Origin of the sequence: Bradyrhizobium sp. NBAIM03 (genome assembly GCF_020194055.1) — a bacterium.
GTDB classification, from domain to species: domain Bacteria; phylum Pseudomonadota; class Alphaproteobacteria; order Rhizobiales; family Xanthobacteraceae; genus Bradyrhizobium; species Bradyrhizobium yuanmingense.
On the sequence record NZ_JADYVS010000039.1, the window covers coordinates 1 to 53,679 of the forward strand.

The window sequence follows — 53,679 nt, forward strand, 5'->3', positions numbered from 1 at the left end:
GTGGTGGCGCAGGCGGCGGTGGCGCAGGTGCGGGTGCCGCGGCAGGCACGGGGACCGGCGGAACCAGCGGCGGATCTGCGGCCTCATCGGGCGCGGGAATTGGAACGTCACCCAGCAGTGCCAATTCCGGGCCGTCGGCTCCCTCCGGCATGGGAACGCAGGGCACCACCACAGGCGCCAACATCAACACCAATAACAGCCCGACCAATCCCAATGTTCAAGCGCCGACTGCCGCCGGCAAGTCGCCAACGGCAGCTCAGGCCGAGCGAAACATGGGTGCCGGGCGTGCTCCGAATGGGGTGCCGATCGGCAGTCCGGGGTCCGGGACCAGCAGCGAGGATCAGAAATAGTCGAACGCGACCGTCACGGAAGGCCCGCACGAAGCGGGCCTTTCATTTGGCGCCGGTCTGCTGCTCCCAACCGGCATTGATCCAACTGCACCCTGCATAATTAGGACTCTCTTTGACCTGAATCGCGCTAGTATCGGCGGACATCTCTTCATCGATACTCACCTCGCGGTTCGCGTCTGCAGTGACACCCAACCCACAATCTGACAGGACCATGAAAGTCCGCTGCTGCGTCGTCGGCGGCGGACCTGCCGGCATGATGCTCGGCTACCTCCTGGGACGCGCCGGCATCGACGTCGTGGTGCTGGAGAAGCATGCGGATTTCTTCCGCGATTTCCGCGGCGATACCGTGCATCCGTCGACGCTTGAAGTGATGGATGAGCTCGGCCTGATCGACGGCTTCCTGAAGCTGCCGCACCAGCGCCTGCAGAAGATGGACGGCCTGTTCGGCGGCACGCCGGTGCGCATTGCCGATCTCAGCCGGCTCCACACCAAATACCCCTTCATCGCCTTCATGCCGCAATGGGACTTCTTGAATTTTCTGCGCGAGGCGGGCAGGCGCTTTGGCTCGCTCGAGGTGATGATGAGCACGGAGGCGATCGATCTGATCCGCCGCGGCGAGACGATCGCCGGCGTGCGGGCGAAGACGCCTGAGGGCATCATCGACATCGAGGCCGATCTCACCATCGCCTGCGACGGCCGGCATTCGACGGTTCGCGAGCGCGCGGGCCTTAGCGTCGAGGAGATCGGCGCGCCGATGGACGTGCTGTGGTTTCGCGCCGGCCGCAAACCCGACGAAACCGAGAACGTGTTCGCGCGGGTCGAACCCGGCAAGATGATGATCACCTTCGACCGCGGCGAATATTGGCAGTGCGCCTATGTCATCGCCAAGGGACAGTACGATGCGGTGAAGGCGAGGGGACTTTCGGCGCTGCTCGACGACGTCGTGCGCATGGCGCCGATCCTCCGCTCCGGCATCGCCGAGGTGAAGAGCTTCGACGACGTCAAGCTGCTCACCGTCGCGATCAACCGTCTGACGCGCTGGACGCAGCCAGGCCTGTTGTGCATCGGCGATGCCGCACATGCGATGTCGCCAATCGGCGGCGTCGGCGTCAATCTCGCCGTGCAGGATGCGGTTGCGACCGCGAACCTCCTGGCGGACAAGCTGCAGCATGGCTGCCCGTCCGAGCACGAGCTCGATGCCATCAGGCGCCGTCGCGCGTTCCCGGTGAAGATGACGCAAGCTATGCAGGTGGTCGTGCAGAACAACATCATCAGTGGCGCCTTGCAGGGCGGCGACCGGCCGCTGAAGGTGCCGCTGGTCGTGCGCCTCATCACCGCGCTGCCATGGCTGCAGGGCATTCCGGCGCGCCTGCTTGCGCTCGGCGTGCGGCCCGAGCACGTGCATTCGCGCGCCGCGCCGCAATCCTAGCGGAGGACTTCGGTAGGGATAACGCGGCGTGAATTCGCGCGCGATGCGTTGCACGCTTGCAACATCGCCATCGGATTCACGGCGCGATGCGGGCCCAACCGCCACGTTAACCGTGTTGATTTCAATTTTAGTAAGAGCCTGTCTGTGACCGTGCGTCCATCAAGGACACGGGGTGTACCATGCGTAATAAGTTGATTGCCGCCTTTGCCTGCACGACGGCTCTGGTTTCGACCGGTGCGGCCTCCGCCGCCGATCTCGGTGCGCGCTACACGAAGGCGCCCGCCTATGTCGAGCCGCTGTTCAACTGGACCGGCTTCTATGTCGGCGGCCACATCGGTGGCGCATGGACCAACCAGCAGTTCATCAACAACGGCACCGGCGCGGCGTTCGGCGATCTGCTGCCGGGAGAGGGCTATCGCCAGCGCAACGCGGGCGTCATGGGCGGCGCGCAGATCGGCTACAATTGGCAGGCCAACAATTACGTGTTCGGCGTGGAAGGCACGATTTCGGGTCTCGACAACAAGGGCTCGTTCACGAACACCGTGTTTGGCGCCGCGGATGACGTGTTCTCCTGGCGTACCAACGTGCTCGCGACCGTGGTCGGGCGCGCCGGCTTCGCCGTGCAGAACAACCTCTTCTACATCAAGGGCGGCTATGCCGGCGCGAACAACCGCCTCTCGGTCACCGACACCGTCGGTGTGGCGACGGGCTCGGGCGGACAAACCCATTGGGCTAACGGCTGGACCGTCGGCGCCGGCTGGGAATACGGCGTCACCCGCAACTGGATCGTCGGCCTCGAATACAATTACGCGGCCTTCACCAGCCAGACCTATCAGCTCGGCGGCACCTCCGGAAACTACACCTTCGATGCCAAGCCGCGCGACATCCAATGGGCCGTGGTGCGCGCGAGCTACAAGTTCGACGCACCCACCATCGCCCGCTACTGAGCACGTCGACGCAACGCGACCAACGATCAAGAAAAGCACTGTCTCAATTCAAAAGCCCCGGCGTCGTCCGGGGCTTCTTTTTTGCGTCGTTGGATGGCGCGCAGACCGACCTCAGGCCATCACCGAGAATCCGCCGTCGACCGGGATCGCCGTACCCGTGACGAAATTCGACGCGGGCGATGCCAGGAACACGGCGATGCCGGCGAAGTCGTCGATGTCGCCCCAGCGCCCCGCAGGCGTGCGCGCCAGCACGCGCTCGTGCAGCCCCGAGACCTGCTGTCGCGCGCCGCGGGTGAGATCGGTGTCGATCCAGCCCGGCAGGATGGCGTTGACCTGGATGTTGTCGGGCGCCCAGGCATTGGCGCAGGCGCGGGTGTACTGCACGATGCCGCCCTTGCTGGCCGCATAGGCGGTCGCGAAGCTTGCGCCGAAGATCGACATCATCGAGCCGATGTTGATCACCTTGCCGTTGCCGGACGCCTTCAGCGCCGGATAGGCCAGCTTCGAGCACACGAAGGCGCTGGTGAGGTTGGTGTCGATCACCTTGTTCCACTCGTCGAGCTCGAGCTCGTGCGGGGGCTTGCGGATGCTCATGCCGGCATTGTTGACGAGGATGTCGATGCGGCCGAGCTCCTTGACGACACGGTCGATCATGGCTGCGACCGCCGCCTTGTCGGTCACGTCGGTGGCGACGGCGATCGCCTTCACGCCGCGCTGCCTGAGATCGGCCACGGCGGCGGCGGACTTGCTCTCGTTGCGTCCGACCACGGCGATGTCGGCGCCGGCATCGGCGAGGCCGCGCGCCATGCCGAGCCCGATGCCGCCATTGCCTCCCGTGACGATCGCGACCTTGCCGCGGAGATCGAACCGGCTGGATGTCATGCTTGAATTCCCTGGTTTCTTCTATTGGTTGCTCTGCCAGATCAGCACCAGCCCGAACCCGGCCATGGCTGCGCCATAGCCGGCCCAGTGCAGCTGGTTGACCATGAAGCTCGATCGCGGCCACGGAACCGTGCCCGTGCCCTGTCCAATCCAGAGCAGCCCGAGAGCGGTTGCAAACAGGCCTGCCACCAGCAGAAATCTGCGCATGCCTTCCTCCCATCGGTCCGCTTCTGTCGCGCTCCACGGCATCAACGACTGCCGCAGCCACGAAAACTTGCCGACAGACTAGCCGTAGCTCTGGTACGGACACAATGGGCCGTGGCCGCAAGGACGCTAGCTAGGCCCAAAACGAAAAAGCCCCGGCGATGCCGGGGCTTTGACGCTTGATCGTGAGATCAGATCAGTACTTCGCGACGACCGGACCGGTCCAGTTGAAGCGGTAGACCAGCGAGGTCGAGATCGTCTGGTTCCAGCTGTTGGCACGGACGCTGTTGATGGTCGGGAGGTCGCCGATGTCGGTGCGGATAGCCTCAGTCTTGGCATTGTAGAAGGCCGAACGGTACTCGGTCTTCATGAACCAGCCGGGCGAGGTGATGCCGAAGATGTTCAGGCTGTTCTCGACGCCGCCGCCGATGAACCAGCCGTGACGATCGTAGCCATTGAGGTGAACACCGGCCGGGGTACCGCCGAGCGTCGTGAAGTTGGTGCGGCCGAAGTGAGCGCCGGAGTAACCGCCGTTGACGTAGGAGAGAACGTTCGGAGCGACCAGCCAGCCGAGGCGCACGCCCGCGGCCCAAGAGGTCTCCAGCTTCTGGTTACCAGTGATGTCGAAGATCGGATCCTGGATGGTGGAGCGGATGCTGCCGAACTGAGCGTCGCCAAACACACCGGCGACCCAGGTGCCGCTGAACTGCCAGTCGTAACCAGCGCCGACCGTACCAAACCAACCGGAACCGCCCTGACGCTGCGTGATGGTCAGCGGGGTACCCGTGGCGGTGTCGACAATCTGCTGGTCAGCATTGGAGAGGCCGCCGCCGCCGCCGCCGAAGACGTAGAAGCCGGTCCAGTTGGCGACGGGCGCCGGCATCGGGGCCTTCGCGTAGGGACGGGCGCCCAAGTCGGCAGCCGAGGCCGTGCCGGTCATCGCCGCAACCGCGGTCAGAGCGAGCAATGTCTTCTTCATTTTAAATCCCCAAACCTTGTCGGCGCGAGCGCACTGAAGTCCGTGTCATCTGATGAGCGGACTATAGACGGTTCTTGCCGAAATGCTGTTGCCGGACAGGCACAGTCGCCGGAAAACGCCGGTGTGGGGGTATTTTGCGGCGGCCTCGCCCAGATCTAGAAAAAGTGTTATGTTTCAAGGCCTTGACCGAATTCTGGCGACTCGATTTTGAGTAAGGTTTCGTTAGCAAATTCGGTTTTGTCCGAGACGGAGGCAATCCTGCTCCCGGCCGCAGCATCCGCTGAGTCGCTGGCCGAGTCGCCGCGAGACGAATCCGGAAAGCAACGAAGATCCCGGCAGCACACAAGGCAAACTGGTCCGAAACGGCGGCCGCTGCCCCAAAGACACAGCCCCGGCTTTGGGCCGGGGCTGTGTTGGCGTGCAGCCGGTTTGGTTGCCGCCTCAAACGTCCAGCAACTCGTCGCTGGCAAACTCGGCCTTGTCCGAGATGAAGGCAAAGCGCGCCTCGGCCTTGGTGCCCATCAGCCGCTCGACCGAATCCGCCGTGGTGTCGCGGTCGTCGGCCAGCAGCACCACCTTGAGCAGCGTCCGCCTGGCCGGGTCCATGGTGGTCTCCTTGAGCTGCGCCGGCATCATCTCGCCGAGCCCTTTGAAGCGGTTCACCTCGACCTTGGCGTTGGCGTTGAACGCGCTCTTGAGCAGCGCCTCCTTGTGCGCGTCGTCGCGGGCGTAGACCGACTTGGAGCCGTGGGTCAGCTTGTAGAGCGGCGGCACCGCGAGGAAGAGATGGCCTTCGTCGATCAGCCGCGGCATCTGGCGATAGAAGAAGGTGATCAGGAGCGAGGCGATGTGGGCGCCGTCGACGTCGGCGTCGGTCATGATGATGATGCGCTGATAGCGCAGATCCTCCTCGCGATATTGCGCGAGCGTGCCGCAGCCGATCGCCTGCACGAGGTCGGAGAGCTGCGCATTCGCCGTCAGCTTGTCCTTGCCGGCGGAGGCGACGTTGAGGATCTTGCCGCGCAGCGGCAGCACGGCCTGGGTCTTGCGGTCGCGCGCCTGCTTGGCGCTGCCGCCAGCCGAGTCGCCCTCGACGATGAACAGCTCCGAGCCCTCGGTGCCGGCATCGGTGCAGTCGGCGAGCTTGCCGGGCAGGCGCAGCTTCTTGCCGGCCGTCTTGCGTGCGGTCTCCTTCTCCTGCCGCCGCCGCAGCCGCTCCTCGGCGCGGTCGATGACGAAGTCGAGCAGCCGGTTGGCCATGTTCGGATTGCCCGACAGCCAATGGTCGAACGGGTCCTTCATCGCCTGCTCGACGATGCGTTGCGCTTCGGGGGTGGCGAGGCGATCCTTGGTCTGGCCCTGGAATTCGGGCTCGCGCACGAACACCGAAAGCATCACGGCGGCGCCCACCATCACGTCTTCCGAGGTGACGGAGGCGGCGCGCTTGCCCTGGCCGACGCGCTCGGCGTGATCCTTCAGCCCGCGCAGCAGCGCGCTGCGCAGGCCGGATTCGTGGGTGCCGCCGTCGGGCGTCGGCACGGTGTTGGTGTAGGAGGAAAGGAAGCCGTCGGCATCCGCGGTCCAGGCCACCGCCCATTCGCAGGCGCCGTGCGCGCCGTTGCGTCCCGACTTGCCGGAGAAGATGTCCGGATGCACCAGCGTGTCGGCGTGGATCGCGGCAGCGAGATAGTCCTTGAGGCCGCCCGGGAAGTGGAACGTCGCTTCCGCCGGCACGTCCTCTACGCCTTTGAGCAGCTCGGGCGCGCAGTTCCAGCGGATCTCGACGCCGCCGAACAGGTAGGCCTTCGAGCGCGTCATCTTGAACAGGCGCTGCGGCTTGAACGCGGCCTTCTGCCCGAAGATGTCGGTGTCGGGCTTGAAGCGCACGCGCGTGCCGCGGCGGTTGTTGACCTTGCCGAGGTCCTCGAGCTTGCCCTTGGGATGGCCGCGCTCGAAGGTCATGCGGTAGAGCTTCTGGCTGCGCGCAACCTCGACCTCGAGACGCGAGGAGAGGGCGTTCACCACGGAGATGCCGACGCCGTGCAGACCGCCCGAGGTCTCGTAGACCTTGCTGTCGAACTTGCCGCCCGAATGCAGCGTGCACATGATGACTTCGAGCGCCGACTTCTTCGGGAATTTCGGATGCGGATCGATCGGGATGCCGCGGCCGTTGTCGGTGACGGTCAGGAAACCGTCCGCACTCAGCTCGACTCCGATGAAGGTCGCATGCCCGGCCAACGCCTCGTCCATCGAGTTGTCGATGACTTCGGCGAACAGATGATGCAGCGCCTTCTCGTCGGTGCCGCCGATATACATGCCGGGCCGGCGCCGCACCGGTTCCAGCCCCTCGAGCACCTCGATGTCGGCTGCCGTGTAATCGGCTTCCCCGCCACTGCGCGGCGCCGCCTTGACGGCTGTGCGGGGCTTCGGCTCGTCACCGCCGAAGAAATCGTCTTTTGCTTTTGGCTTCAACTGCTTGGACATATATCTTGATGGGTTTTGAGGGCCGCAGAAGCGGCGAATCGGTTAAGCCGACTATGCCACTTCTGACTTGGAAAGGTTACCGTAGGGCGGACTGGGCGCTGTGGGTTGGGAGCGAATCCGGGCGATTTTACGCCGCAGCCTCGCCATTTCCCGGCAATTTGACGTGCCGGCTTGGTGATGTCTGGGTTTTGTGACTTGATGTCACACAAGTCCTTGGCTTACCAGTCCTTTTCATCGAGCAGCACCTTGAGACGGGGCGGGAAGGCTATTTTGGATGGAGCAGTTTGCGCACGCCCTCACTGACTTCGTGCGCGTTCACCAGGCTTGGGCAGCGCCAATCGTGTTCGTGCTGGCCTTCGGAGAGTCGCTCGCCTTCATCTCGCTGCTGGTCCCGGCCTGGGGCGCGCTGGTGGCAATCGGTGCGCTGATCGGGGTCAGCGGCATCAACTTTTTTCCGGTCTGGATTGCCGGCGCCCTCGGCGCGGCGCTGGGTGACTGGGTCTCCTACTGGTTCGGCTATCGCTACAAGGAGAAGGTCGCCGAGATGTGGCCGCTCTCGCGCTATCCGGGACTGCTCCCCAGAGGCGAGGCTTTCGTGCGCAGCTGGGGCGTCCCCAGCATCTTCATCGGGCGCTTCTTCGGACCCCTGCGCGCCTCGGTGCCGCTCGCGGCCGGCATCTTCGAGATGCCCTATTGGACCTTCCAGGCTGCAAACTTCGTCTCGGCCCTGATCTGGTCGGCCGTGCTCCTGCTGTTCGGCGACGTGCTCGCCAAGATCATGGAGTGGATCTGGCGGGTGATCTGACCGGGCAACGGGGCCGCCCGGTCAGGGCGTCAGGCCAAGCCTTCTAAGCAAGCCTACAGCGATGCGTTCCAGATCGCGGGGATCCAGCGATAACCGGAGCCGTCCTTTTCCTTCTCGACCCGGACGAGACCGGGGAAGGCGGCGTGGAAGGCCTGGATCGGCATCTTCTCGGCAATCGCCATGTCGTAGAGCTTGCGGCGCGTCTGCTGGGCCAGCGGTTTGTCGACGTCGGATGCGATGTTCCATTCGGGATGCTTCACGAACAGGAACGCTGCGCCCGCGGTGATATCCACCTGCACCAGCACCTTCTCGGCGCCCGAGGCGACGATGAAGGAATTGTGGCCTGGCGTGTGGCCGGGGCTCGCTACCGAGGTGATACCGGGCGCGACCTCCTTGCCGGCCTCATATTGTGTGACCTTGCGGCCCAAGGCATCGAACACACGGCGAATGTTCTTGAAATTGTTCTCGAGGATCGGATTGCCCATCCCCTTGCTCATCTCGCCGTCATCCATCCAGAACTTCCATTCCACCGCCGGAACCATGATCTCGGCATTGGGGAAGGCGGGCTTGTTCTCGGCCGCCAGCAGGCCGTTGATGTGGTCGCCATGGAAATGGGAGATGATGACGGTATCGACCGCCGCGCGGTCGATGCCGGCGGCGGCGAGATTGTTTTGGAATTGGCCGACCTTGCCCTTCGACTGCGTGAACTGGTCGGGACCGAGCCCGGTATCGATGACGACGAGCTTCGGTCCGGTGTTGACCACCACCGGGTTGAAGGTGTGGGTGACCTTGTCGGCCGGCAGGTGGTGCTCGGCGAACACTTTGTTGATGTCATCCTTGCTGGCGCCGGCGGCGTAATTGTCGGTCAGATTGACGGTCGCAACGCCATCGCAGACCACCGTGACCTGGTGGGTGCCGACATTGTAGCGATAGAAGCTCGCATTCTGCTTCTCGGCCAGCGGCGCGGCGGCGCCCGCGGGCGAAATCTTCACGAAAGGCAGGAGCGCCGATGCGGCGGCGCCGGCTAGCGTTGCGCGACGAGTAATCTCGGTCATGGTGATGTCCTGAGGCTGGGTGCGAACGGCTCGGGGCCGGCGAAGAGGTTGTGTCCCGCCGGTCGTTCTCGAAAACCCCTACTTCTAGTGGAAATTCCACGGCGGGCCGATGACATCTGTGCGCGTCCTGCCGTCGCGCGTGCGGCATCCTGCCGTCCCACTGAACCGATTTGCTCTTGACCATGGAACCAGCGGGCATTATAGCCGCGCGCCATGATCAACGCCGCGACCATTCTGTTCGCCCGTCGCCGCCGCCGCAGCTTAGCGGTTTGGGCGGTCGATCGCGTTTGAGATCATCGTCTTTGCCGCTGGACCCGATCCGCGGCATCCTCTCTCCTGTCAGCGCGATCTGATCCGGCGGTCCCCCGAGGAGGCCCAGCAGGAGACCACGATGTACACGCCACCCTTTTTCAAGCAGGACCGCGCCGCGAGCCTGAAATTCGCCGAGGATCGCGGCTTCGGCACGATGTGCGCCTTCGATGGCAAGCGGCCGATCGCCTCGCCGTTGCCGTTCTATTTGACCTATGCCGCAGATGGCACGCCGCAGGCTGCCTTTCATCTCGCCCGTCACAATCCGCTGCTAAAGCTGGCGGGCGGCGAGGCGTCGTGGCTGCTCGCGGTCAACGGCCCGGATGCCTATGTATCGCCGGACTGGTACGTCTCGCCGGATCAGGTTCCGACCTGGCTCTACCAGTCGGTGCATTTGAGCGGGCCGGTTCGGCTGTTGTCGGATGACGAGCTGGCGGTGCAGCTCGAGGTGCTCAGCGCCAAGTTCGAGAGCTGGCTGCTGCCGAAAAAGCCGTGGACGTCGGCCAAGATGACGGCGGGTCGGCTGGCGACGATGAAGAAAGGGATCGTTGGGCTGGTCATGACCGTTGAGGAGGTCGAAGGCAGCTTCAAGCTGAACCAGCACAAGTCGGATGCCGATTATGCGGCGATCGCGAATGCGCTTGACGGCGGCGATGCCGATGCCAAGCGGATCTCACAATTGATGCGGCAGGCAAGGCCGCAGGTTTTCGCAGACGACACGAACATGCTCGAAGGGAGCGCATCATGAGCCTCGCTGACACCACCAAAGCTCCGGCCACCAGCGCGGCAAAGAAGCCGGCCACCGTCTTCGTCGATGGCGGTTCCGGTACCACCGGCCTCGGCATCAATGAGCGGCTGAAGCTCCAAAGCGACGTCGCGGTGAAGACCATTGCCGACGACAAGCGCAAGGATCCCGCGGCCAAGAAGGCGCTGATGGAGGAGGTGGATCTCGTCATCCTCTGCCTTCCCGACGATGCCGCCAAGGAAACCGTTGCCCTGGTCGACGGCATGGGGGCTCACGCGCCCAAGGTGCTGGATGCCTCGACCGCCTACCGGGTCGCGCCGGACTGGGCTTACGGCTTTGCGGAGCTCACGCCTGACCAGGCCGGCAAGATCAAGGCGGCGAAGAAGGTCTCCAATCCCGGCTGCTATCCGACCGGCGCGATCGCGCTGCTGCGGCCGATCGTCGATGCTGGCCTGCTGCCGCCTGATTATCCCGTCACCGTCAACGCGGTGAGCGGCTATTCCGGCGGTGGCAAGTCGATGATCGCAAGCTTCGAGGATGGCAGCGCCCCGTCCTTCGAGCTCTACGGCCTCGGCTTCGAGCACAAGCATCTGCCGGAGATGCAGCTCTATTCGAACCTGACGCGGCGGCCGATCTTCATTCCCTCGGTCGGCAACTACCGGCAGGGCATGCTGGTCTCGGTGCCGCTCCAGCTCGACACGCTGCCGGGCAAGCCCGGCGGCGCCGACCTGCAGGCGGCGATGGCAAAACGTTACGCCGGCTCGAAATACGTCAAGGTGATGCCGCTGCAAAACGAGGCGAGCAAGGGCGGCCGGCTCGAGCCGGAGGCGCTCAACGAGACCAACATGCTCGAGCTCTACGTCTTCGCCAGCGACAAATATCACCAGGCGCTATTGGTCGCCCGGCTCGACAATCTCGGCAAGGGGGCATCCGGCGCAGCCGTGCAGAACATGCGGCTGATGCTCGGCCTGCCGGAGGAGTGAGGCAGGCCTCTATCCTCCGTCATTGCGAGCGAAGCGAAGCAATCCAGAGCTTCCACCGCGGAAATAGTCTGGATTGCTTCGTCGCGAGGGCTCCTCGCAATGACGTGGAAAGTGCTTCAAACCACCCTGAAGATCGCCAGCACCAGCACGGCCTGGGCGAAGAAGCCGACGGTGAAGGCGAGGGTGCGGAACACCGGAATTCCGAGCGCATAGACGATGATGTGCGCGATGCGCGACCAGAAATAGACGGCGCAGGCGAGCACCGTCCATTTCGTGGAATAGTCGATCGCGTTCAGGATCAGCACCAGCGGGGCGAAGATGACGAGGTTCTCGACCGCGTTGTCATGGGCGAACATCAGCCGGTTGGCCCACTCCGCCTGCGGCTTGTCGCCGCGCGAGGGGTTGGCCATGGCACCGCTCAAACCGCGAACCTGGCAGCGGTTGATGATGTAGGGAACCCACAGAACGCCCGTCAGGATCACCGTCAGTGTCAGCCAGAACAATTCGCGTGTCATAGTGCCGGTCCCCTGTGTCGTCGCTGGATTGAGGCTAGAGCATGATCCGGAAAAGTGAGTAGCGGTTTTCCGAAAAGATCATGCTCAAACAATTAGTCTATACGAAAGCGCGCCGGATTCCGCTACGCGCGAACTCTGACATAGCTGCCGGGCGCGTCCTCGATCGGCGGAAATGCGTCGCTGCCGACCACGCGCGCCGGGACTTCCTCGGGGTCGAGCTCGCCCAGCCACTCCCGCCAGTCCGGCCACCATGAGCCCTTGTGCTCGGTGGCGCCCTTCATCCACTGCGCGACGCTGACGTTCTTGATGTTGTCGTTGGTCCAATACTGGTACTTGTTCGCGGCAGGCGGATTGACCACGCCCGCGATGTGGCCCGAGCCGGACAGCACGTATTTCACCGGGCCGCCGAAGAATTGCGAGCCGTAGAGCACCGATTCCGCGGGCGCGATGTGATCCTCGCGGGTGGCGAGATTGTAGACCGGCACCTTCACCTTGGAGAGATCGAGCAGGGTGTTGTCGAGCGCCATCGTGCCGGTGGAGAGCCGGTTCTCCAGGTAGCAATTGCGCAGGTAATAGGAATGGTTGGCCTGGGTCATCCGTGTCGCATCGGAGTTCCAATGCAACAGGTCGAACGCGCTCGGCTGCTGGCCTTTCAGATAGTTGCTGACCACGTAGGACCAGATCAGGTCGTTGGAGCGCAGCATGTTGAAGGCCATGGCCATCTTCGAGCCTTCGAGCACGCCGGCAGTCTTCATGTCCTGCTCGATCGCGGCGATCTGCTCCTCGTCGACGAACACGAGCAGATCGCCGGCATGGGTGAAGTCGACCTGGGCCGCGAAGAACGTCGCGGACGACACGCGCTGGCGGCGCTTCTCGGCGAGCCAGGCCAGCGTGGTCGCGAGCATCGTGCCGCCGACGCAATAGCCGGCGGTGTGCACCTTCATCTCGCCGGTGATCTTCTCGATCACGTCCATCGCCGTGAGCGGGCCTTCCTTCATGTAGTCTTCCCAGCCCTTGTTGCCGAGCCGCTTGTCGGGATTGACCCATGAGATCACGAAGACGGTGATGCCCTGGTCGACGCACCACTTGATGTAGGATTTCTCCGGCTTCAGATCGAGGATGTAGAACTTGTTGATCCAGGGCGGCACGATCAGGAGCGGGGTGCGCAGCACCTTCTCCGTCGTCGGCGAATACTGGATCAGCTGCATCATCTCGTTCTGGTAGACCACCTTGCCCGGCGTCGTCGCCATGTTGACGCCGACGACGAGATTGTCCGGATTGGACTGGCGGATCTTCAGCATGCCCTTGCCGGCGGCGATGTCCTCGGCCAGCATCTTCAGGCCGCGCGCGAGGTTCTCGCCGCTGGACGCCACCGTCTCGCGCAGCACTTCGGGGTTGGTCAGCACGAAGTTCGACGGCGAGAGCGCGTTGGTGACCTGCTGGACGTAGAACTCGGCCTTGCGGCGCGTGTGCGGATCGAGCCCTTCGGCGTCGCGCACCAGCTCCTGCGCCCATTTGGTCGTGAGCAGATAGAGCTGCATGACGAAGTCGAAGAACTGGTTCGACTTCCATTCCGGATCGGCAAAGCGCTTGTCGCGGGGCGAGGGGGCGATCGCGGGCTCGGCGTCCTGACCGGCCATGCGACGCACCGCCGAGCCCCACAGGTCGAGATAGTCCTTGGCAAGCTTGGTCTGGAGATCGGACGAGCGGGACGTGTCCGACAGCCAATATTCGGCGACCGACGTGAACGTCTTGACGACCTCGGCAAGCTCGGCCGGCGGGCGGTCCTGCACCTCGCCGCTCTCGCGCGGCTTGAGATAGGCGGCGAGCGCCTTGCCGCCGCTCTCCATCGCCCGCGCGACGTTCATCGCAAAGGCTTCGGCGTCGAACTTCGTCTCGGGTTTCGGCGTATCGGTCGTGGCCATACTCATGCGCAGAACAGTAACGATTCATTCCGTATTCGTCACCGCGAAGCTCGCAGGTTTGACGTTAAACGCTCTCGAAGATGTGTTGCACTGCGACAAATCTTCTTGGTTCCGTCACAATCGGGCCGCACGGCTCGGTTTGTTGGGCATCGGCTGTTTTCTTGCTCTAACCATTTTGGGCAGCAATGGTTTGAGCTTGGGCACGGTCTTGGGTAAGCTTGCCCGGGCCGTGCTTTGGGACGAGTAGGGGATTTCCCAAGTGTTGGCGTTATGGGACCTGCAAAAGACGCTGCCGATCTGCGGCGCGGTGCTGATGGCGGCGCTCGCCCTGGGCGGGTGTTCGAGTCAACTCGCGGATCTGGCGCCCGCGGATGCGCCGCCGCGCGCCAGGGAGCCCGGGTCCTATCTGCCGGTGCATGATCTGCCGCCGGATCGCGATCAGGCGATCATCCCGCTGGAGCAGCGCGCCAAGATCGAGGCCGAGCTCGCCGCCGCGCGCGATCGCCAGGCCGCTGCCGCCAAGGACGCCAAATAGGCCCGTGGCCGCGAGACTGCCAACGTAATCGCTGGCGCCTCCGCTTTGCCGTGCTAAAAGACCTCGGTTCAGCCTGGAGTCAGGGCGAACGACTTCAATCTTCGTTGCCGACGATTGCTCTAAGTATTTGATTCTGAGTAATTTTCGCGATGGAGCCTGAGTGCTTTCGTGCCGGCCCTCGCGGCCTGTCGATTCTGTCCTGACCGGTTGCCCGGAGCCCAGAGAGCCATGGAAGAATTTTACCGCATTCGCCGCCTTCCGCCTTACGTGTTCGAGCAGGTCAACCGGGCCAAGGCGGCTGCGCGCAATGCCGGCGCCGACATCATTGACCTCGGCATGGGCAATCCGGACCTGCCGGCGCCGGCGCATGTGCTGGACAAGCTGAAGGAGACGCTCGGCAAGCCGCGCACCGACCGCTACTCGGCCTCGCGCGGCATCCCCGGGCTGCGCCGGGCCCAGGCCGCCTATTACGCCCGCCGCTTCGACGTGAAGCTGAACCCCGACACCCAGGTCGTGGCGACGCTGGGCTCGAAGGAAGGTTTCGCCAATGTGGCGCAGGCGATCACCGCGCCGGGCGACGTCATCCTCTGTCCGAACCCGAGCTACCCGATTCACGCCTTCGGTTTCTTGATGGCGGGCGGCGTCATCCGCTCGGTGCCGTCGGAGCCGACGCCGCAGTTCTTCGAGGCGGCGGAGCGGGCGATCGTGCATTCGATCCCCAAGCCGCTCGCGCTCGTCGTCTGCTATCCCTCGAACCCGACCGCCTATGTCGCGAGCCTCGACTTCTACAAGGACCTCGTCGCCTTCGCGAAGAAGCACGAGATCCTGATCCTGTCCGATCTCGCTTATGCCGAGGTCTATTTCGACGAGAGCAACCCGCCGCCCTCGGTGCTGGAGGTGCCGGGCGCGATGGACTGCACCGTCGAGTTCACCTCGATGTCGAAGACCTATTCGATGGCCGGCTGGCGCATGGGCTTTGCAGTCGGCAATGAGCGCGTGATCGCCGCGCTCGCCCGTGTCAAATCCTATCTCGATTACGGCGCCTTCACGCCGGTGCAGGTCGCGGCGACCGCGGCGCTGAACGGTCCGGACGATTGCATCAAGGAGATGCGCGACACCTACCGCAAGCGCCGCGACGCGCTGGTGGAATCGTTCGGCCGGGCGGGGTGGGAAATCCCGGCGCCGGAGGCCTCGATGTTCGCCTGGGTGCCGCTGCCGGAAGCCTTCCGCAGCGTCGGCAGCATGCAGTTCGCGACCCTGTTGGTGGAGAAATCCGGCGTCGCGGTCTCGCCCGGCGTCGGCTTCGGCGAGCATGGTGAAGGATATGTCCGCATCGCCATGGTGGAAAACGAGCAACGGATCAGGCAGGCCGCGCGCGGCGTCCGCCGCTTCCTTGAAAGCGGCATCGAAACGTTGCACAACGTGGTTCCTCTCGCCAATCGGCGGTAATTCTCTTCTGCAGGTTTTCTGAAGTATCATGGTCGCACCGCTGAAAGTGGGCATAGCGGGGCTCGGCACCGTGGGTGCCGAGGTTATCCGTTTGATCGAAACACAGGCGCGCGTGCTCGCAGGGCGCAGCGGCCGGGGCATCCGCGTGGTTGCGGTCACCGCGCGTTCGAAGGCGAAGAAGCGCGGCATCGACCTGCGCGGCTTCGATTGGGCGAAGGACCCGATCGCGCTCGCCACGCATCCGGAGGTCGATTGCTTCGTCGAGCTGATGGGCGGCGCCGGCGATCCCGCGCTGTCGGCGGTGGACGCTGCGCTCGGTGCCGGCAAGTCGGTCGTCACAGCAAACAAGGCGCTGCTCGCCAAGCACGGCCTCAAGCTGGCCAAGGCGGCTGAAAAGCACGGCGGTGCGCTGAATTTCGAGGCAGCGGTCGGCGCCGCGATCCCCGTCATCAAGACGTTGCGCGAAGGGCTTGCCGGAACCGGCGTCAACCGCGTCTACGGCATCCTCAACGGCACCTGCAATTACATCCTGACCCGGATGGAGCAGGAGGGCCTGTCCTTCGCCGAATGCCTCAAGGATGCCCAGCGGCTCGGCTATGCCGAGGCCAATCCGTCCTTCGACGTCGACGGCCACGACACCGCGCAGAAGCTCGCCATTCTCGCCAGCCTCGCTTTCGGCACGAAAGTTGCTCAAAGTGCGGTGTATGTCGAAGGCATCTCATCCATCGCGCCGGAAGATCTTCGCGCCGCCGACGATCTCGGTTATCGGCTCAAACTGCTCGGCGTTGCCGTTCGCACCGCCAAGGGCATCGAGCAGCGCGTGCATCCGACCATGGTGCCGAAATCCTCCTCGATCGCGCAGGTGATGGGTGTCACCAATGCGGTCACGATCGATGGCGAAGGCATTCCGCCGATCACGCTGGTCGGCCCCGGCGCGGGCGGTGCCGCGACCGCATCCGCCGTCGTCGCCGACATCGCCGACGTCGCGCGCGGCATCCGCGCCAATCCGTTCGGCCGGCCGATCGGGCAGCTGCGCGACACCAAGAAGGCGCCGATGGAGCGCCACGAGGGCGGCTATTACATTCGCCTGCTCGCCCGCGATTTCCCCGGCACTGCGGCCGCGATCGCGACGCGGCTTGCCGAGCAGAAGATTTCGATCGAGTCGATCGTGCAGCGTCATCCCAATGGCGGCGCTGCGCCCACTGACGGCAAGGCTGTCCCGGTGCCCGTCATCCTGATCACCTATGCCACGCACGAGGATGCCGTGCGCCGTGCGCTCGCCGCCGTGCAGAAGGACAAGGTGATCAGCGGACGGCCGCAGGTGATCCGGATCGAGAAGAACTAGAGCATGACCTCGGAAAAGTCTGAGCGGTTTTCCGGAAAGGTCATGCTCAAGCCATAAGGCGGTCGTTCGTTCGAACGAACACCGGGCGTTGTGAGTTGATGTGGACGGAGATTTCCGTCCCAAACGTTTCGAAGGAGTAAGCCGATGTCGACCCATATTGAAGTCCCCCCGCACGCCTTGCTCGAGCGCATTCTCACGCTGGAGATCGTGCGGGTGACGGAGCGGGCGGCGGTGTCGTCGGCGCGGTTGCGCGGCCACGGCAACGAGAAGGCGGCCGACCAGGCCGCCGTCGACGCCATGAGGCGCGAGCTCAACAAGCTGCCGATCCAGGGCACCATCGTGATCGGCGAGGGCGAACGCGACGAGGCGCCGATGCTCTATATCGGCGAGCAGGTCGGCCTCAAGGCAGGTCCCGAGGTCGATATCGCGGTCGACCCGCTCGAAGGCACCACGCTGTGCGCCAAGAACATGCCGGGCTCGATCGCCACCATGGCGATGGCTGACGGCGGCACGCTGCTGCACGCCCCCGACGTCTACATGCAGAAGCTCGCGATCGGCCCCGGCTACGACAAGGGCGTCGTCGATCTCGATGCCTCGCCGGCCGACAATGTCCGCCGCCTCGCCAAGGCCAAGGGCGTGAAGCCCGAGGGCATCACCGTTCTCGTGCTCGACCGTCCGCGCCATGCCGACATCATTTCGAGCGTGCGCTCGACCGGTGCGGCCGTACGCCTGATCACCGACGGCGACGTTGCCGGCGTCATCCATTGCGCCGACCCCGACAACACCGGCGTCGACATGTATCTCGGCACCGGCGGTGCACCGGAAGGCGTGCTCGCCGCCGTGGCGCTGCGCTGCATCGGCGGCCAGATGCAGTGCCGCCTCATCCTCGATTCCGAGGAGAAGCGCGAGCGCGCCGCCAAGATGGGCGTCAACGATCCCAAGATGATCTACGGCATCGAGGACATGGCACGCGGCGACTGCCTGTTCGCCGCCACCGGCGTCACCACGGGCTCGCTGCTCTCAGGCGTCAAGTTCCGCAAGGACGGTGTGATCGAGACCGAGACGGTGGTGATGCGCTCCGTCACCGGCACCGTGCGCTACATCAAGGCCGAGCATCGCGAGCTGGCAAAGTTCCATCTGGATTGAGGCCGCGGTCATCCGCGCGCGATTGCTCGGCGCTTTGGTCGCAGACGGATCCGTCGTCTGTCTGCTATGGGCTGCGATGCGGTGCCGGGGCGAACATGTGCAGGTCGCGCAACATCAGAGCCAGCATGACGGCCCCCTGGAGCTGCCCAACCTCATCGGCCCAGGGCTGAAGAATGGACTTCGCGGTCGCCATGTCTCCGCGCGCGAGCGCGCTGCGCGCGTTTATGTCGGCCTCGGCATAGGTGTCAGTTGCAATCATACGGGACAGCGCCTGCGCGAGGCCTTCATCGAAGCTCTCCAGGCGTACTTCGGAGACGTAGTGATCAGGCTTGAGACCGATTTTGTTTCTTGGATGCGCCGGATCGAAATGCCCAACCTTTGCCAGCATGATCAGCAGAGGATGATTTCCGGCGATGGAAGGAGGAATGATCGGATAGGTCCTGATTCTCCCCGATCGATCATCAAGAGATGAGAAGGAGATGACCGGCCCAAGGTTGAAGCGCGACTTGCGATGGAGCACAGCAACGCGATGGTCGATCTCGGAGTCCGGTTTGAACACCTCACCGTTCTTGAAGCTCGCGTCGGGGTCGGCAGCGATGAGAAATGCCGAGAGCTGGGCAACCCGGCCGGTGACGGTGCGTTCGTCAAGCCCGTCCACCTCAAACTCGATCTCTCGTCCAGCGAACGCGGACAATCCGAGCGTATAAGCTCCCAGGGTCTTGCCGGAACGGAAGGGGACGATGTCCATCCACAATCCGAACGGCTGATCTGGATACGCCTCGAACGCGCGGCTTGACTGCTCCAGCCACATCTCGGGGGAACGGCCGATTTTTCCGTCCCAGATGACGGCGACAACATTAGGCAGTGCCGCAACCACGGCACCCACAAAGGCGGTCGTGAGGTACGTATTCTCGGCAAAATCCAGCGCTTTCGTTTCCGTATTGCCTTCGGCAGAGCCCATCGGCGCGACCACGAGGTGCGCACGATGGCGTCGAGCGGCGTGGAAAGCTTCCGGCCACAGCCAGGAAGCCCGCTCCCACAATTGCTGATCGAAAGGTATCGGCGCAGGCATCAGGAGGATCGTCATGAGATGATCTCCTGCGCGGATGAACAGGGGACCGTCAGCACCGTCGCTCGGTGCGAAGGTGCTACGGTTCCAGCGTATGTCGGCATGACGAACGCGTAAGAACTGGATCAAAGCCTCCTCGTCCGGGAGGCGGGCATCCTCGAGCAATATGTATGCGACAGAGACGGTTGTCATGGCCGGTGCGCTTCACCCCGACGAGTTGAGGTAGGCGACCAAACTCGTCCCTCACGTGCTTGATGCGCCGAACTAGCGCTATTGTTGCATGGAACGGATCATGCTTTAAAGCCCTCGATCTCGGCCGGCTAGCCGGGCCAAAACAAATATCAGCGGAGCGAAGCATGACCACACCATCCAATCTCTCCGTCGTCAAAGCCCTCGTCTTCGACGTATTCGGCACGGTCGTGGACTGGCGCACCAGCCTGATCACCGACTTCATGTGGTGGGGAAAGCAGCGCGGCATCAGCGCGGATTGGACCGCGCTGGTCGACGGCTGGCGCGGCATGTACATGGCCTCGATGGACGACGTGCGCCAACATCCCGAGCGCGGCTACGTCATGCTCGATGACCTGCACCGCCGCTCGCTGGAGCAGCTGGTCGATCAATTCGCGATCAGGGGCCTCACCGAGGCCGATCTCGATTACCTCACCAAAGGCTGGCACCGCCTGCATCCCTGGCCCGACAGCGTCACCGGCTTGACGCGGCTGAAATCAAAGTTCGTGATCTCGCCGCTCTCGAACGGCAACGTCGCGCTGCTCACCAACATGGCGAAGTTCGCCGGCCTGCCGTGGGACCTCATTATGTCGGCCGAGCTGTTCGAGCACTACAAGCCCGATCCGGAAACCTATCTCGGCGCAGCAAAGCTGCTCTGCCTCAAGCCGGAAGAGGTGATGATGGTCGCGGCCCACAATGGCGATCTCGCTGCCGCCCAGAAGAACGGATTGAAGACCGCCTTCGTGGCGCGGCCGACCGAATACGGCCCGCTTCAGAAGGTCGATTTCGAAGCAACCGGCAAGTGGGACATCGTCGCGAAGGATTTTGGCGGCATCGCGGATAGGCTCGGCTGTTAGGTGGGCAAGGGGATTCCCGAGCCGTATCAGCATCTGCGAACCTTCGCGTTCGGCGACAGTCCCGCGCTGGCCGACGAACTAGTCGAGCTCGTCGTCAAGGGCATCAAGACCGCGACGTGCAGCACCGAGGACGAGCCGAACACCTCTACGCCCGGTGAGCGCTGGGTCGTGCTCGACGGGCGAGGAGAGCCGCGCTGCGTCATCGAAACCATCGAGGTGACATACCGGCGCTTCAACGAGGTCGATGCAGCCTTTGCACATGACGAGGGAGAAGGCGACCGGAGCCTGGCTCATTGGCGCCGTGCCCATCAATCCTATTTCGGCAGGCTCGGGCGCTATAGCGACGACATGATGCTGATGTGCGAGCGTTTTCGCCTGGTCGAGGTCTTCGGCGATGCCGAGACCGATCGATAGCTACGAAGCCGCAATCGGCAGTTCGGGATTGCTCGACGAGCTGCGGGAGTTCGATCCACGCGTGGTCGGGACGCTGCCCTTGGGGCTCGCGACGACGACGAGCGACATCGATGTCGTCTGCCATGTTCTCGACGCGGCAGCTTTCGCCGAAGTGGTCTGGCGACGATACCGCTCCTGTGACGGGTTTGCGCTCTACCAATGGTGCTCCCGCCGACGGCCGGTGGTCGCCCGCTTCGAGTGGGACGGCTGGCCGTTCGAGCTATTCGGCGATCCCAGGCCGGTCGATCAGCAGGAAGGCTGGCTGCACTTCGAAATCGAGCGGAGATTGCTCGCGCTCGACGACGGGCGTCTGCGCAAAGCCGTGGCCGACCATAGGGCGCGCGGGATGAAGACCGAGCCCGCGTTTGCCGCCGCGCTCGGCATTGCCGGGGACCCGTATTCCGCATTGCTTGCAGTGGGCCGTGAGAGCGACGCCCAGCTGCGGGCCCGCCTGGAGTGCCTGTAAGGTTCGCCGCGTGGGACCGCACAGATCCGGGCGGCTCGCGCCGCCCGGATCTGAACTGACGGCTACAACGTCATCTGCATCGGTTGCGGATAGTAGCGGAAACCATCTCCGGCTTTGGCGACATGGCCATAGCCTGGCCAGGCGAAGTGATAGGACATCACCGGGATCTTGTTGGCGGCCAGCATCGTCAGCAGCTTGACGCGCGACTCCGCCGCCTGCTTCGGGTCGGAATCGTAGGAGAACTCCATCCGTGGCTTCTCCAGCAGCAGCACCGAATGGTGCGAGAGATCGCCGAGGAAGGCGAACGACTTGCCGGCCGACGTCACCATGAAGATGGTGTGGCCGACGGTGTGGCCGGGGGCCGCGATCGCCTGCACGCCGGGCAGGAATTCCTCTCCATCCTTGAAGAATTTGATCCGATCCCGGACCGGCAGCAGGTTCTTGCGGGCGTGGATGACGAAATCCTTGGCCGCGCTGCCGAGCTTGCCTTCGTCGGTCCAGAAGTCGAAATCGCTCTGGGCAATGTAGACTTGCGCGTTGGGGAACAGCGGCTTGCCGCCGTCGTCGACGATGCCGCCGATATGATCGATATGGGCATGCGAGCATACGACGGCATCGATGTCGCCCGGCTTGATGCCGGCCTCCGTCATGCTCTTCTGCTGCCGTCCGGTGCTGGCGCCGAACATCTTCGATGAGCCCATGCCCGTGTCGAACAGGATGAGCTTGTCACCGGTGTTCACGATCGGAGAGTTCTGTTCGAGCACGACATTGTCCGGCGACAGGAAATTGTCGGTCAGCATCTTCTTGACCTCTTCCTTGGGAACGCCGGTGAAGGTCCCGGAGGGATCGCCGAGCGGAAGCGGTCCGTCGGATACGACGGTCACCTCGGCATCGCCGAGAATGAAGCGGTGCCAGTAGGGCGTCTGAGTGCCGAGCTTGGGCGCCCGCGCCATCGCGCTGCTGCCGAGCATGGCGCTGGCGCCGAGACCGGCCCCAAGTGCGAGTAGGGACCGACGCGAGACATCGAGTGTCATTCTTTTCCTCCGCTTTCGTCTTTTGTTTTGCGCAATCGTTGGCGCGGTAAGCGGCCGCCCGATCGGCCACGTGGCCGGAGGGCGGCGGAAAGCATGCTGCGCCGGTTGCGACAAGCTAGCAAGTGGAATTACCCGGTACGGCACGCTGAACGAGAACGATAGCCGGAGCGCGAAAGCGACGTGCAAAGACAGGCTGCGCCAAGACGCGGAATTGCGCTTTACGCAATTCTCAACGTGACGTCATTGCCTTCCGTCTCGGCAAAGCCCGCCTGCAGCACCTCTTCGCGCTTGTGACGCAGATGCGCACGCAGGATGTGGGCGAGCCCGACACCGTCGCGGCGCTGAAGCGCGTTCAGGATTGCCTCGTGCTCCTTCACGGCGAGCGCCCAGCGCTGCGCCGTCATCGGCGTGACATAGCGCGCGCGCCGGATGCGCGCGGTCACCGAGGCGTAAAGCCCGGCGAGCACAGGATTTCCCGCTGCGGTCACGATGGCTTCGTGAATCGCACGGTTGCCGCGGTAGTACTGGATCAGGTCGCGCTCGCGATAGTGCTGCACCATGTCCGCGTGCGCGGCGGCGATCGCATCGATCTCGGCGTCGCTGATGCGCTCGCAGGCGAGTTCGCCCGCGAGAGCCTCCAAGCCTTGGCAGACCTCGAACAGGTCGCGCATGTCCTTGTCGGTCAGCTTTGCTGCCCGCGAGCCGCGATGCGGCAGCAGCTGCACGAGCCCTTCCGCCGCCAGCACCTTGAGCGCCTCGCGCAGCGGCGTCCGCGAGATCTCGAGCCGCTCGCACAGCTCGCGCTCGGGAATCCGCGCGCCCGGCGGGATTTCGCCGTCGAGGAGGATGGCGCGGATGCGGTTGACGACCTCGTCGTGAAGCATGGCTCTGAGCTCAGTTTTGAATGCAAAAATGAACTTATACGCCCATATGGCCAAGTTCCAGCTTGAAAATCCAAAGTTTTGCATTCAAAAATGTAAAAAACAGAAAGGTATGAGGAAATGGATCTGCAAGTGGAGGCAGAAGACCTCGTGTTCGAGCGCGACGGCGGCATCGGGCGGATCACCTTCAACCGCCCGCAGGCCCGCAACGCCTTCACCTTCGCCATGTACGAGCGGCTCGCCGCGATCTGCGAGGAGGCCAATCGCGACCATGACATCAAGGTGCTGGTGCTGCGGGGGGCCGGCGACAAGGCCTTCGCCTCGGGCACCGACATCAATCAGTTTCGCGAATTCAGGACGCCGCAGGACGCCGTCGACTACGAGAACCGCATCGACCGCGTGCTGACCACACTCGAGCAATGCCGGGTCGCCACGATCGCGGCGATCAACGGGTTCTGTACCGGCGGCGGGGCCGGCATTGCCGCGGCCTGCGACCTCCGCATCGGCACAAAAGCTGCGAAGATCGGATTCCCCATCGCCAGGACGCTCGGCAATTGCCTGTCGATGTCCAATGTCAGCCGTCTCACCGCACTGATCGGCGCCGCGCGCGTCAAGGATCTCATCTTCACCGCACGCCTCGTCGATGCCGGGGAGGCCGCAAGCGTCGGGCTGCTCGGCGAGGTCGTCGACGATCTTGCCGCCCTTGAACGACGTGCAGACGAGGTGGCCCGGCTCGTCGCGAGCCATGCGCCGTTGACGCTGAATGCGACCAAGCAGGCTGTCAGCCGTCTGCAGCGCCGGTTGACGCAGGACGAGGGCGAAGACCTCATCCTGATGTGCTACACGAGCCAGGATTTTCGCGAAGGGCTCGATGCTTTCCTCAACAAGCGCGCGCCGCAATGGCGCGGCCAATAGGACGAGCCGATGCAAAGCGATCCATCGCAATCCACCTCCCGCCGTTCCGGACCGCTAGCCGGCCTCAAGGTCATTGATCTCACTCACGTCATGGCGGGACCGACCTGCACCTTGATGCTCGCCGACATGGGCGCCGACGTGATCAAGATCGAGAAATGGCCGAACGGCGACGACACCCGTCATTCGGTGCCGCCGAAGATCGGGGACGAGGCGGCCTCCTTCCTGATGATGAACCGCAACAAGCGCGGCATCGTGCTGGACCTGAAGACCGACGGCGGCAAAGAGGTGCTGCGCCGGCTGATCGCCGATGCCGACGTGCTGGTCGAGAACTTTGCGCCGGGCGCGATGGAGCGCCTCGGCTTCGGCTATGAGGCGCTGCACGCGGAATTCCCGGCGCTGATCTATTGCTCGCTGTCGGGCTTCGGCCGCACCGGCCCCTACAAGCATCGCAGGGGGTTCGATCTCGTCGCGCAAGCCATGAGCGGCATCATGAGTTTTACCGGCGAGCGGCCCGACGGTCCGCCCGTCAAGTGCGGCCCGCCGCTGTCGGACATCACCGCCGGCCTGCTCGCGAGCATGGGCATCCTGGCCGCCTACACCCATCGCCTCAAGACCGGTGAAGGCCAATGGGTCGAGACCTCGCTTTATGAAGCCGCCTTGGTGCAGACCTATTGGCAGTCGACCATCGCGCTCGCCGCGGGCACCGCGCCGCGCGCGATGGGCTCGGCGCATCCGCTCAACGCGCCGTACCAGGCGTTTGAAGCCTCGGACGGCTGGCTCGTGGTCGGCGGCGCCAACAAGAAGCATTGGCTGTTGATGCTGGAAGCGCTCGGCGCGAGCGAGCTCGCCGACGATCCGCGCTTCGTCACCGGTGCCGATCGCATGGCCAACCTGAAGGAGCTCGAAGCCGTCCTCAGCGAACGCTTCCGCAAGCAATCGCGGGCGCATTGGCTCGCGGCGCTGGACGAGAAGGGCGTGCCGTGCGGCCCCGTGCACGACATGCTGGAGGCGCTGAGCGATCCGCAGACGCTGGCGCGCGAGATGGTCGTCGAGGTCGAGCACTCCACGCTCGGGTCCGTCAAGACGATCGGGCTTCCCATCAAGTTTTCGGAGACCCCGGGCAAAGTGCGATCAGGCGCACCGGTCTATGGAGAGCACACGAAAGAGGTTCTGGCCGAGCATGGGTTCGACCAGTCACGAATCGAAGCGCTCGAAAAAGAAGGCGCAATCGTCTCGGCCCGGGAACGACGCGAGGAACGCGTCGCCTGACCGGACGTCGATACGACAAAAACAAAAGATAAAGATCAGCTGGAGGAAATCATGGGTCGGACGTCAACATTTCTGCTCTCCGCAGCCGCAGCCGTGCTCGCCGGCACCATGCCGGCGCTCAGCGCCTGGCAACCGCAAAAGCCGATCGAGTTCGTGGCCACCGCCGGCCCCGGCGGCGGCACCGACAATCTCGCGCGCGCGGTGCAGAACATCATCACCAAGCACAAGCTGATCGAGCAACCGATCGTCGTCGTCAACAAGGGGGGCGGCAGTGGCGCTGAAGGCTATGTCTACGGCAAGGCCTCCGCCGGTGATCCCTACAAGGTGATCTTCGGCACCTCGAATGCCTGGCAGCAGCCGCTCGTCTCCAAGGTCGCCTTCAACTACACCGATCTCACGCCGATCGCGGCGATGGCGCAGGACGAGTTCCTGCTCTGGGTCAAGCAGGACGCGCCGTACAAGACTGCGAGCGATTATCTGAAGGCGGCCGCATCGGGCGAATTCAAGATGGGCGGCGCGCAGTCCAAGGACACCGACGAGGTGCTGACGCGCATGATCGAGAAGGTCGGCAAGGTCAAGCTGACCTATATCCCGTTCAAGAGCGGCGCTGAGACCGCTGTGCAGCTCGCCGGCGGACATCTCGACTCCCACGTCAACAACCCCAGCGAAAGCCTCGGGCAATGGCGCGGCAGCACGCAGCGCCCGCTCTGCGTGTTCAGCCCGAAGCGGCTGCCGCAGGGGCCGAAGGTCACCGCAACGGAAGGCTGGGGCGACGTTCCAACCTGCGTCGAGCAGGGCCTCGACATCAAGCAATATGAGCAGCCGCGTACCGTGTGGCTGCCCGGCAAGGTCTCGCCGGAGCAGGCCGCGTTCTATGTCGACCTCATGAAGAAGGTGCAGGCGACGCCGGAGTGGAAGGACTACATCGAGAAGACCTCCCAGGTCGACACGTTCCTCACCGGTGCCGAGCTCGAAAAATTCATCAAGGAGGACCTCGAGCGCATCAAGCAGGTCGCGGGCGAGCAGGGCTGGCTGGTGAGGTGAGGCCGAGGATGGGTTTCGATCGCGCCGCCAACTGTAGCCCTGGTCCTCATCCTGAGGGCCCGCCGGAGGCGGGCGTCTCGAAGGATGGCCGCGGATGCGATGTCTCCTGGAGCCGTCCTTCGACACGCGCGAAAAAGCGCGCTCCTCAGGACGAGGACTGTTTCGCCGGAGCTGCCCATGATCTCCCGTCGCGCGCTTGAACTTGCGACCGCCGTGCTCACCGGCAGCTTCGGCGTGGCCGTCGTCGTCTCCAGCCTCGACAACGGCATCGGCTGGTCCAGCGCAGGCGTGGACGCCGGCACATTCCCGTTCCTGACCGGGATCATCGTCGTGCTCGGCAGCCTCTACAATCTGGTGCGAGGCGTGGTGCCGGCCGCGACGCTCGCAAACGTTCCCATCGCGATCACGTCGATCGAGCTGCGCCGGCTCGTCGGCCTGTTCGTGCCGGCTGCCATCTTCGTCGCTGCGATCCCGCTCGCCGGGATGTACGTCGCCTCCGCTCTCTATGTCTTCGCGGTGCTGGCGATTCCCCGACACCAATCCGTGCCGCGCGCGCTGGCTATGGCAGGAGCTACGGCGCTCGCGCTCTACCTCGTGTTCGAGCGCATGTTCCAGGTCAGTCTGCCGCGCGGCGCACTGGCTTCCGCGCTCGGGTTCTGAGGGAGCAGCGGGATGGACAATCTCCAGGAGCTCCTGCACGGCTTCACCATCGCGGTCACGGTGCCGCATCTGGTCCTGATGGTGGTCGGCGTGCTGCTCGGCATTCTCGTCGGCGTGCTGCCGGGTCTGGGCGCGCCGAACGGCGTGTCGCTGCTCCTGCCGCTCACCTTCGGCATGCAGCCGGTCTCGGCCATCATCCTGCTCTCCAGCATGTATTGGGGCGCGCTATTCGGGGGATCGGTGACCTCCATCCTGTTCAATATCCCGGGGGAGCCGTCGTCGGTGGCGACCACCTTCGACGGCTATCCGATGGCGCGCGACGGCAGGCCGACCACCGCGCTCGCGACCGCCTTCGGTTCGGCGGCGTTCGGCGCGCTGGTCGGCGTCATCCTGATCACCTTCCTCGCCTCCTGGGTGGCGCAGGCTGCGCTCGCGTTCGGGCCGGCCGAGTATTTTGCCGTCTATTTTCTCGCCTTTGCCAGCTTCGTCGGCATGGGCGGTGCGGCGCCGATCAAGACCGTCGTGGCGCTGGCGCTCGGCTTTGCCATCGCCGCCATCGGCATCGACACAGTCTCCGGCAGCGTGCGCCTCACCATGGGCGTGGACGAACTCGTCAAGGGCGTCAGCTTCGTCGTGGCGGTGATGGGCCTGTTCGGCATTGGCGAACTGCTTGTCGCCGTCGAGGAGGAATTTCACGCGCGCGCCGTCTCGTCCAAGATCGATTGGCGCGAGGTGTTTCGCGCCGTCGGCCGCCTGCCGCGGCACGGCGTCGCCCTGCTGCGCAGCGCCGCGATCGGCTGCTGGATGGGCATCACGCCGGGCGGCCCGACCGCGGCCTCCTTCATGAGCTACGGCATCGCGCGCCGCTTTTCACGGCGCGGCCGACATTTCGGCACGGGCGAGGTCGAAGGCATCGTCTCGCCGGAGACGGCCGATCATGCCGCCGGCACCAGCGCGCTGCTGCCGATGCTCTCGCTCGGCATTCCGGGCTCGGCAACCGCGGCCGTGATGATGGGCGGGTTGATGATCTGGGGCCTCAATCCCGGGCCCATGCTGTTCGTGGACCAAAAGGATTTTGTCTGGGGCCTGATCGCCTCGATGTATGTCGGCAACATTGTCGCCGTCGCCCTGGTGCTGCTGACGGTCCCGGTGTTCGCCGCCCTGATGCGGATTCCCTTCGTGGTGATCGCGCCGCTGATCGTGATCATCTGCGTCGTCGGCGCCTATTCGGTGTCGAACTCCTATCTCGACGTCGTCATGATGCTCGGCTTCGGGGTCGTCGGCTATCTCTTCAAGAAGCTGTTCTATCCGCTGGCGCCGCTCGTGCTCGCGATCGTCATCGGCGACAAGGCCGAGGACGCCTTCCGGCAGTCGATGCTGATCTCCAAGGGATCTCTCGGCATTTTCTTTGCGAACAAGCTGGTGACGTGCCTGATCGTGGGCGGCATCGCGCTGCTGCTGCTTCCGCTTCTGTTGCAGCTGCCGCGGCTCTGGCGCAAACCTGCGTCGCCCGCGACCGATGCGCCAGTCCAGGAAAGGGCAATCATATGACCGCAAAGCCGCTGATTGTGCTGGCCATGGGAGATCCAGCCGGCATCAGCCCGGAGCTGACGGCCAAGCTCGTGGCGCAGGACGACATCCGCGCGCGCTGCCGGCTCGTCGTCATCGGCGACCGCCGCATTTTCGACGAGGGCGCGCGCATTGCCGGCGTCAAGCCGGAGCTGAAGATGCTAGAGCAGGGCGCCGATCTTCGCGCAGCGCAGGAAGATGCGCTGTTCGTCGATCTCCGCCACCTCGACCCCAGAGAGGTCGAGCCGAAGAAAGCGACCCTTGCCGGCGGAAAATTTGCGCTGGCCAATTACAGGCATGCGCTCGAGCTCGGCCGCGACGGCCATGTCGACGCGGTCTGCTTCACCCCCTTTAACAAGCAGGCGATGCGCCTTGCCCGTGCCGAGTACGACGACGAGATCGCGTTCTCCGCCGAGGTCGTCGGTCTCAAGACGCCGGCAAGCGAATTCAACGTGCTGGACCGGCTCTGGAACGCACGGGTCACCTCGCACATCCCGCTCAGGGACGTCGCTGCGAAGCTATCCGGCGAACGCATCCATCGCGCGCTCAGACTAACCGATTCCTGCATGCGCAACGCCGGCTTTGCGCGGCCACGCATCGCGGTCGCAGGCCTCAACCCCCATGCCGGCGACGGCGGCAATTTCGGCCGCGAGGAGATCGACGTGATTGCGCCGGTGGTCGCAGCAAGCCAGAGCGAGGGCATTGCCGCGGAGGGACCGTTTCCGGCCGACACCGTGTTCCTGCGCGCCAAGGCCGGCGCCTTCGATGCCGTGCTGACGATGTATCACGACCAGGGCCAGATCGCGATGAAGCTGATGGGTTTCGATCGCGGCGTGACCTTGCTCGGCGGCTTCCCGTTCCCGATCTGCACGCCCGCGCACGGCACCGCCTACGACATCGCGGGGCAGGGCATCGCCTCGATCGGCGCCAGCCGCGCCGCGTTGCTGCTCGCCGCGGAGATGGCGGCGCGTCGTCTCGGCTGAACTTGCACGCGCGAAGGGAGCGACCGCTGATTGCGCTCGCCTTGCGCGCAGACTTAGACTTTAGGGAAAAACTGGAAACTTCCGCCGTCGCGAGGAGTTGGCGCCCCATGAACATCTTCCACGTCGGAGCTGGAACATGGTCGACGACAGCCCGCTACGAACAGCGGTGGACACCGCTTGGTGCGTGTACCTTGCCCGGCATCGCAGCGTCGATGCAGCGGATGGCCGTCGTTGCCTGCTCGAGCGTCATCTGCAAGGGAGGCGGGAAGCGCGCGAGAGTAACGGTGATGCCCAGGAACTCGCAGCATTCGGGCTTGCCTATCTCGAGCGGCTTTCCGATGACGAATGTTGAGGCTCATCGAGGGCGGTATCTGTCGGCTGGCTAGCGCGAGCGCAAGGCCGGATTGGACCTTGCTCGCGATTTCGAACCTTCTGTCTGCGGCCATCGTGCTGATCGTGCGTTCAGCGATATAGCGAGCTCCAATGCGTATCGCCCAGCTGGCTCCGCTTGCCGAAAGCGTCCCTCCGAAGCTCTACGGCGGCACCGAGCGGGTGGTAGCCTGGCTTGTGGATGAGCTTGTCGAGCTCGGTCACGACGTCACGCTGTTTGCCAGCGGTGACTCCCGAACGAGAGGCAAACTCCACCCGGTATGGCCACGCGCGCTGCGTCTCGGCCGGAAGGGCGCCGATCCGAACGCAGCCTGCGCGATGCTGCTGGAAGCGATCGCGAGACGAGCCAACGACTTCGACGTGATCCACGCCCATATCGACTGGCTTCCGCTGCCGTTGCTCAGTCGCGTTGGCGTACCGTTCCTGACGACCATGCACGGCCGCCTTGACTTGCCTGGCTTGCCTGACGTGGTTCGGCAGTTCCCAGAAGCATGCTTCGTGTCGATCTCGGATCACCAGCGCCTGCCGCTTCCGGATGCGAAATGGATTGGGACGATCCAGCACGGGCTGCCGTCGGAGCTGTTGGACCCATCCTATGAGGAGGGATCCTATCTGGCGTTTCTTGGCCGTCTCACGGAGGACAAGGGTCCGGAGGACGCCATCCGCATCGCGCACGCAGCCCGGATGCCTCTTCGCATCGCCGCGAAGATTCCACGCGCCGAGACTGCCTACTTCAGGAAACACCTTGCGCCCCGGATCGACGGCGAGATGATCCAGCTTATCGGCGAAGTCGACGACGTGAAGAAGCAATCATTCCTTGGCGGAGCAGCCGCTCTGCTATTTCCGATCGCTTGGCCGGAGCCTTTCGGGCTGGTCATGATCGAGGCGATGGCGTGCGGAACGCCCGTGATCGCCTATCGCTCCGGCTCTGTCCCTGAGGTCATCGAGCACGGCCTAACCGGTTTCATCGTCGAGAACGAGGAGCAGGCGGTCAAGGCGGTCGGCGAATTGGGCAAGCTGGATCGAAGGAGAGTGCGCGCCCGCTTCGAGGAACGCTTCACCGCATACCGAATGGCGCGCCAGTACGAAGATCAGTACCGCAAGCTGGCTGCCGCGGCAGCTCGGAAGGTCAACACGCAAATGTCGGAAAGGTGAAGGGAGGCGGCGATGTCGCTGTGCTAGATCGCCGCGCCCAATGAGGTGTCGCCGAGCCGGATTCCTTCTGTTTTGCCCGACGTGTCAAAGAATCTTCGCGCGTGCAAAAACAGCGAGGTAAGACAACCCCTTGGCTACTGTGCATGGGGTTGTTTTCGCGAGTTTTGATCGAGGCGGGCCCGCTCGCCTCACGCGCCGCAGACGATCACGCCGTACCAGCCGAGCCCGCGATAGGTCTCGTAGCCTGGGGTGGCATGGAACGCGACCAGTGTGCCCGTGCGTTCCTGATAGAAGCCGGAGCGCTGGCCGTTCAGCGACAGCGAGATGCGTTCGCTGAGGATGCCCTGGCCGTCGGAGGCCGCGATCACGCGAAAATTGGAATCGACCAGCAGCACGCGCGCCTTGTCGCTGTCGCCGACGCGCACGCCCTGCACGATGGCGCGGGCCTGCGGCTCCCAGTCGAAATGGATGGCGAGCACCCCGATCGGTGCGCCATGAGCCTGGCCGCCGGCGCGGACGCTGGCGCAATAGGTCGCGACCTGCGCATTGCCGAGCAGCGGCTGGTTCTCGACGTCGCCGGCGACATAATCGTCGCCGGAGCGAAGGCCTTTCGCGTCGCGAAACCATCTGGTGTGGGCGACGTTCTGGCCGACGACGCGGAAGCGGTCGGCGCGGCCGTTGGCGATGACGTTGCCGTCGAGGTCGCAGAGCCAGAGATCGAGATAGACGGTGTAGGCCCCGAGGATCACGCCGAGGCGCTGCGAGGCATGGGAGACGGCCGCAGCACTGGGCGAGGCCGCGCAATCGACCACGGCGGAATCGGTCGCCCACCAGCGCACATCGCAGGTGCGTTCGTAGAGATTGCGGTCGATCAGCTCGATCGCGTTGAGCGACAGGTCGACCATGCGCTCGCCGCGGGAGCGCTGGCTCATGCGGTCGATCGAGGCGACGAGATCGCCGGTGCGTTTGGTCAATTGGGTCTCGAGCTCGCGGGCGATGGTCTCGACCTGCTGGCCGACGCCGCGCACCTCCTGCGCCACCACCGCAAAGCCCGCGCCTTGCGCGCCGGCGCGCGAGCTTTCGATCAGCGCGTTCAGCGCCAGCATCTTCATCTGGTTGGTGATCTGCTGGATCGACTTGGTCTTGTCGACCGCGATCTGGTTGACCTCCGCGGTGAGGCGGTTGATCAGCGCGGAGATGTCGGAATCATCGTCCGCGGGCTCGGTGGCGATCGGCTTGGCTTTCAGACCCAGCGCAGCAGACATCGGGGACTTCCCTTGGCAATGAGGTCTGATCTGCAATGAACCCGGAACAACGACTTACAGATCGAATACGATTCTTTTTCGAGGATTCCGCCTAACGCCTGCTTAATTTGCTGTTTGACGGGATGCCTAAATGATAGTCAGTGCGCCCGTCGGGGCGGCCATCCACCGCTTTGTGCGGCCGGACCGTTGCAAATCCGTCCCGGATGCCGACCAATCCCCTGAAGCCAGTGACTCTGCGTTCGCGTGACCGCCTGGCCCTTCGAGTTCCCCAACATCTGCCTCTGTCATGACGCCGCCAGCCACCGCCTTGCCTATCGAAGCGCCCCAGGCCTTCCTGGGCGTGGCGCGCTCGCTCACCGACAAGCTGTGGCGCGACCGGCTTGATGCCCGCGGGGCAGCCCAGGCGCTCGCCATCGTGCAGCGGCACCAATTGCCGGAACTGCTGGCGCGGGTACTGGCGGGCCGCGGTGTCGACATCGACGCGGTGTCCGACTTTCTCGATCCGACCATCCGAAAGCTGCTGCCGGACCCGTTCACGGTGACGGAGATGGAGGCCGCTGCCAAACGCATTGCGGATGCCGCGACCAAGGGCGAGAAGGTTGCGATCTTCGGCGACTACGACGTCGACGGCGCGACCTCGGCGGCGCTGCTGGCCTGGCATCTGCGCCATTGCGGGCTCGATCCGCTGATCCATATTCCCGACCGGATTTTCGAGGGCTATGGCCCCAACACGGAAGCGGTGCGCGCGCTCGCGGCCAAGGGCGCCACGCTGCTGATCACAGTCGATTGCGGCACCACCAGCATAGAGCCGCTCGCCGAGGCGAAGCGCCTCGGCATGTCCGTGGTCGTGATCGACCACCACCAATGCGGCCTCGATCTCCCCGAGGTCGACGCGCTGGTCAATCCGAACCGCCCCGATGACCTCTCCGGCCTCGGTCATCTCGCCGCCGTCGGCCTCGTGCTGGTGACGCTGGTGGCGGTCAACCGCGAGCTGCGCCAGCGCGGCTTCTGGACCAGCGAGATGCCCCAGCCCGATCTCCTGGGCATGCTGCATCACGTCGCGCTCGGCACCGTCGCCGACGTCGCGCCGCTGATCGGTCTTAACCGCGCCTTCGTCGCCAAGGGGCTGATCGCGATGCGGCGGCGCGACCATGTCGGCCACACCGCGCTGATGGACGTGGCGCGGCTCAACGGCCCGCCGGAGGCCTGGCATCTCGGCTTCATGCTGGGCCCGCGCGTCAATGCCGGCGGCCGTATCGGGCGCGCCGATCTCGGCGTGCGGCTGCTGCTCGAAGGCGACAGCGTCGAGGCGGCGCGGATCGCGGCCGAGCTCGACCGTCTCAACAGCGAACGTCGCGTCATCGAGCAGGCGGCGGAAGCCCAGGCCGAAGCCGAGGCGCTGGCCTCGATCGGGTTGGAGGACAAGCTCGCCGTGATCGTCACGGCCTCGGAAGGCTGGCATCCCGGCGTGGTCGGCCTCGTTGCCTCCCGCCTGAAGGAGAAGTTCTCGCGGCCGGCCTTTGCCATTGCGCTGGAGCCGGGCGGCATCGGCACCGGCTCCGGTCGCTCGATCGCCGGCGTCGATCTCGGGAAGGCGGTGCGGCAGGCGGTCGCCGACGGCATCCTGCTCAAGGGCGGCGGCCACGCGATGGCCGCGGGCGTGACGCTGCGCAAGGAGAAGCTCGCCGAATTCCGCGCCTATCTCGAGACCGCGCTGGCGCGCGACGTCGCCGAGGCGCGCCACGTCAACGAGCTCTATATCGACGGCGCGGTCTCGGCGCGTGCGGTGACGCCGGAGCTTGCGGCGACGCTCAATCGCGCCGGTCCCTTCGGCAGCGGCAATCCGGAGCCGGTGCTGGCGCTGCCGGCGCACCAGCTCGTGTTTGCCGACGAGGTCGGCCAGTCGCATCTGCGCCTGCGCTTCAAGGCGGGCGACGGCGCCATCGTCAACGGCATCGCGTTCCGTTCAGTCGGCCAAAAGCTCGGCAATGCGCTGCTCGCCAATCGCGGCCAGCAGATGCATGTCGCGGGCTCGTTGTCGGTCGATCGCTACCAGGGCGCCGAGCGCGTGCAATTCCGTGTCGTCGACGTCGCGCTACCGGACCAGGGGCCATCCGTGATTAGATGACGCATGATCCGGAAAAGTGCGAAGCGGTTTTCCGACAACGATCAAAGACAACGGTTCCAAACAACAAAAAAAGGGAGTGAGCATGGCAGGGCAGGTTGAGGGCAAGGTCGCGCTGGTGACGGGTGGCGCCTCCGGCATAGGCGAGGCCATCGTCGAGCTGTTCGCGCGCGAGGGCGCGACTGTCGTCATCACCGATATCGACGAGCTGCGCGGCCCGGAGCTCGCCAGGCGCGTAACAAACGTGGGCGGCAAGGCGACCTTCCTGGAGCAGGATGTCACGAGCGAAGAGCGCTGGATCGAGATCGTCGCCGAGATCGCAAAGCGATATGGCCGGCTCGACGTGCTCGTCTCAAATGCCGGGATCGGCATCTCCGTGCCTTCGATCGTCGACATGACCCTCGCCGACTGGCGCAAGCAGAACGCGATCAACCTCGACGGCGTGTTCCTCTCGGTCAAGCATTGCCTGCCTTTGATGCGCAAGATCGGGGGCGGCTCGATCGTCATGATGTCCTCGCTGGCGGGACTGCGCGGCTCGCCCGGATTGTCGGCCTATTCGGCGACCAAGGGCGGCGTGCGGCTGTTCGCCAAATCCATTGCGATGGAGTGCGCGGCGGCGGGCGACGGCATCCGGGTCAACTCGGTTCACCCCGGCATCATCGACACCCCGATCTGGGGCAAGATCCCGACGGGGGCGGCCGGCGCCGGCCAGAACGCCCCGATCGATCCGGAGGAGCGCGCCAAGGTGGTGACGCCGCTTGGTCGTGCGGGCCAGGCGGCGGAGATCGCCTCGGGCGTGCTATACTTGGCTTCCGATGCCTCGCGCTACGTCACCGGCAGCGAGCTCGTCATCGACGGCGGCATGAATGCCGGCGGCGTGCCGCGGCGCGCTTGAGCTGCGCAGGGCAGGGTGGCGGCCGCAGGGGCTGACGCGCAGGCGCAGTCCCTGTACAACACTGGGCAGCTCCCGACCGAAAGAGGTGTCCTTCGCCATGGCGCACAGCCTTCACGCTTCTTCACCCGCGCCCGCGCCATTCCGTTCCAACCGGCCGGATCTCGCCACCGACGCGATCCGCACCGCGCGCGAGGATCTCGCCGCCTGCTTCCGCATGGCCGCGCGCAACGGCTTTGAGGAGGGCATCTGCAACCACTTCTCGGCCGTGGTGCCCGGTCATGACGATCTGTTCCTCGTCAATCCCTACGGCTACGCCTTCCGCGAGCTGACCGCGTCGAAGCTGTTGATCTGCGACTTCCACGGCAACGTGCTCGACGGCGAGGGCGTGCCCGAGGCGACCGCGTTCTACATCCATGCCGAGATGCACAGGCTGCTGCCGCGCGCCAAGGTCGCCTTCCACACCCACATGCCCTACGCGACAGCGCTGTCGATGACCGAAGGCGAGCCCCTGATCTGGGCCGGCCAGACCGCGCTGAAATTCTACGGCCGCACCGCGGTCGACCGCGACTACAATGGCCTCGCGCTCGACAGCCGCGAAGGTGCCCGCATCGCCTCCGCCGTCGGCGCTGCCGACATCGTCTTCATGAAGCATCACGGCGTGATGGTGCTGGCGCCGACCATCGCGGAAGCCTGGGACGATCTCTATTATCTCGAGCGCGCCGCCGAGGTGCAGGTGCTGGCGATGTCGACGGGGCGAAAGGTGCTGCCGGTCGATCCCGCCGTTGCGGCGGAGACCTACAGGCAGATGCGCGAGGGCGATTCCGAATCCGCCCGGCTGCATCTCGCCGCGATCCGGCGGCAGCTCGATGCGGAAGAGCCGCAATATCGGCACTGACCACGATGTCATTCCGGGCGCGCTAGAGCTGCGCGTATCAGCGGGCCGCGTCGAACTCTGACTTCAGCCAGTGTCGTACAGCCTCGACCGGCTCGGTGAGCGGCCGGTCGCGGCTGCGGACCAAGTGCAGCGAAGAGCCTTCCAGCTCCGGCCCGAATGGTGCGACCAGCGTTCCCTGCGAAAGTTCGTCGGCGACGAGCACAAGACTGTGCAAAGCGACACCAGCGCCGGCGACGGTTGCCTGGATGGCATGGGTTTCATCGCTGAAACGCACGCCGGCGCGCGCATCAACGTCGTCAATGCCGGCCGTCTTGAACCAGCGCCGCCAGGTCGGATTTCGGGCATCACGACGGTGCCAGTCGAAATGTAGCAGCGTTGCTGAGCGCAGGTCGCTCGGTCTTCGGATGCCCAAGCGCGGACTGACCACCGGTGCGAAACGATCGGCCGTGAGCGGCTCGGCAATCAGATCGGGATAAGGACCGGAACCGTAGCGAAGTGCGAGATCCGCGGTCGAATTGAGATCGGCCACCTCCAAGCTCGCAAGCAATGTGAGATCAATGTCGGCTCTGCTCTTTCGGAGCCCAGCAAGACGCGGCACCAGCCATTTGGCTGTGAAAGCCGGCGTCGCCGAAAGTGTGACCACCGCCCGGCGTCGCTTCCGGCTCAATCCCTCCAGAACACGCGCAAACGCATCAAAGCCGTCGCGCAGGACCGGAAGCAGGACCTGACCTTCCGCGGTGAGCAGAACCTGCCGCGTCCGGCGCTCGAACAGCCTGACCCCGACCGTCTGCTCCAGCTGTCGCACCTGATGGCTGATCGCGGTCGGCGTGACGTGAAGCTCATCGGCGGCGCGCTTGAAGCTGAGGTGACGTGCCGCCGCTTCAAATGCACGCAATCCCGCCAGCGGAGGAAGCCTTCTCATCGCGAACTCAAGGATGAATGCAGTTCATCCATAAGCTGAGCAACTTTCGTTTGTCAACGACGGGGCCTGAACCGATCTATTGAGAACAGATGAGAGGAGTTCTGCAATGCAACTGCTACAAATCGATTCAAGCGCGCGGTTAGAGCCTTCAGATGCAAATCCGCGCGGTTCGCACACCAGGCGTCTGACTCAGCGTTTCGTCCAACGATGGCTACAGTCGCGGCCGGGGGATCGCGTCGTCAGCCGCGACCTCGGTCGCTTCGCACCGAGTCCGGTGACGGACGACTGGGTCAAGGCGGCCTTCGCGAAGCCCGATCGGCGCGAGCCATGGATGAGAGAGGCTTTGGCGGAAAGCGATGCGCTGGTCGACGAGTTGCTCACAGCTGATCTGATCGTCGCGGGCGTGCCAATGTACAACTTCGGTGTGCCAGCGCAGTTCAAGGCATACATAGACAACGTTGTTCGGGTCGGACGCACATTCGGCTTCGACCGATCATGTCCGGACAATCCATATTCGGCGCTGCTTGCGGGCATGGACAAGCGTCTTGTCCTGCTCGGCTCGCGCGGAGACTACGGGTACGATCCGGGCGGGCGCATGGCCGCCGTCAATCATGTCGAAGGAGCCGTCCGGGACGTGTTTGCCTTCATCGGGATCACGGCCTTCCACAGCATCGCAGTCGAGTACGACGAATTCGCCGACGAACGGTTGCAGGCGTCGATTGCCGCGGCCGAGCGTACCGTGGATGACCTCGTCGACGAGCTGCTGAAGCTGACAGAACAGCGAAACGCGGCTTAAGGGTCGGCTGCAGCTGCGGCGAGGCGCCAGCGCCGGCGCTTCCGGCCGTGCTAGTTGGTTTGCCGCAGCTTGGCCAGCACCTTCAGCCCGCCGTAGCCATCGGCTGGCGCGATCCCGACTTTCTGCTGAAACTCCTTGACTGCCTTCATGGTGTCGTTGCCGACGCGGCCGTCGGTGCCGCCGGTGTCGAAGCCGGCCTTGGTCAGGCGCGTCTGCATCTCCTGCACTTCGGCGAGCGTCAACGCACGCTCGGAGCCCGGGAAGGGCTGGATGAAGGCCGGAGCTCCCAGGCAGCGATCCCCGAGATGGCAGATCGCCAGCGCGTAGTTCATGGAAGGGTTGTAGCTCTTCACCGAGTAGAAATTCGGCCCGAGCAGGAAGGTCGGCCCGCCCGCAACCGGCGTCCACATCTGCGCGGATGCGTTGGGCTGCGGAAATGGTTGGCCGTCGGCACGCGTCACGCCGGCCGCCTGCCAGGCCGCATAGGTCCGGCTGCCGCTCATGTTGGCGGGCGCGCGCACCTCGTAGCCCCAGTGCTCGCCGCGATGCCACTTGCCACGATTGACGAGATACTTTGCCGTCGAGCCCAGCGCGTCGTCGGGCTTGCCGAATGGCGAGACCTTGCCGTTGCCGTCATAGTCGATGCCGACATTGAGCCAGACCTCCGGCATCCATTGCGAATGGCCCATCGCGCCGGCCCATGATCCCCGCATGTCCTCAGGCGTGGACCAGCCCTTGTCGACGATGCGCAGTGCATTGATCAGCTCGGTCTCCCAATAGGCCTTGCGGCGCGGCTCGTTCCAGGCGAGCGCGGCGAGCGATGGAAATACCGGCCGCATGTGGTTCTGCTGCACCAGCGGATCGCCATAGGCGGACTCGACGCCCCAAAGCGCCAGCAGCGTGCCGCGCTCGACCCCGAAATCGCGCTCGATGCGGGCGAACAGCGCCTCGTTGTTCTTCAGCGCGATCTTGCCGTTGATGATGCGCCAGTCCGAGACGCGGCGGTTGATGTACTGCCAGACCTGCTCGCGGAATTCGGGCTGGTTGCGCATCTGCGCGAACACGCTCATGTCCGGTTCGACCCGTCCCATCGCTCGCTGCCATGTCGCGGCGGAAATACCTTTTGCCATCGCGCGCGCACGAAAGCTCTCGCGCCATTCGTCGAAGCCGGGAGGCGCGGCGAGAGCGCGGGTGGGAAGCGCGAGCAAAGCGGCTGCACCGAGCGTCGACTGGAGCAGGGCGCGGCGTGTGTGACGGGGCGAGGAATCAGTGTGCTTCATGGGCACATTCTAGCCGGAAACATGGCACGCGTGAGTCGGTTCCGAAACGGCCGCGTGCGGCAACTCGGCCCGACCCCGTCGGTCGTTCCCACCGGAACAAGTGCCGGACTCCCGCATTCCTCCCACGCCAGGAGGAGAAGAGTCGGTCCTGGTACGGCCGGCCTTCCTGGTTCATCGAATCGTCGGGGTGGAATGAAGATACGCACGCATGCCGAAAGCCATATCGTCGAACTCGACGACGGATCGCAATGGAAGATCTTTCCCGGCGACCTCGCGACGACGCTGAGCTGGAAGCCCGAAACCGATCTGCGTCTGGAGCCGAGCGGTGAGCGGGTGAATTCGCACGTGCTGGTCAATCCCGCCGACCAGACCCGCGTGCGGGTGATCGCGGCCGACGAGAGCTGGCCGGACGGCGCAGTCAAGAACGCCTTGAAAGGCGGGTAGCACCAGCGGCCACGACAGCCGCGAATGCCGGCCGCCTAGTCCTCCTTAAGCTCAGCCGCGATTCCGGAAAGCCAACGCCGGATCGTGGTTTCCGCCTTTGAATCCAAATTGCGAGCGAGCCGCTTCTCCAATTCGAGCACACGCTGCCGGCACGCCTTCAAAAGCGTCGCGCCTCGCGGCGTCAGCGTCCATTGCTGGATGCGGCCGTGAACGGGATGAGGCGTCATCGCAATCGCGCCGTCGCGTTCGAGATTGCGGATGATGACGCCGACGGTCTGGGGCGTCAGGAAGGTGAGGCGGGCGACATCGGCTCCCGACAGGCCCGGATAGGCGTTCAGCATCGTCAGCACCGCGAATTGCGGCGAGGTCACGCCGAGATCGGCGAGCGTGCGTTCCATCGTCAGCCGAACGGCGGCGTGGGCTTGGCGCAGCAGGTAACCGAGATAGCCTTGCTCGCCGCGCTTGCCTTCGCCCGGTGCTGGAACGTGCACCGCACCGGCTGCAACGGCCTTGGGTCCCGATTGCGATTTCGTGACATTCGTCTTGCGCGACATATAAGAGCTCTTATAAGATGTCCGTGCTCTTATAATATGCCGAGGTGAATGGCAATGTCACACGCCCGCAGCGAATATGAAGATTTCAAGCGGATCGCGCCCGATGCGTTTGATCTGGTGCTGGCGCTGGGCCAGCTTGCGGCCAAGGCCGGCCTCGACAAGCAACTGCTCGAGCTGGTCAAGCTGCGCGCCTCGCAGATCAACGGCTGCGCGTTCTGCGTGCAACACCACGTCCTGCTGTCGGAACGGATCGGCGTTCCCCTCGACAAGCTTCATCTGCTCGCGGTCTGGCGCGAGGCGCCGATCTTTTCGCCGCGCGAGCGGGCCGCGCTCGCCTGGGCCGAGGCGCTGACCTGTCTGCCCGACGGCGTCAGCGAGGAGGTTTACGCCGAGGCGTCCCGCGAATTCTCCGAGACTGAACTGACGTATCTGACCTCGGCGGTCGCCTCGATCAACGTCTGGAACCGGTTTGGCGCGGCGTTTCGCTGGACGCCTGCACAGCGGCCGGCGGCCGCCGTCGCAGCTTCGTCCTGACGGAGAGAGGGGAGGATCACGATGACAGTCATGAGCCTTTCTGCCGTGCAGTGTCCGGCGCCGTCACGTTCGACAGCGCTTGCGGTCGTCGCGGGATTTGTCTGCGCGCTGGCGATCGGCAAAGCCCTGCCGGTGACGATCGATAGTGTGTCCAGCGCCCTCGCGCCGCTCTGCGCCACGGCGGCGGAGGGCTCGCCGCTCGACAAGGTCGAGCCGATCGGCTCCTACGCACTTCCGAACGTGCCCGGCAAGCGCGTGACCATCGTGCGCGTGTCCTATGGTCCAGGCGGGTTTTCGCGGCCGCATCGTCACTCCGGCTCCGTCACCGCCTACATCACCAAGGGCGAGATCCGCTCGCAGCTCGGCGGCGGCCCGGTCGAGACGTTCGGCGTCGGCCAGTCCTTCTTCGAACCGCCGGGCTCGACGCATCTGGTCTCGGCCAATGCCAGCATGACCGAGCCGGCGGAACTGATCGCGGTGTTCGTGGCGGATGAGGGCGCGCAGCTGACGACGTTCCTGGAATAGGCTGCGCGCGTCATCCGCAATGGCTGCGCTCAGGCCGATCGCGATCGCCTCAACCGCTTCCAGGCCGGCGCGAGTCCGTATTGGACGACCGGAATGGCGACTGCGCCGACGAGCAGTCCAAGCGCACCCGAGATGGCTGCCTCGACCGACCATTCGACGATGCCGGCAACGGATGGAAGGAGATGTGCGGCAGCCTCGGTTATGGCATGGACCGTGTGGCCGATCGCGGGTGGGCCGTATTTCTCGATGCCGTGCAGGATGATGCCACCGCCGACCCAGATCATGGCGGCGGTGCCGATCGTGCTCAGCACCGCCAGGAAAACGGGCATGCCGCGGACGAGCGCGCGCCCAAGCAATCGGATCGCGCCGCCGGCGAGCGAGGCGCCGTCGAACCGCGCGAGGGCGATGCCGGCATCGTCCGCTTTCACGATCAGGGCCACCACGCCATAGACACCAACGGTGATGAAGAGGCCGACCAGCGCCAGCACCAGCGCCTGCGTCCAGATGCTGCCCGCCGGGAGGGCCGCCAGCGTGATCGCCATGATCTCCGCCGACAGGATGAAATCCGTCTTGATGGCGCCAGCGACCTTCTCGTCCTCGACCGACTGGGCATTCAACGCAATCGGCTCGAGCTGAGCTTCGTGCTGGTGCGCATGATGCGGCATCACGGCTTCGAGCACCTTTTCGGCGCCTTCATAGCAGAGAAAGGCGCCGCCCAGCATCAGCAGCGGCGTGACCGCAGCGGGAAGGAAATAGCCGAGCAGCAGGGCAATCGGCAGCAAGATCAGCAGCTTGTTGCGTAGCGATCCGACCGCGATCTTGCCGACGATCGGCAGCTCGCGTTTCGAAGCGAAACCGATGACGTAGTTCGGCGTGACCGCCGCATCGTCGATGACCACGCCAGCCGCCTTTGTGCCTGCCTTGGCTGCCTGGCTAGCGACATCGTCGAGCGAGGCTGCAGCCACCTTTGCGATCCCCGCGATATCGTCGAGAAGACCGATCAGTCCGACACTCATCAACTCATCCTTCTTCGTTCGAGCGGGGGAGTGCGCGACCAGATGCGTCCTGCCCGCTCCAGCAACGAACCAGCACGCTGTCAGTTCTCCTCGCCGCCCGCTCCCTCGCGCAAGTCAGGCTTGAGCACGTCTTCCGGCAGCGCATGGGCCACCGGCTGCGCCGTGACCGCGATCTCCGGGCCGATCTCGCGGCCGCGCGCGCGGATCAGCCGTTCATAGGCCGAGACCAGCGTCGCGTAGGGGCTGACCCAGATCCAGCCATCGCGGGTGAACACCTGGACGTCGAAATGCAGGTGCATCGAGGTGCCGGCGGGACGGTCGAGGTAGTTCGAGATCACGCCGATCTTCTCGCCTTCGGTGACGATGCGGCCGTTGATGACGCCATCGGCGTTCATCGCATGCGGATTCATGTGCATGTAGCGGAAACGGATGTGCTCGGTGCGGCTATTGACCTGAAGCGTTGCGGCCTGGTCCTTGGCGCCACGGATAACGATCGCGTCACGCACGGCGACGACGCCGCGCCGCTTGGAATCGCAGGGCTCGCGGCCTTCGCCGGGCGGCGGGCAGTCGGCGGCGCGGATGTCCTCGCCCTGGTGGCCGTAACCTCCGCCGCATTGCCACACCTCGAAACTACGCGACTCGCAGAAATTGTCGCGCCAGGGATAAGCGGTCGGGCCTTCGCTCTTGTCGCGCTTGCCGAAGGATTGGGAGCGCACGAAGGCGGGCGCCTTCTCCAAGGGAAAGCGGATCTGGGCATAGGCCATGGCGTCGGGATGACCGCCCTGCTTGCGGTAGCCGGTGTTCGGAATGATGTCGCCGCTCGGCCGGTAGCTGAAATCCGGTGAACGCACCGCGGGCCGGTCGATAATGTTGGAGGCAACGTCCGCCAGGGGCCGCATGCGCTGGCCCCCTGCGACGCGCAGTGCCTTCAGGAAGCGCTCGGCGACTGGATAGGCCTCCTTGCAGGCGAGCCGCCGTGGCCTCGCGACACTGTCGAGGCACTGGATCGAGACCACATAGGCGGCGCCGAAGCGGGTGAAGGCGTAGCGCACATAGCCTTCCCGGATGAACCTGCGTAGATCCGGGTAGGTTGAGGCGAGCGGCTTGACTGGCTCGCCCTTGCCCCCGGCCGGATCGGCGATGTCGTAGATCAGCGCCGAGCCCGTGATCTGCACCTCGACGGGCTTTGCGTACACCCGGCTCGGCATGCCGTCACCGGCGCCGGGCTCGAGCGAGAAGGTCGCGCTGTAGCCGGCAGGACCGGCATCGAACATGTCGACGGGATTGAAGTCGGCCTGGTAGCGCGACAGCGCGAGCGTCGCCGGCGCGCCGCTGCGCTGCGCGTCGAGATACGCGGCGGCGTCGAACGGCAGCAGCACGGGGACGGGACTTCGGGTAATGCCGGTGAAGAAGCGCGAGGAGACCGCGTTGAGCTGCACCAGTGCCGGCATCGCGCGCGGATCGTAGCGCGGTACCGAACGGCGCGGTGCGAAGATGAAGTCGCCCGCAATCTGGGGACGGCTGTTGATCTCGCTGCGAAGCTGGTCGAGCGCCGCGCGCCACTCGATGCGCAGGGCCGTCAGCGAGGGGCTGCGGAATTCATCCGCAGCGATCGGTGCAGCAACGAGGAGCGACGGCAACGCCAGGAGAAGCGAGACGAAGCGGAGACTGTTCCTGCCCACTGCTTCGCCCCCCGGCGGTACCTGTTCCGATCCTCAATGGCTCGTTTAGTCCTTAGCACGCTCGGAGTAGGAGCCGTCTTCGGTCATCACCACAATGCGCGTGCCGACCGAGATGTGCGGCGGCACGGTGGTGCGCACGCCGTTGGACAGCACCGCCGGCTTGTAGGAGGAGGAGGCGGTCTGGCCCTTGGTCACCGGCTCGGTCTCCACCACTTCCAGCGTCACGCGCTGCGGCAGTGCGATCGACACCGGATTGGTGTCATGCATCGACAGTTTGACGGTCATGTCCGGCTGAAGATACGCGGCCGCGTCGCCGACGACGTCCTTGGAAACCTGAACCTGGTCGTAGGTCTCGGGGTTCATGAAGTGGTAGCCATCGCCATCTTCGTAAAGGAAGGTGTAGTTGCGCTCTTCGATGGTGGCCTTTTCGACCTGGTCGGTGGTCTTGTAGCGTTCCGAGATCTTTACCCCGTCCGAGATTCGGCGCATTTCGATCTGGCTGACCGGGGTTCCCTTGCCGGGATGGATGTTCTCGGCGCTCACGACGACATAGAGCTTGCCGTCTTGCTCGATCACGTTGCCCTTGCGAATAGAACTGGCGATGACTCTCAAAGCTGTATTTCCTGCTTGCTTGGCCCGGCACCAGCCAGGACGTGGTCGAATTGCTGGGGGACTTGGGGCCTCAAACCGGACCTCGGCACCCGTTTCGGGCCGCAACATACTGATTTTGCCGTTGGATGCCAGCATTTTGCTGCCGGCCGGGGCGGTCGGTTGATGGCTGGGGACAAGCCGATGTCGCCGTCCTGGTCGCCCGCGCGCCACCTCGACCGACGGCCGTTCCTCCAGGCCAGGGGCGCCGTGACCGGAGCTTTGCGGGGTTTTTTCGCCGAACAGGGGTTTGTGGAAGTCGAAACCTCCGTTCTCCAGGTCTCTCCGGGCAACGAGACCCATCTGCACGCCCCCAGGACCGAGATCATGCGGCCCGACGGCAGCCGGGCCAGCCGATACCTGCGCACCTCGCCCGAATTCGCCTGCAAGAAGCTGCTGGCAGCGGGCGAGACGCGGATTTTCGAGTTCGCACGGGTGTTCCGGGACCGCGAGCGCGGCGACCTGCATCTGCCCGAGTTCACCATGCTGGAATGGTATCGGGCGGGAGCGCCCTATGATGCCATCATGGCCGATTGCGTCGTCGTGATCGCCCGAGCGGCGCAGGCGACCGGGATCGAAGCCTTCTCCTTCCGCGGCCGAACCGCCGATCCCTTCGCCGAGCCGGAGCTCCTGACGGTCGCGGGCGCCTTCGCGCAGTTCGCCGGCGTCGACCTGCTGTCGACAATCTCGGGCGGCGAGGGTAACCGTGCGGCGCTCGCCGAGGCGGCAGCCGGGAAGGTCCGTGTCGCCGAGGATGACACCTGGTCCGACATCTTCAGCAAGGTGCTGGTCGAACACGTCGAGCCACATCTGGGGCAGGGGCGTTTGACCATCCTGTTCGAATACCCATCTCCAGAGGCGGCGCTGGCGCGGGTGAAGACGGACGATCCGAGGGTCGCCGAACGTTTCGAGATCTATGCCTGCGGCGTCGAGCTCGCCAACGGCTTTGGAGAGCTGACCGATGCCGGGGAGCAGCGCAAACGCTTCACGGAGTCCATGACGGAGAAGCAGCGCCGCTACGGCGAAGCCTATCCGCTCGACGAGGATTTTCTGACGGCGGTCGCCGCAATGCCGGAGGCGAGCGGTGTCGCGCTCGGCTTCGACCGGCTGGTGATGCTGGCGAGCGGCGCCACACGAATTGATCAGGTGGTGTGGACACCGCCTGCGGATGAGAGATGACAAAGACGAACCTTGCACGCACTCTGCGCGAACCTGCCGAGCTGGTAGCCGAGGGCCTGGTCCCCGCATCGGCGCTGCCGGCGCTCGAACGCGTCGCCGCGCGCTATGCCGTGGCGATCACGCCGGATCTGGTCGGGCTGATCGACGCGACGGATCCCGACGATCCCATCGCGCGGCAGTTCGTTCCTGTTTCGGCCGAGCTCGAGGCGCAGCCGGGCGAGAATGCCGATCCGATCGGCGATCACCCGCATTCGCCGGTGGCGGGAATCGTGCACCGCTATCCCGACCGGGTGTTGTTCAAGCTCGTGCACGTCTGCGCGGTCTATTGCCGCTTCTGCTTCCGCCGCGAGATGGTCGGGCCCGGCAAGGAGAATGCGCTGTCGGAGAGCGCCTATCGCACCGCGATCGACTACATCCGGTCGCATGACGAGATCTGGGAAGTGATCCTGACCGGCGGCGATCCCCTGATGCTGTCGCCCCGGCGGATGAGCGAGATCATGGCTGACCTTGCGGCCATCGATCACGTCAAGATCATCCGTCTCCACACCCGTGTCCCGGTGGCCGAACCAGCGCGCGTCAGCGCGGAGATGGTTGCAGCCCTGAAGGTTGCGGGCGCGGCCACCTGGGTCGCGGTACACGCCAATCACGCGCGCGAACTGACGGGGGCCGCGCGCGATGCCTGCGCGCGGCTCGTCGATGCTGGAATTCCCCTGGTGAGCCAGTCCGTGCTTTTGCGCGGCGTCAATGACGACATCGCCGCTCTCTCGGATTTAATGCGAGCTTTCGTCGAATGCCGGATCAAGCCCTATTATCTGCACCACGGCGATCTCGCCCCGGGAACGGCGCATCTGCGCACGACGTTGGCAGAGGGGCAGGCCTTGATGCGGCAGTTGCGCGGGCGGGTGTCGGGCCTGTGTCAGCCGGACTATGTCATCGACATTCCCGGCGGTGCCGGCAAGTCGCCGGTGGGTCCGAATTACGTGTCGGCGGTGAAAAATACCGCAAACGAGACAAGTGAAGCGGAATCAGAAACGCGCTATCGTATCGTCGATTATTGCGGCGACGTTCATCTCTATCCGCCCGAGGCATGAGTGGCGATGGCATCGACGCTGACTTGAGTGCTGGGCTTGGACGCTGATTTGAGAATGGAGAAATGGACATGACGAAGATCATGCTGGCAGTATCGCTCGTGGTCTTGCTTGGCGGCGCGGCTGTTGCGCAGACCGGCGGCTCCAAGGGATCGACCTCAAGCGGCGCATCGTCCGGGTCGGTGTTGCCGGCGCCGGTCGGTCATCGCCAGCCGCGTGCCAGCGATGTGCCTAGCGAGAAGAATCTGAGCGATCCCAACGATCCGCTCAGCAAGGAAAACCAGGCGCTCGACAAGAAGATCAAGAGCATCTGCCGCGGCTGCTGAGGCTTTCACCTCTCCCCGTCGGGGAGAGGTGAGGAATGAGCCATCCCAAGCTCGGCCATCCGTCAGGCTGATCGCTCGTGCAGTCCGGCGCGCCGGATGTTGCGGCGGATTTCGACCGCGTCGGCGAGCTGCTCGAACGTCTTCGACGTCGTTGCCCAGTCAATGCAACCGTCCGTGATGCTCTGCCCATAAGTGAGCGGCTTGCCCGGTACGACATCCTGCCGGCCGGCGACGAGATTGCTCTCGATCATCACGCCCATGATGCGGCTCTCGCCGCCCGAGATCTGACGGGCGATATCGGCCATCACCAGCGGCTGGTTCTCCGGCTTCTTGCTCGAATTGGCATGGCTGGCATCGACCATTACCAGCGGGGCAACGCCGGATTTGGTCAATTCGTTGCAGGCCGACGCAACGCTTGCCGCGTCGTAGTTCGGCTCAGCTCCGCCGCGCAGGATGATGTGGCAGTCCTCGTTACCGGCGGTCGAGGCGATCGCCGAGCGGCCGAGCTTTGTGACGGCCATGAAATGATGGGGATGCGAGGCTGATTTCACCGCATCGGCCGCGATCCGCACATTGCCGTCGGTGCCGTTCTTGAAGCCGACCGGGCAGGACAGCCCCGACGCCAGCTCGCGATGGATCTGGCTCTCGGTCGTGCGCGCGCCGATCGCGGCCCAGGAGACGAGGTCGGCGATGTATTGCGGCGTGGTCATGTCGAGGAACTCGGTGCCGGCGGGCAGGCCGAGATTGTTCACCGCCGCGAGCACGTTGCGCGCGAGCCGCAGCCCCTTGTTGATGTCGAAGCTGCCGTCGAGGTCGGGATCGTTGATGAGGCCCTTCCACCCGACCGTGGTGCGGGGCTTCTCGAAATAGACCCGCATCACGATCTCGAGCTGATCGGCGAGATCCTCGCGAAGCTTTGCTAGCCGCTCGGCATAGTCGAGCGCCGCCTTGGGATCATGCACCGAGCAGGGGCCGACGACGACCAGAAGGCGGTCGTCCTGATTGCTCAGGATGGCATGGATGGCGTTGCGCGCGGCCATCACCACACGCGTCGCGGTGAGCGTGCGCGGGACTTCCCGCATCACCTCTTCCGGCGTGCTCAGCTCTTTCAGTTCGCGGATACGAAGATCGTCGGTCGTGCTCAGCACGGCGGGCTCCTGTCTGTTTTAGAACCTGCCGGCCAACAAAAAAGCCGCCAGGGTCTGGCGGCTGTTCGGACGTTTGCTGCAATGTTTCAGATTGAGCGCGATCCTCCCGCCGCCAGCGAGCTGTCGTAGCTAAAGTACCAAAAATAGCTGGTGGCGACGGTGATCATGGAAGGCCATATAACGTGCCGCTGGCGCCTTGTCACCCCCCAATCAGAATGTGGAGCGACGAGGCGCCTCAGGTGTTGCCATTGCGTGCCGCCAGCGCCATGCCGATCAGGGTGGCGCCGCCGAACAGCAGGTTGATGCCGACGAGGACGCCAATGGCCCACTCCGCCGAGCTCGGCAGTCCCGTGATCACCATGAACGAGATCGCGATGTCGACGAGGCCCGAGATCAGCAGCCACGACCAGCGGCCGCTGAGCTCACGGCGGTGCTCCAGCGCGTACATGATGGTGGCGACGCCCTCGGCGAGGAAATAGGCGCCGAGCACGATGGTCAGCGTCAGCACGGCCTGCATCGGCCGGGCCAGCAGCAGCAAGCCGGTGAGCACGGCGAGCGCAGCCGAGATCAGCGACCACCAGAAGCCTGGCGTGCTGCGCGCCCAATAGGTCGCGATCAGTCCGCCGATGCCGCCGATCAGGAACATCCAGCCGAGGAAGATCGCGGTCGCAAGACTGGCGAGCGGCGGCATGACGAGCGCGGCAATGCCGAGGACGGCGAGCAGGATCCCTTCGAACAGAAAAGCCTTCCAGTGCGCCTTGACCGCCTGGTTCATCTCGGATTGGAGGCGGGCAAATTCCTCGGGCGATGTCATCGTCTGGCTCCGGAACGAGAGGATTGCGTCCCAATCTAGTGGGCCTGTCGCGCGTTCGCCATGCGTTGGATCAAGTGCCGCCGGGCGCCGACGAAAAGCCTTCCGCGTTGGTGCGAATGCGGTTGCGGCCGAGAATGTAGATAGCCGATGTGACAATCAGAAGCGCAAGGCCGAGCAGGATCGAGACGAAACCGATCGGAATCAGCGCCAGCGTCAGGTTGCGCTCGGGGTTGATCAGCCAGTGATGGATCGAGGTCAGGACGAAGGCGAGCCCGACGAACCCGATGCCGCCGCCGGCGAGCAGCAGCGCCCACATCCGGCGCAGCTGGCTGAGCCGCTCGCGCGCGACATCGGTTCGCGGCGCGTGGTGGCGCGCGACGCGCCGGACCAGGCGGATGGCGAAGGCGATCGAGCCGAAGCCGATCAACAGGCTCGCAGCGCCCAACCACATGCGGAGTGTCGGATCGAGATCGGGCATGCGCTGGAGCGTCAGCAGCGGGAAGTCGAAGGCCGTATGAAGCGCGAGCGGGCCACCGAAGATCAACAGCCGGCTGGAAAGACGGGCCCAATCGCGATGGTGGCGGTTTGCGCCAAGCGCCGTGCCGGCGCGCGCGATGGTCAGGTAGGCGCCGGCGATGATGCCGAGCGCGCCGTGGAACGGCACGGTCAGGACGCTGCGCAGCGCGGCAAGCGAGCGCCACATGTCGGCGTGCTGGACCAGGTAGGCGAGATTCTCGTAGGCGGCGAAGCCGAGGCCGACCGCGGCGCCGTAGACCACGGTGTCCATCGGATTGGCAAAGGTGCGTCGCTTGGTCGAGGAGACCAGCACGATGGCGAGCACCTTGACGGCTTCCTCGGGCAGCGCGACGCCGAAGATCGAATGCATCGCCAGCGCCGCCCAGGGATCGTCGGGGGCGGCGATCATCTTGGCGAAGGGGGCGCGGGCGAGGCCCAGGAGCGAAATGCTCGCCGCCCCTAACAGGAATGCGGTCCAGACCTGGGCCGGCGGCCCCGGGCGTTCCTCGGCAGCGATGACGAGCCAGAGCAACAGCAGCGCCGGGGCGATAGCGGCAGTTCCGATGACGGTGGGGAGCGCTTCGATCAGGTACATTGGCGCCGAAAATAAGTTCCCTTGATCCGCTTATCTACGTTCTCCGATGCGACCATGTGTCATGCGCCGGCTGTCGGCTCCCTGAAGGTGCGCGACAGCTGCCGTTCATCCGGGCTCATTGTGGGGAGTAGAATACGAGCGCAATCAATCGCATGATGGCAGAAGCTCGCCAGTCACCGCAACGATTGCCAGGTGCGCTGCGGATCGAGATTTGCAAGCGAGCTCAAGGAAATGCGCGGGATTCCTCGATTCCTGGCGCATCTGCGCAGCGTGCCGGCTGCTGGCCTTGTCTAGTCAGTGCGTCGTGATCGCGGGCGGCGCGTCGGGTGCGACGTCGAAGGCGCCGAGATGGAATTCCTCGCCGGCGGACTCATGTGACCCGGAACGCTGCGCCAGCAGCGTGAACGCGGCGCGCGGGTATCGTTTCCAGATTTCGAGATCGCTGGCGGTGATGGTGAGCCAGCCGAACGTGTACATGTAGCGTCCGGGCTCGGTGACCCGGCCGACCCTGTCCCAGGTGATCTTGTCGACTGCCATTCGGTCCCCCGATCGCAAGTCTGCAAAATGACGTCCGGCCCGAGGCACAGACCTGCAAAAGCTGATCCGGCATTGGGGCCGCTATAGGGCGGCGAATTCAGGCCGACTTCAGCAAGGGCGTGCGGACGATCAGGCGGACGAGGTCGTCACGGTCCAGCTTTTCGGCGAATTTGACCGCAAAGCCGTGCTCGAACTTGCGGATCACCCGCCCGACACAGGCGCCGACCGCAAGCGGGGTTCCGACCACCGGATCATACTCGGAGGACACCGCGACGCCGGCCGTCGAGACGTCGATGATGAAGCAGGGATGGCAGCTGCCGTCCGCGAGGGTCAGCACGGTGTGCGAGACCTGTGGAACGAAACGCGCGTCACGCCGCAGGTCCCGAACATTGACATCCTTCTGCTTCTTCTCGAGCCATGTCAGCTTTTCCGACATCCAGGCGCGCCGCGCCCGCGTCATCTCGAGCTCCATCAGGAAGCCCGCCTTCAGCGTCGCGCTGATGGTGCCCTGGAATTCGCCGAAATCCTCGAAGTAGGAGGTCAAGCGCTCGCCGACCTTGCCGACCACGGGCACGTCCACGATCATCCGGAACGGCGAGACGCGCTTGGTGCGGCAGGCGAAGCTGCGGAGCTTGCCCTCGCAATCGTACCAGCGGGGCAGCGAGTAGCTGCCGCTGACCGTAACATCCACTGCTCGCTGCCTCAGGAAGTCTGCGACGGACATGAGCGCTGACCGGGGGTTCGGGTGATTGCCGTAGTTCCACGGTAGCGAGCAAATTCTAAGCAAATGATACTGCTGCCTAATAGCTGGGGTGAATTTTCGGTAAATGGCGCGGGTCGGCAGAGCAGCGGGAAGCGCGGCATAAGCGACGGCTAGCGAGGTCCGAACAGCACCAGGATAGCCAATGCGGCAAAGGCGAACTGGATCATCGTCCATATCAGTCCGTTCGGACGGATCTCCCATCGCAGGCGCGGCAATGCGCGCCGCAGCGCGAGCCCGGTCAATGCTTCGACGAGGGCGAGCAGAATGGCAATGCCGGCCAGGGAAGACCATGACTGGGTCGGAGGCAGCCAAGACGCGAGCCAGGCGGGAACCGAGGCTTTCAGGGGGCCGAGCAACGCGAACCATCCGAACCAGAATACAAAGCGCTTGACGAGGTCTTGGCCGATCATTTCGGGCTCGAGGCGGATACCGATGCTTGCCAGCGCGCTTTCGATGCGCTCGCCATCGGTCAGGAAGAGAAAGGCACCGAGGTAGAGCGGAACGCGCGAATGGAAGAGCAGGGCGATGACACCGAACAGCACGATGTAGCCGAAGGCATCGCCGAGAATGTCAGCGACGGCCTGGCCTGACCGCTCCGGCGAGGGCGGCGTCAACGCCGCTTGGCGCTCCGGCAGTGATTGGAGGTGGGCCATGTGCGCCAGCATCTTGGCGCGCCGGTCCGGCGCATGCTGGCGCGGGTGGCGCAGCCATGTGGGAAGCGCCGGCATCTGCGATGCGTCTGCAATGTCGGCTTTGAGCTGCGGCATGGGCCTCGACCGGTTTCGACCTGACATTGGTCGGAGACGAGGGGCGAGGAGGTTCATGCTGCCGCGGCGGCTTGCGCCTCTGGCGCTCCCTAGCGGAATCGAACCGCTCTCTCCACCGTGAAAGAGATGAGAATAGGTCCATGGCCGTCCACCTCCTTAAAAATAGACATCGACAAGGCACAAACGAAGCTCAGGAAGATCCGCGGGCAGTGGCAAAGGAGAAGCCCATCACCCGCGCTGGCATCACGCGGCGCCGCAACGCCGCCAAGCGTCGGCGGCTACGCCTCCGGACACCGTTGGGGCGGCTCGACGCCGACGGCGCGTCGTCAGCGCAGAACAACAACCGGCGCCGTTGTGGCTCGCGATCGAATGGGGATTGGAGCGAGCTCCGAAGGTCGGTCCCGCGCCCAGCGCCGAGCTGTGCGACTACTGCCGGAAGCACGGGATCAACGTCGACTGGATACTCGACGGCGATCTAAGGGGCCTCAAGAGGATGATCGACGAACGCCCAGGGCACCAGAGGGCTGGAGCGAGCCCTTTGGCGAGGTATGCCCAGCTCACGCCTGAGCACCAGCTGATCGTGACGGCCGAGATCAACCGCATCCTGGCGGAGCGCGACTAATGAAGCGCCATTGAGCAGGGCCCGCCGGTTCACGCTGGCGGGCCGTTCGTTTCGGGCATTTCCGCGTGGAACAACCGGCCATTTGCAATGGAACCGGAATTAACATATGATATTTTTATTACAGTTTAGATTATTACAGTTCAGAGTTGTGTTCGTTGAAGCAGATTGCACCCCAGGGGCTCTGTCGGCGCCCCGCTCTCGTCACGCCTGAAATGGTTGCGCTCGCGATCCTCGGGGGTCTGGCCCTGCTTGCTGTGCTTTGGGGGTGGTCGAGCCCACGAGTTGAAACGCCCCAGCACGTGGTCACAAAGCCCAATCCTCCTGATTGCTACTCAATCGGCAACAGGGTAGCCGCTGGCTGCTTCGAAAAAAATAAATGAGCGATGCCAGCGGCTTGCCTCGCGGCGACCGCAGGCTGCACAGGAGGCGCGACCGGCCGCGGCTGATGACGCACCGCCCCGGGCTCAGGCGGTAAGCACGATGGCCCGCCGGTTCACGCTCGCGAAGCGGGGCGGCGATCGAGCCCCACGTCCATGGGTGTTCGCGGGTTTATTGGCCACACGTTGGACACGGCGGCAGAGTGGATCTTTGAGTGATTGATTTTGCTGGCGCTCCCTAGCGGAATCGAACCGCTCTCTCCACCGTGAAAGGGTGGCGTCCTAACCGATAGACGAAGGGAGCAA

Annotated in this window: 55 protein-coding genes, 1 tRNA gene and 1 pseudogene; 33 read left to right on the forward strand and 24 right to left on the reverse strand. The window is 64.6% G+C overall.

Annotated elements, in window-relative coordinates:
• The 3 genes and pseudogenes from I6F21_RS34640 to I6F21_RS34650 form a co-directional block, all read left to right on the forward strand.
• A pseudogene (locus I6F21_RS34640) lies at nt 1-350 on the forward strand (hypothetical protein); the annotation flags it as partial.
• Nucleotides 351-561: 211 nt separating this feature from the next.
• Nucleotides 562-1,779, forward strand: coding sequence for an FAD-dependent oxidoreductase (locus tag I6F21_RS34645; RefSeq protein WP_225140661.1), 1,218 nt, complete (start codon nt 562-564; stop codon nt 1,777-1,779).
• Nucleotides 1,780-1,958: 179 nt separating this feature from the next.
• Nucleotides 1,959-2,726 (forward strand): outer membrane beta-barrel protein, encoded by a 768-nt coding sequence (locus I6F21_RS34650; protein ID WP_036022935.1) that lies wholly within the window; start codon nt 1,959-1,961, stop codon nt 2,724-2,726.
• A 111-nt stretch (nt 2,727-2,837) separates the two neighbouring features.
• On the opposite strand, the gene I6F21_RS34655 is transcribed toward I6F21_RS34650, so the two are convergent.
• The 4 genes from I6F21_RS34655 to parE all read right to left on the reverse strand — a co-directional run bounded on the left by I6F21_RS34655 (nt 2,838) and on the right by parE (nt 7,275).
• Nucleotides 2,838-3,608 (reverse strand): glucose 1-dehydrogenase, encoded by a 771-nt coding sequence (locus I6F21_RS34655; RefSeq protein ID WP_035999947.1) that lies wholly within the window; start codon nt 3,606-3,608, stop codon nt 2,838-2,840.
• A gap of 21 nt (nt 3,609-3,629) precedes the next feature.
• On the reverse strand, nt 3,630-3,815 hold the full coding sequence (locus I6F21_RS34660; protein ID WP_036000069.1) for a hypothetical protein: 186 nt from the start codon (nt 3,813-3,815) through the stop codon (nt 3,630-3,632).
• Between the two features lie 193 nt (nt 3,816-4,008).
• Nucleotides 4,009-4,791 carry a porin family protein gene (locus I6F21_RS34665; protein ID WP_057029089.1) on the reverse strand — a complete coding sequence of 261 codons (783 nt, stop codon included), beginning with the start codon at nt 4,789-4,791 and terminating at the stop codon, nt 4,009-4,011.
• A 441-nt stretch (nt 4,792-5,232) separates the two neighbouring features.
• Entirely contained in the window at nt 5,233-7,275 is a 2,043-nt protein-coding gene (gene parE, locus I6F21_RS34670; protein WP_225140663.1) for a DNA topoisomerase IV subunit B, read from the reverse strand.
• 274 nt (nt 7,276-7,549) lie between these two features.
• On the opposite strand from parE, the gene I6F21_RS34675 reads away from it, so the two are divergent.
• Nucleotides 7,550-8,080, forward strand: coding sequence for a DedA family protein (locus tag I6F21_RS34675; RefSeq protein ID WP_035999932.1), 531 nt, complete (start codon nt 7,550-7,552; stop codon nt 8,078-8,080).
• A gap of 53 nt (nt 8,081-8,133) precedes the next feature.
• Here the strand turns inward: I6F21_RS34675 and I6F21_RS34680 are convergent, their stop codons facing one another.
• Nucleotides 8,134-9,135, reverse strand: a complete 1,002-nt coding sequence (locus I6F21_RS34680) for an MBL fold metallo-hydrolase (RefSeq protein ID WP_157285877.1) — start codon at nt 9,133-9,135, stop codon at nt 8,134-8,136.
• Nucleotides 9,136-9,526: 391 nt separating this feature from the next.
• Here I6F21_RS34680 and I6F21_RS34685 point away from each other — a divergent pair, with 391 nt between their 5' ends.
• Both I6F21_RS34685 and argC read left to right on the forward strand, forming a co-directional pair.
• Nucleotides 9,527-10,192: an FMN-binding negative transcriptional regulator gene (locus I6F21_RS34685; RefSeq protein WP_225140665.1), complete on the forward strand. Its 666-nt coding sequence runs from the start codon at nt 9,527-9,529 to the stop codon at nt 10,190-10,192.
• The gene (gene argC, locus I6F21_RS34690) at nt 10,189-11,172 is read left to right on the forward strand and encodes an N-acetyl-gamma-glutamyl-phosphate reductase (protein ID WP_036022938.1); all 984 of its coding nucleotides are present in this window, start codon (nt 10,189-10,191) and stop codon (nt 11,170-11,172) included. Before I6F21_RS34685 ends, argC begins: the two co-directional genes overlap by 4 nt.
• A gap of 116 nt (nt 11,173-11,288) precedes the next feature.
• Here the strand turns inward: argC and I6F21_RS34695 are convergent, their stop codons facing one another.
• Together I6F21_RS34695 and phaC are read right to left on the reverse strand one after the other, a co-directional pair.
• Entirely contained in the window at nt 11,289-11,687 is a 399-nt protein-coding gene (locus I6F21_RS34695; protein ID WP_035999918.1) for an MAPEG family protein, read from the reverse strand.
• 122 nt (nt 11,688-11,809) lie between these two features.
• On the reverse strand, nt 11,810-13,618 hold the full coding sequence (gene phaC / locus I6F21_RS34700; RefSeq protein WP_225140669.1) for a class I poly(R)-hydroxyalkanoic acid synthase: 1,809 nt from the start codon (nt 13,616-13,618) through the stop codon (nt 11,810-11,812).
• On the opposite strand from phaC, the gene I6F21_RS34705 reads away from it, so the two are divergent.
• The 5 genes from I6F21_RS34705 (at nt 13,617) to glpX (ending at nt 18,087) form a co-directional block, all read left to right on the forward strand.
• Nucleotides 13,617-13,859 (forward strand): hypothetical protein, encoded by a 243-nt coding sequence (locus I6F21_RS34705; RefSeq protein WP_225184118.1) that lies wholly within the window; start codon nt 13,617-13,619, stop codon nt 13,857-13,859. The two genes, phaC and I6F21_RS34705, sit on opposite strands and share 2 nt — an antisense overlap.
• A gap of 12 nt (nt 13,860-13,871) precedes the next feature.
• Nucleotides 13,872-14,147: a hypothetical protein gene (locus tag I6F21_RS34710; RefSeq protein WP_036033514.1), complete on the forward strand. Its 276-nt coding sequence runs from the start codon at nt 13,872-13,874 to the stop codon at nt 14,145-14,147.
• 228 nt (nt 14,148-14,375) lie between these two features.
• Complete coding sequence (locus I6F21_RS34715; RefSeq protein ID WP_225140671.1) at nt 14,376-15,596, forward strand: LL-diaminopimelate aminotransferase; 1,221 nt, start codon at nt 14,376-14,378, stop codon at nt 15,594-15,596.
• 28 nt (nt 15,597-15,624) lie between these two features.
• Nucleotides 15,625-16,941 (forward strand): homoserine dehydrogenase, encoded by a 1,317-nt coding sequence (locus tag I6F21_RS34720; RefSeq protein WP_036022941.1) that lies wholly within the window; start codon nt 15,625-15,627, stop codon nt 16,939-16,941.
• A 144-nt stretch (nt 16,942-17,085) separates the two neighbouring features.
• Nucleotides 17,086-18,087 carry a class II fructose-bisphosphatase gene (gene glpX / locus I6F21_RS34725; RefSeq protein WP_036022942.1) on the forward strand — a complete coding sequence of 334 codons (1,002 nt, stop codon included), beginning with the start codon at nt 17,086-17,088 and terminating at the stop codon, nt 18,085-18,087.
• 64 nt (nt 18,088-18,151) lie between these two features.
• On the opposite strand, the gene I6F21_RS34730 is transcribed toward glpX, so the two are convergent.
• The gene (locus I6F21_RS34730) at nt 18,152-19,174 is read right to left on the reverse strand and encodes a hypothetical protein (protein ID WP_225113557.1); all 1,023 of its coding nucleotides are present in this window, start codon (nt 19,172-19,174) and stop codon (nt 18,152-18,154) included.
• A 338-nt stretch (nt 19,175-19,512) separates the two neighbouring features.
• Between I6F21_RS34730 and I6F21_RS34735 the strand changes: the two genes are divergently transcribed.
• From I6F21_RS34735 to I6F21_RS34745, 3 genes are read left to right on the forward strand one after another with little or no spacing between them, the layout of a single operon-like run.
• Entirely contained in the window at nt 19,513-20,241 is a 729-nt protein-coding gene (locus I6F21_RS34735) for a haloacid dehalogenase type II (RefSeq protein ID WP_225140673.1), read from the forward strand.
• The gene (locus I6F21_RS34740) at nt 20,242-20,655 is read left to right on the forward strand and encodes an ASCH domain-containing protein (protein ID WP_225125523.1); all 414 of its coding nucleotides are present in this window, start codon (nt 20,242-20,244) and stop codon (nt 20,653-20,655) included. It abuts the gene before it with no gap.
• Nucleotides 20,636-21,160: a DUF4269 domain-containing protein gene (locus I6F21_RS34745; protein ID WP_225125521.1), complete on the forward strand. Its 525-nt coding sequence runs from the start codon at nt 20,636-20,638 to the stop codon at nt 21,158-21,160. Before I6F21_RS34740 ends, I6F21_RS34745 begins: the two co-directional genes overlap by 20 nt.
• Before the next feature lie 62 nt (nt 21,161-21,222).
• On the opposite strand, the gene I6F21_RS34750 is transcribed toward I6F21_RS34745, so the two are convergent.
• Entirely contained in the window at nt 21,223-22,194 is a 972-nt protein-coding gene (locus tag I6F21_RS34750) for an MBL fold metallo-hydrolase (protein ID WP_225140675.1), read from the reverse strand.
• Between the two features lie 218 nt (nt 22,195-22,412).
• Complete coding sequence (locus tag I6F21_RS34755) at nt 22,413-23,078, reverse strand: GntR family transcriptional regulator (RefSeq protein WP_036022947.1); 666 nt, start codon at nt 23,076-23,078, stop codon at nt 22,413-22,415.
• Between the two features lie 117 nt (nt 23,079-23,195).
• Between I6F21_RS34755 and I6F21_RS34760 the strand changes: the two genes are divergently transcribed.
• The 8 genes from I6F21_RS34760 to I6F21_RS34795 all read left to right on the forward strand — a co-directional run bounded on the left by I6F21_RS34760 (nt 23,196) and on the right by I6F21_RS34795 (nt 31,060).
• Nucleotides 23,196-23,990, forward strand: a complete 795-nt coding sequence (locus tag I6F21_RS34760; protein WP_225140677.1) for an enoyl-CoA hydratase/isomerase family protein — start codon at nt 23,196-23,198, stop codon at nt 23,988-23,990.
• A 9-nt stretch (nt 23,991-23,999) separates the two neighbouring features.
• On the forward strand, nt 24,000-25,259 hold the full coding sequence (locus I6F21_RS34765) for a CoA transferase (RefSeq protein ID WP_225140679.1): 1,260 nt from the start codon (nt 24,000-24,002) through the stop codon (nt 25,257-25,259).
• A gap of 51 nt (nt 25,260-25,310) precedes the next feature.
• A complete protein-coding gene (locus I6F21_RS34770; RefSeq protein WP_225140681.1) occupies nt 25,311-26,303 on the forward strand; it encodes a tripartite tricarboxylate transporter substrate-binding protein in 993 nt (330 codons plus the stop codon).
• A gap of 177 nt (nt 26,304-26,480) precedes the next feature.
• The gene (locus I6F21_RS34775; RefSeq protein WP_225125514.1) at nt 26,481-26,963 is read left to right on the forward strand and encodes a tripartite tricarboxylate transporter TctB family protein; all 483 of its coding nucleotides are present in this window, start codon (nt 26,481-26,483) and stop codon (nt 26,961-26,963) included.
• Nucleotides 26,964-26,975: 12 nt separating this feature from the next.
• Nucleotides 26,976-28,514 carry a tripartite tricarboxylate transporter permease gene (locus I6F21_RS34780; RefSeq protein WP_057029102.1) on the forward strand — a complete coding sequence of 513 codons (1,539 nt, stop codon included), beginning with the start codon at nt 26,976-26,978 and terminating at the stop codon, nt 28,512-28,514.
• The gene (locus tag I6F21_RS34785; protein WP_225140683.1) at nt 28,511-29,515 is read left to right on the forward strand and encodes a 4-hydroxythreonine-4-phosphate dehydrogenase PdxA; all 1,005 of its coding nucleotides are present in this window, start codon (nt 28,511-28,513) and stop codon (nt 29,513-29,515) included. Before I6F21_RS34780 ends, I6F21_RS34785 begins: the two co-directional genes overlap by 4 nt.
• 136 nt (nt 29,516-29,651) lie before the next feature.
• Nucleotides 29,652-29,867, forward strand: coding sequence for a hypothetical protein (locus I6F21_RS34790; RefSeq protein ID WP_074447910.1), 216 nt, complete (start codon nt 29,652-29,654; stop codon nt 29,865-29,867).
• A gap of 131 nt (nt 29,868-29,998) precedes the next feature.
• Nucleotides 29,999-31,060: a glycosyltransferase family 4 protein gene (locus I6F21_RS34795; protein WP_225140685.1), complete on the forward strand. Its 1,062-nt coding sequence runs from the start codon at nt 29,999-30,001 to the stop codon at nt 31,058-31,060.
• 188 nt (nt 31,061-31,248) lie between these two features.
• On the opposite strand, the gene I6F21_RS34800 is transcribed toward I6F21_RS34795, so the two are convergent.
• The gene (locus I6F21_RS34800; RefSeq protein ID WP_225113566.1) at nt 31,249-32,325 is read right to left on the reverse strand and encodes a methyl-accepting chemotaxis protein; all 1,077 of its coding nucleotides are present in this window, start codon (nt 32,323-32,325) and stop codon (nt 31,249-31,251) included.
• Between the two features lie 286 nt (nt 32,326-32,611).
• On the opposite strand from I6F21_RS34800, the gene recJ reads away from it, so the two are divergent.
• The 3 genes from recJ to I6F21_RS34815 all read left to right on the forward strand — a co-directional run bounded on the left by recJ (nt 32,612) and on the right by I6F21_RS34815 (nt 36,240).
• A complete protein-coding gene (recJ, locus tag I6F21_RS34805; RefSeq protein WP_225140687.1) occupies nt 32,612-34,453 on the forward strand; it encodes a single-stranded-DNA-specific exonuclease RecJ in 1,842 nt (613 codons plus the stop codon).
• A gap of 82 nt (nt 34,454-34,535) precedes the next feature.
• Entirely contained in the window at nt 34,536-35,345 is an 810-nt protein-coding gene (locus tag I6F21_RS34810) for a glucose 1-dehydrogenase (RefSeq protein ID WP_035999850.1), read from the forward strand.
• 97 nt (nt 35,346-35,442) lie between these two features.
• A complete protein-coding gene (locus I6F21_RS34815; RefSeq protein WP_225113568.1) occupies nt 35,443-36,240 on the forward strand; it encodes an aldolase in 798 nt (265 codons plus the stop codon).
• A gap of 37 nt (nt 36,241-36,277) precedes the next feature.
• Here the strand turns inward: I6F21_RS34815 and I6F21_RS34820 are convergent, their stop codons facing one another.
• Nucleotides 36,278-37,162: a LysR substrate-binding domain-containing protein gene (locus I6F21_RS34820; protein ID WP_225140689.1), complete on the reverse strand. Its 885-nt coding sequence runs from the start codon at nt 37,160-37,162 to the stop codon at nt 36,278-36,280.
• Between the two features lie 106 nt (nt 37,163-37,268).
• On the opposite strand from I6F21_RS34820, the gene I6F21_RS34825 reads away from it, so the two are divergent.
• Nucleotides 37,269-37,958, forward strand: a complete 690-nt coding sequence (locus tag I6F21_RS34825) for an NAD(P)H-dependent oxidoreductase (protein WP_225125503.1) — start codon at nt 37,269-37,271, stop codon at nt 37,956-37,958.
• Between the two features lie 50 nt (nt 37,959-38,008).
• On the opposite strand, the gene I6F21_RS34830 is transcribed toward I6F21_RS34825, so the two are convergent.
• Complete coding sequence (locus tag I6F21_RS34830; RefSeq protein ID WP_225140691.1) at nt 38,009-39,238, reverse strand: lytic murein transglycosylase; 1,230 nt, start codon at nt 39,236-39,238, stop codon at nt 38,009-38,011.
• A 192-nt stretch (nt 39,239-39,430) separates the two neighbouring features.
• Here I6F21_RS34830 and I6F21_RS34835 point away from each other — a divergent pair, with 192 nt between their 5' ends.
• The gene (locus tag I6F21_RS34835; protein WP_035999836.1) at nt 39,431-39,682 is read left to right on the forward strand and encodes a hypothetical protein; all 252 of its coding nucleotides are present in this window, start codon (nt 39,431-39,433) and stop codon (nt 39,680-39,682) included.
• Between the two features lie 35 nt (nt 39,683-39,717).
• Here I6F21_RS34835 and I6F21_RS34840 read toward each other — a convergent pair whose 3' ends face one another.
• Nucleotides 39,718-40,236, reverse strand: a complete 519-nt coding sequence (locus tag I6F21_RS34840) for a MarR family transcriptional regulator (RefSeq protein WP_036022956.1) — start codon at nt 40,234-40,236, stop codon at nt 39,718-39,720.
• 54 nt (nt 40,237-40,290) lie between these two features.
• On the opposite strand from I6F21_RS34840, the gene I6F21_RS34845 reads away from it, so the two are divergent.
• Both I6F21_RS34845 and I6F21_RS34850 read left to right on the forward strand, forming a co-directional pair.
• Nucleotides 40,291-40,770: a carboxymuconolactone decarboxylase family protein gene (locus tag I6F21_RS34845; protein ID WP_225140693.1), complete on the forward strand. Its 480-nt coding sequence runs from the start codon at nt 40,291-40,293 to the stop codon at nt 40,768-40,770.
• Between the two features lie 21 nt (nt 40,771-40,791).
• Entirely contained in the window at nt 40,792-41,295 is a 504-nt protein-coding gene (locus I6F21_RS34850) for a cupin domain-containing protein (protein ID WP_225140695.1), read from the forward strand.
• 29 nt (nt 41,296-41,324) lie between these two features.
• Here the strand turns inward: I6F21_RS34850 and I6F21_RS34855 are convergent, their stop codons facing one another.
• The 3 genes from I6F21_RS34855 to efp form a co-directional block, all read right to left on the reverse strand.
• On the reverse strand, nt 41,325-42,311 hold the full coding sequence (locus I6F21_RS34855) for a DUF808 domain-containing protein (RefSeq protein ID WP_035999800.1): 987 nt from the start codon (nt 42,309-42,311) through the stop codon (nt 41,325-41,327).
• An 80-nt stretch (nt 42,312-42,391) separates the two neighbouring features.
• Nucleotides 42,392-43,993, reverse strand: coding sequence for a M23 family peptidase (locus tag I6F21_RS34860; RefSeq protein WP_225140703.1), 1,602 nt, complete (start codon nt 43,991-43,993; stop codon nt 42,392-42,394).
• A 45-nt stretch (nt 43,994-44,038) separates the two neighbouring features.
• Complete coding sequence (gene efp, locus I6F21_RS34865) at nt 44,039-44,605, reverse strand: elongation factor P (protein ID WP_028136595.1); 567 nt, start codon at nt 44,603-44,605, stop codon at nt 44,039-44,041.
• A gap of 162 nt (nt 44,606-44,767) precedes the next feature.
• On the opposite strand from efp, the gene epmA reads away from it, so the two are divergent.
• The 3 genes from epmA to I6F21_RS34880 all read left to right on the forward strand — a co-directional run bounded on the left by epmA (nt 44,768) and on the right by I6F21_RS34880 (nt 47,234).
• Nucleotides 44,768-45,820: an EF-P lysine aminoacylase EpmA gene (epmA, locus tag I6F21_RS34870; protein ID WP_225140715.1), complete on the forward strand. Its 1,053-nt coding sequence runs from the start codon at nt 44,768-44,770 to the stop codon at nt 45,818-45,820.
• Nucleotides 45,817-46,911 (forward strand): lysine-2,3-aminomutase-like protein, encoded by a 1,095-nt coding sequence (locus I6F21_RS34875; protein WP_035999791.1) that lies wholly within the window; start codon nt 45,817-45,819, stop codon nt 46,909-46,911. The genes epmA and I6F21_RS34875 overlap by 4 nt, the downstream gene beginning before the upstream one ends.
• Nucleotides 46,912-46,979: 68 nt before the next feature.
• A complete protein-coding gene (locus I6F21_RS34880; protein WP_035999808.1) occupies nt 46,980-47,234 on the forward strand; it encodes a hypothetical protein in 255 nt (84 codons plus the stop codon).
• 62 nt (nt 47,235-47,296) lie between these two features.
• On the opposite strand, the gene I6F21_RS34885 is transcribed toward I6F21_RS34880, so the two are convergent.
• The 6 genes from I6F21_RS34885 to I6F21_RS34910 form a co-directional block, all read right to left on the reverse strand.
• On the reverse strand, nt 47,297-48,382 hold the full coding sequence (locus tag I6F21_RS34885) for a 3-deoxy-7-phosphoheptulonate synthase (RefSeq protein WP_225140718.1): 1,086 nt from the start codon (nt 48,380-48,382) through the stop codon (nt 47,297-47,299).
• A 235-nt stretch (nt 48,383-48,617) separates the two neighbouring features.
• The gene (locus I6F21_RS34890; RefSeq protein WP_225140720.1) at nt 48,618-49,196 is read right to left on the reverse strand and encodes an HdeD family acid-resistance protein; all 579 of its coding nucleotides are present in this window, start codon (nt 49,194-49,196) and stop codon (nt 48,618-48,620) included.
• Between the two features lie 70 nt (nt 49,197-49,266).
• Complete coding sequence (locus I6F21_RS34895) at nt 49,267-50,307, reverse strand: PrsW family glutamic-type intramembrane protease (RefSeq protein WP_036022963.1); 1,041 nt, start codon at nt 50,305-50,307, stop codon at nt 49,267-49,269.
• A gap of 294 nt (nt 50,308-50,601) precedes the next feature.
• Nucleotides 50,602-50,844 carry a hypothetical protein gene (locus I6F21_RS34900; protein WP_225140722.1) on the reverse strand — a complete coding sequence of 81 codons (243 nt, stop codon included), beginning with the start codon at nt 50,842-50,844 and terminating at the stop codon, nt 50,602-50,604.
• Between the two features lie 97 nt (nt 50,845-50,941).
• Nucleotides 50,942-51,568: a pilus assembly protein PilZ gene (locus I6F21_RS34905; protein ID WP_035999764.1), complete on the reverse strand. Its 627-nt coding sequence runs from the start codon at nt 51,566-51,568 to the stop codon at nt 50,942-50,944.
• A 149-nt stretch (nt 51,569-51,717) separates the two neighbouring features.
• Complete coding sequence (locus I6F21_RS34910) at nt 51,718-52,431, reverse strand: hypothetical protein (protein WP_225184119.1); 714 nt, start codon at nt 52,429-52,431, stop codon at nt 51,718-51,720.
• Between the two features lie 319 nt (nt 52,432-52,750).
• Between I6F21_RS34910 and I6F21_RS34915 the strand changes: the two genes are divergently transcribed.
• Nucleotides 52,751-52,996 (forward strand): hypothetical protein, encoded by a 246-nt coding sequence (locus I6F21_RS34915; RefSeq protein ID WP_225140723.1) that lies wholly within the window; start codon nt 52,751-52,753, stop codon nt 52,994-52,996.
• 606 nt (nt 52,997-53,602) lie between these two features.
• Here the strand turns inward: I6F21_RS34915 and I6F21_RS34920 are convergent.
• Nucleotides 53,603-53,677 (reverse strand) — tRNA-Glu (locus tag I6F21_RS34920).
• Nucleotides 53,678-53,679 lie beyond the last annotated feature (2 nt).

Coding starts and splice junctions, on each gene's coding strand:
- I6F21_RS34655 (WP_035999947.1), bottom strand. CDS start 3,608: ATGACATCCAGCCGGTTCGATCTCCGCGGCAAGGTCGCGATCGTCACG.
- I6F21_RS34645 (WP_225140661.1), top strand. CDS start 562: ATGAAAGTCCGCTGCTGCGTCGTCGGCGGCGGACCTGCCGGCATGATG.
- I6F21_RS34835 (WP_035999836.1), top strand. CDS start 39,431: ATGAAGATACGCACGCATGCCGAAAGCCATATCGTCGAACTCGACGAC.
- I6F21_RS34795 (WP_225140685.1), top strand. CDS start 29,999: ATGCGTATCGCCCAGCTGGCTCCGCTTGCCGAAAGCGTCCCTCCGAAG.
- I6F21_RS34830 (WP_225140691.1), bottom strand. CDS start 39,238: ATGAAGCACACTGATTCCTCGCCCCGTCACACACGCCGCGCCCTGCTC.
- I6F21_RS34730 (WP_225113557.1), bottom strand. CDS start 19,174: ATGACGATCCTCCTGATGCCTGCGCCGATACCTTTCGATCAGCAATTG.
- I6F21_RS34845 (WP_225140693.1), top strand. CDS start 40,291: ATGTCACACGCCCGCAGCGAATATGAAGATTTCAAGCGGATCGCGCCC.
- I6F21_RS34745 (WP_225125521.1), top strand. CDS start 20,636: ATGCCGAGACCGATCGATAGCTACGAAGCCGCAATCGGCAGTTCGGGA.
- phaC (WP_225140669.1), bottom strand. CDS start 13,618: ATGAGTATGGCCACGACCGATACGCCGAAACCCGAGACGAAGTTCGAC.
- I6F21_RS34735 (WP_225140673.1), top strand. CDS start 19,513: ATGACCACACCATCCAATCTCTCCGTCGTCAAAGCCCTCGTCTTCGAC.
- I6F21_RS34780 (WP_057029102.1), top strand. CDS start 26,976: ATGGACAATCTCCAGGAGCTCCTGCACGGCTTCACCATCGCGGTCACG.
- I6F21_RS34905 (WP_035999764.1), bottom strand. CDS start 51,568: ATGTCCGTCGCAGACTTCCTGAGGCAGCGAGCAGTGGATGTTACGGTC.
- recJ (WP_225140687.1), top strand. CDS start 32,612: ATGACGCCGCCAGCCACCGCCTTGCCTATCGAAGCGCCCCAGGCCTTC.
- I6F21_RS34890 (WP_225140720.1), bottom strand. CDS start 49,196: ATGACATCGCCCGAGGAATTTGCCCGCCTCCAATCCGAGATGAACCAG.
- I6F21_RS34815 (WP_225113568.1), top strand. CDS start 35,443: ATGGCGCACAGCCTTCACGCTTCTTCACCCGCGCCCGCGCCATTCCGT.
- argC (WP_036022938.1), top strand. CDS start 10,189: ATGAGCCTCGCTGACACCACCAAAGCTCCGGCCACCAGCGCGGCAAAG.
- I6F21_RS34715 (WP_225140671.1), top strand. CDS start 14,376: ATGGAAGAATTTTACCGCATTCGCCGCCTTCCGCCTTACGTGTTCGAG.
- I6F21_RS34900 (WP_225140722.1), bottom strand. CDS start 50,844: ATGGCAGTCGACAAGATCACCTGGGACAGGGTCGGCCGGGTCACCGAG.
- I6F21_RS34790 (WP_074447910.1), top strand. CDS start 29,652: ATGGTCGACGACAGCCCGCTACGAACAGCGGTGGACACCGCTTGGTGC.
- I6F21_RS34680 (WP_157285877.1), bottom strand. CDS start 9,135: ATGACCGAGATTACTCGTCGCGCAACGCTAGCCGGCGCCGCCGCATCG.
- I6F21_RS34665 (WP_057029089.1), bottom strand. CDS start 4,791: ATGAAGAAGACATTGCTCGCTCTGACCGCGGTTGCGGCGATGACCGGC.
- I6F21_RS34660 (WP_036000069.1), bottom strand. CDS start 3,815: ATGCGCAGATTTCTGCTGGTGGCAGGCCTGTTTGCAACCGCTCTCGGG.
- I6F21_RS34800 (WP_225113566.1), bottom strand. CDS start 32,325: ATGTCTGCTGCGCTGGGTCTGAAAGCCAAGCCGATCGCCACCGAGCCC.
- I6F21_RS34775 (WP_225125514.1), top strand. CDS start 26,481: ATGATCTCCCGTCGCGCGCTTGAACTTGCGACCGCCGTGCTCACCGGC.
- I6F21_RS34755 (WP_036022947.1), bottom strand. CDS start 23,078: ATGCTTCACGACGAGGTCGTCAACCGCATCCGCGCCATCCTCCTCGAC.
- I6F21_RS34875 (WP_035999791.1), top strand. CDS start 45,817: ATGACAAAGACGAACCTTGCACGCACTCTGCGCGAACCTGCCGAGCTG.
- I6F21_RS34650 (WP_036022935.1), top strand. CDS start 1,959: ATGCGTAATAAGTTGATTGCCGCCTTTGCCTGCACGACGGCTCTGGTT.
- I6F21_RS34810 (WP_035999850.1), top strand. CDS start 34,536: ATGGCAGGGCAGGTTGAGGGCAAGGTCGCGCTGGTGACGGGTGGCGCC.
- I6F21_RS34855 (WP_035999800.1), bottom strand. CDS start 42,311: ATGAGTGTCGGACTGATCGGTCTTCTCGACGATATCGCGGGGATCGCA.
- I6F21_RS34850 (WP_225140695.1), top strand. CDS start 40,792: ATGACAGTCATGAGCCTTTCTGCCGTGCAGTGTCCGGCGCCGTCACGT.
- I6F21_RS34750 (WP_225140675.1), bottom strand. CDS start 22,194: ATGACACTCGATGTCTCGCGTCGGTCCCTACTCGCACTTGGGGCCGGT.
- I6F21_RS34840 (WP_036022956.1), bottom strand. CDS start 40,236: ATGTCGCGCAAGACGAATGTCACGAAATCGCAATCGGGACCCAAGGCC.
- glpX (WP_036022942.1), top strand. CDS start 17,086: ATGTCGACCCATATTGAAGTCCCCCCGCACGCCTTGCTCGAGCGCATT.
- I6F21_RS34685 (WP_225140665.1), top strand. CDS start 9,527: ATGTACACGCCACCCTTTTTCAAGCAGGACCGCGCCGCGAGCCTGAAA.
- I6F21_RS34910 (WP_225184119.1), bottom strand. CDS start 52,431: ATGAACCTCCTCGCCCCTCGTCTCCGACCAATGTCAGGTCGAAACCGG.
- I6F21_RS34720 (WP_036022941.1), top strand. CDS start 15,625: ATGGTCGCACCGCTGAAAGTGGGCATAGCGGGGCTCGGCACCGTGGGT.
- I6F21_RS34770 (WP_225140681.1), top strand. CDS start 25,311: ATGGGTCGGACGTCAACATTTCTGCTCTCCGCAGCCGCAGCCGTGCTC.
- I6F21_RS34705 (WP_225184118.1), top strand. CDS start 13,617: ATGCGCAGAACAGTAACGATTCATTCCGTATTCGTCACCGCGAAGCTC.
- I6F21_RS34765 (WP_225140679.1), top strand. CDS start 24,000: ATGCAAAGCGATCCATCGCAATCCACCTCCCGCCGTTCCGGACCGCTA.
- I6F21_RS34820 (WP_225140689.1), bottom strand. CDS start 37,162: ATGAGAAGGCTTCCTCCGCTGGCGGGATTGCGTGCATTTGAAGCGGCG.
- parE (WP_225140663.1), bottom strand. CDS start 7,275: ATGTCCAAGCAGTTGAAGCCAAAAGCAAAAGACGATTTCTTCGGCGGT.
- epmA (WP_225140715.1), top strand. CDS start 44,768: ATGGCTGGGGACAAGCCGATGTCGCCGTCCTGGTCGCCCGCGCGCCAC.
- I6F21_RS34825 (WP_225125503.1), top strand. CDS start 37,269: ATGCAACTGCTACAAATCGATTCAAGCGCGCGGTTAGAGCCTTCAGAT.
- I6F21_RS34785 (WP_225140683.1), top strand. CDS start 28,511: ATGACCGCAAAGCCGCTGATTGTGCTGGCCATGGGAGATCCAGCCGGC.
- I6F21_RS34760 (WP_225140677.1), top strand. CDS start 23,196: ATGGATCTGCAAGTGGAGGCAGAAGACCTCGTGTTCGAGCGCGACGGC.
- I6F21_RS34895 (WP_036022963.1), bottom strand. CDS start 50,307: ATGTACCTGATCGAAGCGCTCCCCACCGTCATCGGAACTGCCGCTATC.
- I6F21_RS34695 (WP_035999918.1), bottom strand. CDS start 11,687: ATGACACGCGAATTGTTCTGGCTGACACTGACGGTGATCCTGACGGGC.
- I6F21_RS34880 (WP_035999808.1), top strand. CDS start 46,980: ATGACGAAGATCATGCTGGCAGTATCGCTCGTGGTCTTGCTTGGCGGC.
- I6F21_RS34675 (WP_035999932.1), top strand. CDS start 7,550: ATGGAGCAGTTTGCGCACGCCCTCACTGACTTCGTGCGCGTTCACCAG.